General features: G+C 59.5%; 38 protein-coding genes and 3 pseudogenes (2 of these 41 cut by a window edge). 13 read left to right on the top strand and 28 right to left on the bottom strand.

What is annotated here, in order from left to right:
* From potE to EI969_RS16625, 8 genes and pseudogenes are all read right to left on the bottom strand, one after another.
* Positions 1–48, bottom strand: the start of a protein-coding gene (potE, locus tag EI969_RS16660; protein ID WP_160388746.1) for a putrescine-ornithine antiporter. 1,293 nt of this gene lie to the left of the window's left edge; only the first 48 of its 1,341 coding nucleotides appear in the window; it begins with the start codon at positions 46–48; its stop codon lies beyond the left edge, outside the window.
* Between the two features lie 213 nt (positions 49–261).
* Positions 262–1,296 (bottom strand): YeiH family protein, encoded by a 1,035-nt coding sequence (locus EI969_RS16655; RefSeq protein WP_160388745.1) that lies wholly within the window; start codon positions 1,294–1,296, stop codon positions 262–264.
* Positions 1,297–1,503: 207 nt separating this feature from the next.
* Positions 1,504–2,877: a DUF1329 domain-containing protein gene (locus EI969_RS16650; RefSeq protein ID WP_160388744.1), complete on the bottom strand. Its 1,374-nt coding sequence runs from the start codon at positions 2,875–2,877 to the stop codon at positions 1,504–1,506.
* Positions 2,878–2,903: 26 nt separating this feature from the next.
* Positions 2,904–4,715, bottom strand: a pseudogene (locus tag EI969_RS16645) (DUF1302 domain-containing protein); the annotation flags it as partial.
* A 225-nt stretch (positions 4,716–4,940) separates the two neighbouring features.
* Entirely contained in the window at positions 4,941–5,354 is a 414-nt protein-coding gene (locus EI969_RS16640; RefSeq protein ID WP_160388742.1) for a GFA family protein, read from the bottom strand.
* A 63-nt stretch (positions 5,355–5,417) separates the two neighbouring features.
* Complete coding sequence (locus EI969_RS16635) at positions 5,418–6,839, bottom strand: MFS transporter (protein WP_160388741.1); 1,422 nt, start codon at positions 6,837–6,839, stop codon at positions 5,418–5,420.
* A gap of 79 nt (positions 6,840–6,918) precedes the next feature.
* Positions 6,919–7,926, bottom strand: a complete 1,008-nt coding sequence (locus EI969_RS16630; protein ID WP_160388740.1) for a flavin reductase — start codon at positions 7,924–7,926, stop codon at positions 6,919–6,921.
* Between the two features lie 60 nt (positions 7,927–7,986).
* Entirely contained in the window at positions 7,987–9,048 is a 1,062-nt protein-coding gene (locus tag EI969_RS16625) for an LLM class flavin-dependent oxidoreductase (RefSeq protein ID WP_160388739.1), read from the bottom strand.
* Between the two features lie 86 nt (positions 9,049–9,134).
* Between EI969_RS16625 and EI969_RS16620 the strand changes: the two genes are divergently transcribed.
* Positions 9,135–10,049 carry a LysR family transcriptional regulator gene (locus tag EI969_RS16620; RefSeq protein ID WP_160388738.1) on the top strand — a complete coding sequence of 305 codons (915 nt, stop codon included), beginning with the start codon at positions 9,135–9,137 and terminating at the stop codon, positions 10,047–10,049.
* Between the two features lie 17 nt (positions 10,050–10,066).
* Here EI969_RS16620 and EI969_RS16615 read toward each other — a convergent pair.
* Positions 10,067–10,468, bottom strand: a pseudogene (locus EI969_RS16615) (DNA/RNA non-specific endonuclease); the annotation flags it as partial.
* A gap of 323 nt (positions 10,469–10,791) precedes the next feature.
* On the opposite strand from EI969_RS16615, the gene EI969_RS16610 reads away from it, so the two are divergent.
* A complete protein-coding gene (locus tag EI969_RS16610; RefSeq protein ID WP_059182761.1) occupies positions 10,792–12,165 on the top strand; it encodes an IS1182 family transposase in 1,374 nt (457 codons plus the stop codon).
* A 321-nt stretch (positions 12,166–12,486) separates the two neighbouring features.
* Here the strand turns inward: EI969_RS16610 and EI969_RS16605 are convergent, their stop codons facing one another.
* The 9 genes from EI969_RS16605 to EI969_RS16565 all read right to left on the bottom strand — a co-directional run bounded on the left by EI969_RS16605 (position 12,487) and on the right by EI969_RS16565 (position 26,605).
* Complete coding sequence (locus tag EI969_RS16605) at positions 12,487–14,607, bottom strand: 3-hydroxyacyl-CoA dehydrogenase NAD-binding domain-containing protein (protein ID WP_160388737.1); 2,121 nt, start codon at positions 14,605–14,607, stop codon at positions 12,487–12,489.
* A 72-nt stretch (positions 14,608–14,679) separates the two neighbouring features.
* Positions 14,680–16,458 carry an acyl-CoA dehydrogenase C-terminal domain-containing protein gene (locus EI969_RS16600; RefSeq protein ID WP_160388736.1) on the bottom strand — a complete coding sequence of 593 codons (1,779 nt, stop codon included), beginning with the start codon at positions 16,456–16,458 and terminating at the stop codon, positions 14,680–14,682.
* A 7-nt stretch (positions 16,459–16,465) separates the two neighbouring features.
* Positions 16,466–18,958: an RND family transporter gene (locus EI969_RS16595; protein ID WP_160388735.1), complete on the bottom strand. Its 2,493-nt coding sequence runs from the start codon at positions 18,956–18,958 to the stop codon at positions 16,466–16,468.
* 28 nt (positions 18,959–18,986) lie between these two features.
* Entirely contained in the window at positions 18,987–20,060 is a 1,074-nt protein-coding gene (locus EI969_RS16590; protein ID WP_160388734.1) for a YCF48-related protein, read from the bottom strand.
* A gap of 108 nt (positions 20,061–20,168) precedes the next feature.
* Entirely contained in the window at positions 20,169–21,527 is a 1,359-nt protein-coding gene (locus EI969_RS16585; protein WP_160388733.1) for a DUF1329 domain-containing protein, read from the bottom strand.
* Between the two features lie 36 nt (positions 21,528–21,563).
* Positions 21,564–23,570 carry a DUF1302 domain-containing protein gene (locus EI969_RS16580; RefSeq protein WP_160388732.1) on the bottom strand — a complete coding sequence of 669 codons (2,007 nt, stop codon included), beginning with the start codon at positions 23,568–23,570 and terminating at the stop codon, positions 21,564–21,566.
* Between the two features lie 250 nt (positions 23,571–23,820).
* Positions 23,821–24,297, bottom strand: coding sequence for a 2,4'-dihydroxyacetophenone dioxygenase family protein (locus EI969_RS16575; RefSeq protein ID WP_095964963.1), 477 nt, complete (start codon positions 24,295–24,297; stop codon positions 23,821–23,823).
* A 114-nt stretch (positions 24,298–24,411) separates the two neighbouring features.
* The gene (locus EI969_RS16570; RefSeq protein WP_223524318.1) at positions 24,412–25,281 is read right to left on the bottom strand and encodes a TauD/TfdA family dioxygenase; all 870 of its coding nucleotides are present in this window, start codon (positions 25,279–25,281) and stop codon (positions 24,412–24,414) included.
* Between the two features lie 271 nt (positions 25,282–25,552).
* Positions 25,553–26,605: an AraC family transcriptional regulator gene (locus EI969_RS16565; protein WP_160388730.1), complete on the bottom strand. Its 1,053-nt coding sequence runs from the start codon at positions 26,603–26,605 to the stop codon at positions 25,553–25,555.
* A 107-nt stretch (positions 26,606–26,712) separates the two neighbouring features.
* Here EI969_RS16565 and EI969_RS16560 point away from each other — a divergent pair, with 107 nt between their 5' ends.
* The 6 genes from EI969_RS16560 (at position 26,713) to EI969_RS16535 (ending at position 38,115) form a co-directional block, all read left to right on the top strand.
* Entirely contained in the window at positions 26,713–27,735 is a 1,023-nt protein-coding gene (locus EI969_RS16560; RefSeq protein WP_223194218.1) for an alpha/beta fold hydrolase, read from the top strand.
* Between the two features lie 37 nt (positions 27,736–27,772).
* Entirely contained in the window at positions 27,773–29,428 is a 1,656-nt protein-coding gene (locus tag EI969_RS16555; RefSeq protein WP_305989803.1) for a 3-(methylthio)propionyl-CoA ligase, read from the top strand.
* A gap of 141 nt (positions 29,429–29,569) precedes the next feature.
* Positions 29,570–30,886: an MFS transporter gene (locus EI969_RS16550; protein WP_160388729.1), complete on the top strand. Its 1,317-nt coding sequence runs from the start codon at positions 29,570–29,572 to the stop codon at positions 30,884–30,886.
* 58 nt (positions 30,887–30,944) lie between these two features.
* Positions 30,945–31,955, top strand: coding sequence for a YeiH family protein (locus EI969_RS16545; protein WP_160388728.1), 1,011 nt, complete (start codon positions 30,945–30,947; stop codon positions 31,953–31,955).
* 335 nt (positions 31,956–32,290) lie between these two features.
* Positions 32,291–33,727: an IS1182 family transposase gene (locus EI969_RS16540; RefSeq protein ID WP_160388727.1), complete on the top strand. Its 1,437-nt coding sequence runs from the start codon at positions 32,291–32,293 to the stop codon at positions 33,725–33,727.
* 515 nt (positions 33,728–34,242) lie between these two features.
* A complete protein-coding gene (locus EI969_RS16535; protein WP_160388726.1) occupies positions 34,243–38,115 on the top strand; it encodes a hypothetical protein in 3,873 nt (1,290 codons plus the stop codon).
* 282 nt (positions 38,116–38,397) lie between these two features.
* Here the strand turns inward: EI969_RS16535 and gmtX are convergent, their stop codons facing one another.
* From gmtX to EI969_RS16505, 6 genes and pseudogenes are all read right to left on the bottom strand, one after another.
* A complete protein-coding gene (gene gmtX / locus EI969_RS16530) occupies positions 38,398–39,081 on the bottom strand; it encodes a gamma-mobile-trio protein GmtX (RefSeq protein ID WP_160388725.1) in 684 nt (227 codons plus the stop codon).
* Positions 39,081–42,167 (bottom strand): VPA1269 family protein, encoded by a 3,087-nt coding sequence (locus EI969_RS16525; RefSeq protein WP_160388724.1) that lies wholly within the window; start codon positions 42,165–42,167, stop codon positions 39,081–39,083. The genes gmtX and EI969_RS16525 overlap by 1 nt, the downstream gene beginning before the upstream one ends.
* On the bottom strand, positions 42,164–43,546 hold the full coding sequence (gene gmtY / locus EI969_RS16520) for a gamma-mobile-trio recombinase GmtY (protein WP_160388723.1): 1,383 nt from the start codon (positions 43,544–43,546) through the stop codon (positions 42,164–42,166). Before gmtY ends, EI969_RS16525 begins: the two co-directional genes overlap by 4 nt.
* Before the next feature lie 27 nt (positions 43,547–43,573).
* Complete coding sequence (locus EI969_RS16515; RefSeq protein WP_188265000.1) at positions 43,574–44,440, bottom strand: DNA/RNA non-specific endonuclease; 867 nt, start codon at positions 44,438–44,440, stop codon at positions 43,574–43,576.
* 98 nt (positions 44,441–44,538) lie between these two features.
* Positions 44,539–45,015, bottom strand: a pseudogene (locus EI969_RS16510) (DNA/RNA non-specific endonuclease); the annotation flags it as partial.
* Positions 45,016–45,113: 98 nt separating this feature from the next.
* On the bottom strand, positions 45,114–45,935 hold the full coding sequence (locus EI969_RS16505; RefSeq protein WP_160388721.1) for an SDR family oxidoreductase: 822 nt from the start codon (positions 45,933–45,935) through the stop codon (positions 45,114–45,116).
* 195 nt (positions 45,936–46,130) lie between these two features.
* Between EI969_RS16505 and EI969_RS16500 the strand changes: the two genes are divergently transcribed.
* The 3 genes from EI969_RS16500 (at position 46,131) to EI969_RS16490 (ending at position 50,139) form a co-directional block, all read left to right on the top strand.
* Entirely contained in the window at positions 46,131–47,639 is a 1,509-nt protein-coding gene (locus EI969_RS16500) for a PLP-dependent aminotransferase family protein (RefSeq protein WP_160388720.1), read from the top strand.
* 112 nt (positions 47,640–47,751) lie between these two features.
* On the top strand, positions 47,752–48,822 hold the full coding sequence (locus EI969_RS16495) for a sugar phosphate isomerase/epimerase (RefSeq protein ID WP_160388719.1): 1,071 nt from the start codon (positions 47,752–47,754) through the stop codon (positions 48,820–48,822).
* A 51-nt stretch (positions 48,823–48,873) separates the two neighbouring features.
* Positions 48,874–50,139, top strand: a complete 1,266-nt coding sequence (locus EI969_RS16490) for a nitrate/nitrite transporter (protein WP_160388718.1) — start codon at positions 48,874–48,876, stop codon at positions 50,137–50,139.
* 354 nt (positions 50,140–50,493) lie between these two features.
* On the opposite strand, the gene EI969_RS16485 is transcribed toward EI969_RS16490, so the two are convergent.
* A complete protein-coding gene (locus tag EI969_RS16485) occupies positions 50,494–52,284 on the bottom strand; it encodes an acyl-CoA dehydrogenase C-terminal domain-containing protein (RefSeq protein ID WP_160388717.1) in 1,791 nt (596 codons plus the stop codon).
* 84 nt (positions 52,285–52,368) lie between these two features.
* Here EI969_RS16485 and EI969_RS16480 point away from each other — a divergent pair, with 84 nt between their 5' ends.
* Together EI969_RS16480 and EI969_RS16475 are read left to right on the top strand one after the other, a co-directional pair.
* Positions 52,369–53,286 carry a LysR family transcriptional regulator gene (locus EI969_RS16480; protein WP_160388756.1) on the top strand — a complete coding sequence of 306 codons (918 nt, stop codon included), beginning with the start codon at positions 52,369–52,371 and terminating at the stop codon, positions 53,284–53,286.
* Positions 53,287–53,425: 139 nt separating this feature from the next.
* Positions 53,426–54,913 carry a sensor histidine kinase gene (locus EI969_RS16475; protein WP_160388716.1) on the top strand — a complete coding sequence of 496 codons (1,488 nt, stop codon included), beginning with the start codon at positions 53,426–53,428 and terminating at the stop codon, positions 54,911–54,913.
* On the opposite strand, the gene EI969_RS16470 is transcribed toward EI969_RS16475, so the two are convergent.
* The 3 genes from EI969_RS16470 to EI969_RS16460 form a co-directional block, all read right to left on the bottom strand.
* Positions 54,910–55,611: a response regulator transcription factor gene (locus tag EI969_RS16470; protein WP_160388715.1), complete on the bottom strand. Its 702-nt coding sequence runs from the start codon at positions 55,609–55,611 to the stop codon at positions 54,910–54,912. The genes EI969_RS16475 and EI969_RS16470 overlap by 4 nt on opposite strands.
* Before the next feature lie 281 nt (positions 55,612–55,892).
* Positions 55,893–57,260, bottom strand: a complete 1,368-nt coding sequence (locus EI969_RS16465; protein ID WP_160388714.1) for a HAMP domain-containing sensor histidine kinase — start codon at positions 57,258–57,260, stop codon at positions 55,893–55,895.
* Positions 57,257–57,671 carry the 3' portion of a response regulator gene (locus tag EI969_RS16460; protein WP_160388713.1) on the bottom strand. The gene runs 248 nt beyond the window's last position, so only the last 415 of its 663 coding nucleotides appear in the window; the start codon falls outside the window, past its right edge — the gene reads right to left on this strand; its stop codon occupies positions 57,257–57,259. Before EI969_RS16460 ends, EI969_RS16465 begins: the two co-directional genes overlap by 4 nt.

Here is a 57,671-nt window from a genome sequence, read left to right as displayed (position 1 = left end):
CAGCGTCGTGAGCCCCATCAGGCCCATTTTCTTGCTTGAATCAGCCATCGCAAACTCCTTGCCTTGTTCAGAGTTTTGAACCTGGGCCTGGCGACGTGCGGCACGCGGCCGGACAGGGGCTAATGCTTACTGCTCGAGCACTTGAACCGGTTGGGTGCCGTGCCGTGCCGTTCGCTGACGCTGGAGTTCCTCGGACCTCAAAGGCATGTGTCCCGGGGGTCAGGAGCGAATGCACTATTGGGTATAGTTCATTTTTACTATTCAGCGCACCAGGAACAGCAGGCCCATGACCAGGGCGGCCAGGAAGAAGGTTTCACCCACCAGCATCACGATCGGTCGCCAGCCCACCTCTGCCAATTTCTGCAGAGAGGTTTTTACGCCCAGTGCGGCGATGGCGAAAACCAGGCAACCGCGTGACAAGTCGTTCATGCCACTGGTCAGTGCGTGTGGAATGACCCCGGTGCTGTTGATTGCCACCAAGGCCATGAAAGCGACCAGGAAGCCGGGGACCACAGGAATGCGCCCGCGCTCGTTGCCCGCATGCTGGCGGCGGAACAGCCAGGCAACCACGACGACCGCAGGGACCAACAGGGCCACACGCAGCAACTTCACCACTGTGGCGATATCACCGGTGACCGGTGAAATCATGTAGCCCGCCCCGACCACCTGGGCGACATCATGGATCGTCCCGCCGAGGAAAGTGCCGGTCTGCTCGGGGCTCAGGCCCAGCAGCTTGCAGAGGATGGGATAGGTGATCATCGCCAATGTCGACAAGCCGGTGACGCCGACGACGGTGAGCAGGGTGTCGCGTTCACTGTTCTCGTGCTTGGGCAGCACCGCGGAGATCGCCAGTGCTGCCGATGCGCCGCAAATCGCCACGGCACCGCCAGTGAGTACACCGAAGTCGGCACGCTGGCCGAGCAGCCGGGCGCTGGCCCAACCGACACAGAGGGTCGCGGCGACTGCCAGCACGGCGGCAATCACCGTTTCAAAACCCAGTGAGCCGATCTGCTCCAGTGTGATTCGCGCACCGAGCAGAACGACGCCAAAACGCAGGATGGTGCGCGAGGCAAACTCGATGCCGGGCAGGCAACGGCCGTCTTCGATCAAGAAGTGGAACGTCATGCCAAAGAGCAGCGCATACAACAACGTGGGGCCGCCGTAATGGTCGGCAATGAAAGCGGAAGCCATGGCGATTGCCAGGCTGACCATCAGGCCTGGGCCAAGTGTTTGCACACGGCCTGAGAATCTGCGCAGGAAACTGCCGGAAGATGCGTAGTAAACATCTTTGATCATGACACTGCTCCCCAACTCGCCTCGTTGAGGAACGGCCCTTCCCATTTGCCTGTTTTTTTTGTTTTTCATGACTTGGGTTCACATGCATTTGTACGATGAGGCGCACTAAATCAAACGTCGAATAATGACGGAAGTGAATATCCGTCATTCATGGTATGCACAGCGCGAATACAGGCCATCCCTGGCACATCGCGGGGACTTGGCGGATCAGCGCACCCCTTCCTGGCGCAGGGCTGCCGGGGTGTAATTGGCCATCAACGCTTTCACGCCAAACTCGACGCTGCGTTTTTCCTCGTTCTTCAGGCCCAGGACCGAGTAACGGCCGGACACCAGGTCATACAACGTCTCGGCGGTGTAACCCGGTACCTTATGGTCGTAATACTGTTGCGCATGACCTTCGGCGACCCGCCACAGTTGGCCACGGCCGTCATAGTGATCGACCTCGGCGAGTTGCCAGGTGTCCTCGTCGAAGTACATGTGGCGCTTGGCATAGATATGCCGTTCACCCGGCTTGAGCGTGGCCTCGACTTCCCAGACGCGGTGCAGTTCGTAGCGGGTCAGGTCCTGGTTGATGTGGCCGGGCTTGATGATGTCGTCGTACTTCAGTTGCGGCGAATCGAGCTTGTAGCTGTTGTACGGGATGTAGAGTTCTTTCTTGCCGATCAGCTTCCAGTCGTAGCGGTCCGGGGCGCCGTTGAACATGTCGTAGTTGTCGGAGGTGGCCAGGCCGTCGGCGGCGGTGGCCGGCCCGTCGTACGCCACTTGCGGAGCGCGGCGCACGCGGCGCTGACCGGCGTTGTAGAGCCAGGCCATGCGCGGCTCTTTGACCTGGTCGATGGTTTCGTGCACCAGCAGTACGTTGCCCGCCAGACGTGCTGGCGCGGTTACCCGCTGGATGAAGAAAAACAGGCTGTTCTCGGCCTTGCTCTTCTCGAGGTCCGGCAGATTGCTCGGGTAAGAAATCTCGTCTTCGAAATGCACCATGGTGAACGAGCCATTGGTCTGTGGCTGCACACGGGTGACGAAGCGGTGCACGTTGCCGCCGCGATAGCGGGTGGTATGGTTCCAGGCGACCTCGACGCCGTTGGCCGGAATCGGGAAGGCGTAATAGCGGCTGTCACTGAAGTTCTGCAGACCGTTGCCGCCTCCCAGGGTTTCGGTCTTGGCCGCGCTGGTCTTGATCGCGCTGTAAATCTCGTCGGGCAACGCTGCCGTACGGTGGGTGGCGTACACCGGAATCCTGTAGGTCTGCGGGTAGCGCAGGAACATCGCCAGCTGGCCCGGCGTCAGCTTGTCCTTGTATTTCTCGACGTTGGCCGCGGTGATGCTGAACAGTGGCTTTTCATTGGCGAACGGGTCGGCCAGGAAACCCTTGGCATCCACCGCGCCGGCGTTGGTGGGCAGGCCGCCGGTCCAGGCCGGAATCGAACCATCGGCATTGGCAGCCTTCTCGGCGCCCATTGGTGTCAGGCTCGCACCCAGTCTGGCGACCTGATCGGCGGGCACGGCAGCCATGACGCCGGTTGCCAGCAGCGACAGGGAAAGAGCGCCGATTTGCAGCAGATTTCTGGTGATTTTCATTGTTATGCCTTTCTCATGTTGATCCGTTAGAAGTTCACGCCGAGGCTGAGGGCGAGAAAATCGCGATCGACCTGGGTGTTGTACTTGCCGTTGAAAAAGTTCGTGTAGCTCATGCTCGCGGTGTAGGTGTTGCGGTATTCGGCATCCAGCCCGAGGCTCACGGCCTTGGTGCCTTCAGTGAACAGGCCGTTGGGGCCATAGCCGTTGACGTCGTGGGACCAGGCCACGTTTGGCTTGAGGTTCACCCCGGCGAAGACGTTGCTGTAGTCCCAGATGGCCCGTGCGCGATAGCCCCATGAGGTGGCGGTGACGAAGCCGTCGCTGTCGCAATTGCGCACCAGGTTTTGCGTGGCACCGGTGTTGCCGACGGCGCCATTGATGGTGGTCTGGTTGAGCGCCTGGCAGGTGTTCACTGCGCCAGTGGCCGGCAATGCGCCAGGGCCGAACACCGGATCACGGCCATAACGGGCCTTGTCGGTGGACTCAAGACCACCGACGTGAACCACCCCGACCTCACCCACCAGCGTCAGGCGTTCGGCGCCCATCACCTGATCGAAGAAGTGCGTGAAGGTCGTCTGCAGTTGAGTGACTTCCTTGCGGCGGTAACCTTGCAGGTCGCTGCCCGGGGTGCCGTTGAGCAACGAGGCGTTGCCGTACAGCGGGCTGACGCTGGCCTTCAGCGGATCGACCACGGCGAACAACAAGTCAGTGGTACTCAGCTGCACCGGCGCATTGGGCCGGTAGCTGATTTCGCCCTGCCATGCCGTGCCGGTAGGCAGCGTGGTAGAGAAACTCAGGCCATACAGGTGGATGTCTTCCGGGTACTCCATGAAGTAATGCGCGTTACCCGCGACCACCAGCGGCGCGGCGGCGCCGAAGGGAGCGGCTGCGTTGTAGACGCTTTGCGCCGGGGCCGTGTCGCCAAAGAACGGCGCGCGGCTGTGGTAGTTCATGAAGTAGGCGCCGAACTCGGTGTCCAGCGGGTCGAACATGTAGCGCAACGCCAGGCCCCACTGGCCGCTGTCGCGCGCATCCCGGTCCGGGCCACGGTTGACCCGGGTGCCTTCGACGTTCTGGTTGATGTCCAGGGCTGTGCCCGGCAAGCGGCTGTTGATCAGGTTGCCCGCTGCCGGGTTGTTGGTCAGCAGGCGCAGGTTGTCGGTGCAACCGTCGGCGACCAAATCCGACTGGGCGAAGAACGTGCCGCAGTTATCTACCACGGTCTGGTCCCATTCGAGCTGGTAGAACGCCTCGGTCGACAGGTTATCGGTCAGGCTTTGCTGAACGAAGAACATGTTCACCGGAATCAGGCCTTCCTTGACCTCCGCACCCGGACGGCGAAAGGCGGAGACGTCGACCGGGTTGATCGAGTTGATGCCGTTCTGGATGAAGGTGCTCTCCCCCCAGCTGACCACTTGCTTGCCCAGTCGCACGCTGCCTGGCTGGTCGGCCAGGTTGTAGTTGTAGTAGGCAAACGCATCGAGCAGTTGATAGCCGGAGGACTTCGCACCCTCCTTGCGCCCATCGTTGTCGATGTCCTTGAACGGGCGACTCTCGTCCTGCAGTTCAAAGTCGTACCAGTACTTGCCGCGCATGAACACACCGACATCGCCGTACTTCAACTCCAGGTCATGAATGCCCTTGAAGATTTTCGAGAAGGTTTCGTTCTTCCTGAAGTTCAGGCGCGAGTCGTCCGACGTTTGCGACAACCCTTTGCCGCCGTTATTGACGCCGATCAGATTGCTGTCCGGGTTGGCTGTCGACCAACTGGCGCCGATCGACAACGAGGAGTCGAACTGTCCTTCGATTTCACCGACGTTGAAATTGACCGCCTGCGCTTGCGTGACGCAGCCCAGGGCAATGGCGCTTGCAAGCGCCTTCAGTTTGAACTCGGCACGCGTTGTTGTTGTTTTCATGCGGTTCCCTGTCGGGTTGTTGTTTTTGTTTTTATGTGACGGATGCCGGAAAAGGGAATTTCCAGGCCAGACTTCCCGTTACCGAGCGGTTAGAGGAAGTCCGGCGGGTTGATGTCGTGGTTGACCAGCAGGCGCTTGGTCTGCTGATCAGGTAGTCGGCGATTGTTCAAAGCACGGCAAATCGCGATCCGGGGCGACCCATGGCAACGCCGAGGCACACCAAAGGTGCATGCCCGGTTGCGCTTGCGCGGCATTGCTCAGGGTTCCGGCCTTGATTGCCAGCACGCCTGGCATGGCCGCTATTTCGGAGTACAACGCCGAGCCGCAGGCATTGCAGAAAAAGCGCCGCACCGGATGGCCGCTGCCACCGGGTTTCTCGTAGCTGGCGAGCGTCTCGCCCGCCACGACGAAACCCTCGGCCGGCAACAGCAGGTTGATCGAGAAAGCGCTGCCCGATTGTTTTTGGCAGTCCGTGCAATGGCACACGGCCGTGGTCAGTGGCGCCACGTGGCTGGAGTACTTAACGCAGCCGCACAGGCAGCCACCATCGATGCTGGTCATGGAAGTTTTTCCTTATGAATGAAACAGGCAGGTTTTGTTGCCGGCGCCGGGCGGCGCCGTGCGCTAAAGCAAAGGCGAATGCCGGGGCGCGGTCATGCCGCTTTGGTCAGGGGTGGCAGAGCTGGGTTTCCAGATGGCCGCGTGGCGCTGGGTGCGCCCGAACGATGAAAAACCATTGCTGAACCAGAAACAGGCCAGCAGCCCCGACAGCAGGCAGACGATCAGCATCGCGTACTTGATCGCCGCCAGGTCGTGCAGCACATAGTCGGTCAGCAAGCCAACCGCTACGGGGCCCAGTCCGGCGCCCAGCAGATTGATGATGCCGGTGTACATCGCCGCGAACTGACCCCGCATCGGTGCCGGAGCACTCTCCTGGATGGCCGCAGGCCCGGCACCGAAGAAGATGAACCAGAACGGGCAAGAGATCGCGAGGAAGATCAGCGCCAGCTGCGCCGTGGGCATCAGCAACATGACCGAACTGCTCAGCGTCAGGCCGAGGCTGCCGACCAGGGCGACCCGCAAATTGCCATGGACCACGCCGCGATTGCGCCAGTAATCGCCCAGCCAGCTGCCGACCAACGCCCCCAAGGGACCGAGGAAACACAGGTACAGGCCCAGCTGCTTGCCAATTTCGGCGTAGGACCATGCGAACTCACGGACGAAGAAGGTCGGCACCCAACTGCTCATGGCGTACACACCCATGTAGAAGAACCCGCCGCCCAGCATCAAGGCCGCGTAGCTTCTGCGGTTCGCGCGAAGAAAGGCCATGACCTCGGAAAACGGCAGCTGACCGGCCTCGGGCACGCGCTGTCGGGTCCGGCGTTTTCGGGCTCGTGGTTCGGGGATGGCCGTCACCAGCAAGGCGATCAGCAGCCCCGGCAGACCGAGTGTCAGGAACGTCAGTTGCCAGGCCTCCAGCTTGCCCAGCAGCGGCAGTGTGGGCGCCGCAGCGGTGAACAGCCCCAGCACCGTGCCACCGATGAGCAAACCCGCACCGGCGCCAAACGGGCCGGCGGCACCGAAGACGCCCAGGGCCTTGCCCCGCTTCCCGGGCGCAAACAGGTCCGCCAGCAATGACACCGTGCCCGGAATCAGCACGGCTTCGCCGACCGCCACGCCGATACGCGCCAGCAACAGATGCCAGTACTCGCTGGCCAGCCCGCCCGCGGCCGTGGCCAGGCACCACAGGGCGACACCCACGGCTATCACCATGCGTCGGTTGCCGTGGTCGATCAGCCGGGCAATCGGCATCCCCACCACGGCGTAGAACGCCGCGAAGGTGAAACCATGCAACAGCCCCATCAGGGTATCGCTGACACCCAGCGAATGCTGGATCGGACCGACCAGCAGGGTCAGGATCTGCCGGTCCATGATGGAGAAAACATAAGCCAGCAACAGGGTACAGACGGCATACCACGCGCTATGCCGGCTCACCCCCAGCCAGGGTTGCTCACCGCTCACGGCAGCATCGGATTTGTGCAACATCGTTCTGCCTCATTGTTGTTGTTTTCAAGGGAGGAACTCAGACACTTGCCTGCGGCGCAGGCCATCGGACCAAGCCGGTTCAGCCAGGCGTGGCATCCTGGCAAAGCGCCTGAGTCCAGACGCTATTTTCACGCCAGAAGTTTTCCTTGCGCCAGTACGCCGGCAGTTCGCTGCCCGTCGAGCGGATCACACGCTTGAGCAGCATCTTCAGCAGCTGTGCTTCCTCGAAGTTCAGCCCCTGCTCGGCGGACGTTTCGGCAGCCTTGGCAAAGGCCAGCAGCTCAATGGCGAAACGACGGCCCTGCTCGGTGAAGTGCACCCGGCGATCCTGGTCGATGACCAGCAGGCCACGCTCGACCAGCGGTTGCAGGTCTTTCGCCGCCACTTCCTGGCCCGTGATCGCGACCAGATGCTGCAGGTCGGCCAGGGTGCGGCCATCGCCCAGGCTGAGTATGGTCAGCAACTCGTAGTCGATGTCGCGCAGGCCCTGCTCCCTGAGGCGCTCTCGAATCGGCATGAGCAATTGGTAGTAGGTGCGCCCCAGCAGAAAGCCAAGCCAGTCGTCGCCAAAGTTGGAGCTTGCGTGCGCAAGGTCGCTGTTCTTCTTCAGCAACAGACCATAACCACCGCTGTGAAAGACCAGCGGCGACTTGTCGAAGCTGTCGAAGGCCACGACTTCACCGACGAAGATGATGTGATCGCCGCCCTCATAGCGGTAGGTGGTCCGGCACTGGAAACGCGCCGAGCAGCCTTCGAGCAGCGGGATGTCACCCGGACCGCGCTGGATCGGCAGAGCGGCGAACTTGTCTTCGCCACGTTTGGCAAAGCGGTTCGACAGTGACTCCTGATCGGCCGCGAGAATATGCACCGCGAAGTGTTCGGCCGTCATGAAGGCAGGTGCGCTTGACGAGGTTTTGCTCAAGCTCCACAGCACCATCGGCGGCTCAAGGGACACCGAGTTGAAGCTGTTGGCGGTCAGGCCATAGTCCTGCCCGTCTTCGCCACGGGTGGTGACGATGGTGACACCTGTGGTGAAAGACCCAAGTGCCTGGCGGAACTCCTTGGGATCGAAATTGGTGGTGTTCATGGGCGTGCTCCATCGCTGCCGGCGAGCGGCAGCGAATTGTCGACTTGGGTTCAGAGAGGCTCAGCGGTTCAGCAGTGGCATGACCAGACGGCCAAAGCGCTCGGCTTCTTCGTGATGCGGGTAGCCGGAAAGGCAGAACCCACTGCAACCTGCGTCGACGAACGCCAACAATTGATCCGCGACCTGCTGCGGATTGCCGACCACGGCGACACCCGCACCGGGGCGCACTTCCGTGATGCCGGTCCACAGGTGCGGGGTCATCTTGCGGCCCACGGTCTGGGACAATTCCTTCTGCCGCTGGTTGGCCACCGACTCCGCCATCATGGTCTTGACCTCGGACAGCCAGGTCGGATCGGCACCCGTGACCAACGCGTCTGCCGCCGCCCAGGCTTCTTCTTCGGTTTCCCGGCAGATGATCTGCAGGCGCATGGCGAACTCGATTTCCTCGCCACGGCCGTACTTGGCGGCGCGCTCGCGCATTTCCTTGATTTGCTCGGCGATACGTTCCGGGTAGTCACCCCAGAACAGATGCACGGCCGAGTGCTTGGCGGAAATTTCCGCGGCCTGCGCCGAACCGCCGCCGAGGAAGAATGGCGGGTGTGGCTGCTGGAAATTCTCCAGGGTCTTGCGCGGTCCGTGAACCTGATAGTACTTGCCGTTGTACTCGACCCCCTCCTCCGTCCACAGGCGTTTCATCAGCTCGACCTCTTCCTCCAGCTGCTCGTAACGTGCCTCCTTGGAGACAATCGAGCCTTCGGCGTAGGCGTCTTTTTCGCTGAGACCGGCGATCAGGTTGACGTAGATACGCCCCTGGGACAGTTGGTCGAAAGTGGAGAACATCCTGGCCTGCGCCAAGGGATGGATGATGCCGGGCTTGACCGCAATCAGCGCCTTGAGTTTTGTCGTCCGCGCGATCAGGAACGAGGCCGTGACCCAGGCATCCCAGCAATAAGGGGTGACCGGCACCAGCACATAGTCGAAACCGGCATCTTCAGCGGCCAGGGCGACTCGCTCGAAATGCTCCATGGATTGCGGGATGTTTTTGCTCGGATCGCTGAACGCAGTGGTGTCGCCCAGAGTCGGGATGAACCAGCCGAATTGAATCTTTTTATTGTTATTCATGATTTGTGCACTCGCGCTAATGAACGATGGGAGGCACTAAATCAAACCCTCGACAATGGGGGAAATGAATATGTAACATTCAAGGTATGCACAATATAAATACCAAGACACTCGACCTGAATTTACTGGTGGTGTTCTCCACGCTGTGGGACACCCGCAACGTGACGCGCGCGGGCGAGCGCCTGGCGCTGAGCCAATCGGCCGTCAGTCATGCATTGCGCCGTTTGCGTGAACGCCTTGACGACGAATTGTTCGTCTTGGGCAGCAGCGGCCTGGTGCCGACGCCACGAGCGGCCGAGTTGATTGCCCCGGTGCGCGAAGCGCTGGAAAAGATCGATCAGGCGTTGCAAGGCGGTGACGCCTTCATGCCCGCCACGACGCAACGCAAGTTCCGCATCGCCGCCGGTGATTTCGTGGAGTTCTTGATCCTGCCGGGCTTGATCCAGCACATGTCCCTCGAAGCCCGGGGCGTGATGATCGAAGTGGTTCCGTTGCCGGCGACCAACGTCTTGTCGGCGATGCTGGAAAGCGGCGAAATCGATCTGGTGATCAATACCCCCATGACGCTTGGCGCCGGGCTGCGCCATGAGCAGATCACCGTCATCGAGCTGGTGACGATGATCTGGGCGCGTGAAGGCGTTCCGCCAGGGCGCTTCCCCCTGGAGCTCTATCTTCAGCGGCCACAAGTGATGATCGAATTGCATCAACGCAATGGCAACATCATCGACCGGACGCTCACTTCGCTGGGCCTGGAACGACGCATCGGCGCACTGGTGCAGAACTTCATGGCGATGCCGGTGATCGCCGCGCAAACGGGCTACATCTGCAATCTACCGAAATTGATCGCTCAGGTTTTCGCCGACAACTTCGGACTCAGTTGCCATGAGCCACCCGTTGAGTTTCCTCAACCCGAACTGGTGGCGTATTGGCACACTCGCTACGATGCCGACCCCGGCCTGCTGTGGTTACGAGAACGAGTAAAGCAGTCCATTCGGTCCTGATGCGTCGTATCCAGCCATCAGGTACGCCCTGCGGTACCTGTGACAGGTAGGTTGCCGAGCAGTTTGAGCCCGGTGCTCTTGACGAAAGCGTCGTAGTCCATCGGCTTCTGGATACGGGTTTCTGCGTTCGGCAGCACGTAGGCCCAGGCCCGTTTTGACGAGGCGTCGTACACCAGCTTGAACAGGCGCGTCGGCACCCAGACCTGGTTGTCGCCGATGGTCGAGTAGCCCGGGTCGAAGAGCGGGCCGGTAAAGACAAACACATTGCCCTCGGCGCGCTTGGCAAACTTCCTCACATCCGCCTCGACCTTGCTCCAGATCTTGCGGTTGTTGGTCGGGTCCTGCGGCACCATGTTCGACAGCGCAAAGGACTGGGCCATTGCATTGGGGTTCGGTGCGTCGGCTGCCGGCGATTGATGAAATACCCGGCAGGAGTTCATACTCAATGTTTGCTGTTGTTCTTACCTATTCATGAGCCTAGCTGCGAAATTGCACTCCACTGAACACCTGATTGCATCGGCGCTGACCACTCGTTTGCATTGCACTTGACCAGGAGTTTGCATTCGATCTGACCACCGATTGCATCAGATTTGACCAGCACACTTAGTAACTATGATCGGCAGAGAGCTCTCGCTTGCTGCCGGTGGCGACGGGCAACAACCGGCCGATTCTGTTGAAAAAGTAGCTCCCCTGTCTGGCCTGCGGCAAAATTGCTTCATTGGCCGGCGGGGGATCACACAGCATGATGGGACAGTTATCGAGTGGGCAGGAGCGACTGTTTTACTCGTTCAACCTTGAAGATCACATCCCAGCCAATCACCTTCTGCGCAGCATTGATCGGTGTCTCGATCTGAGCGATTTGCGCCATCACCTCGCCGACTTCTACAGCCCGATTGGGCGCCCGTCGATTGATCCTGAATTGATGATCCGCATGTTGATCGTGGGCTATTGCTACGGCATACGCTCAGAGCGGCGGTTGTGCGAAGAGGCCCATTTGAACTTGGCGTATCGCTGGTTCTGCCGATTGAGCCTTGAAGATGAAGTCCCCAATCACTCGACCTTTTCCAAAAACCGACACGGCCGTTTTCGGGACAGCGATCTGTTTCGCTGGCTGTTCAATGAAGTGCTGCGTCGTTGCATGGACGCCGGTCTGGTCAAGGGCGAAGGCTTTGCCGTGGACGCCAGCATCATCAAAGCGGATGCGAGTCGGCAGCGCGGTGTACCGGGTGATGAACCGGTCAACTGGAGCGATCCGGCCCTGAGCACCCGCGCCGTGCGTGAGTATCTTGAGGCACTCGATGAAGAGGCTCTGGCCGAAACGCTACCGAAGCGTCTATCGCTGACTGATCCTCAAGCCCGCTGGACCGCAGCTCCAGGTGGCCCAGCGTTCTACGCTTACTCCACGAATTATCTGATCGATACCGAGCACGGCGTGATCATGGATGTGGAACCCACACCGGCTCATCGAACCGCAGAAGTCGAGAGCACCAAGACGATGATCGATCGCGTTGAGGCGCAGTTCGACATCAAGCCGGAACGCCTCATTGGCGACACCGCTTACGGTACCGCGCCGATGCTGGCCTGGATGGTGGAGGAAAAGGACATCGAGCCACATGTGCCGGTGTGGGACAAAACCGAACGCAAGAACGACAGTTTTTCGAGCAACGATTTCCGCTGGAATGAAGAGACTGAGGAATACTGCTGCCCGGCTGGCAATGCATTACGTAGCGAATGGCGAGCCTTCAAGAACGAGCGTTCGCACGTCACCAAAGCCAACACCATCATCTTCCGATCCAGACAGACTGACTGCGCGACGTGTCCGATGAAAGCCAAGTGCTGCCCGAACACGTCGTTTCGCAAGATCGCTCGCAGCGTTCATGAAGCCGCTCGTGATGTCGCTCGACGCATCGCGGCGACGCCGGAGTACGTGCGCTCTCGCCACGAACGTAAGAAGGTCGAAATGTTGTTCGCCCACCTCAAGCGCATCCTGAAATTGGATCGCTTGCGACTACGTGGCATGAGCGGCGCGACCGATGAGTTCACACTGGCGGCTGCGGTACAGAACCTGCGTCGACTGGCCAAACTTACATCCCAAGGGCCGCCAGCCCCGGGATAGGTGCGCCTGCACTAAGCCAAAAACCTCAAATTAACCCAATAACAAAGCAACAATGGTCAACGAAGGGCCGAGAAACCACTCAATGTGGTGAGTAGGTTCTCTGGCCGTGCCTGAGTTCAGGTGATCTGAAAATTCGACTTTTTCAACAGAATCGGCCAAAAGCAGACGTTCAAATCGCCAAGCGAGTCGGCTAAGACAGGCCCGAGGCTTGCATCTGATTTAGCGCTACTAGTAGGGACTAACGGAACCTCTACGGGTAACAATACGGACGATCAGCGCGAATGGCAGCCAATTTGCGATGGCCGCCAATGGCCGCAAAGATCACATACGTTCGACGCCGGTCTTGCCAGATGCGACCAGGCGCTCCAGCAAATGTGCTGGCTCGAACCACATGGCTCCATAGGCACCCAGTACCTCTCGGTAATGACCGATACGCTCCAGCACATGTGCAAGTCCCAACCCTTCGGCGTAGTGCATTGGGCCACCGCGCCAGGCCGGGAAGCCGTAGCCATTAATCCAGACCAGATCAATGTCGCTGCTGCGCTGGGCGATGCCTTCATCAAGAAGCTGGATACCTTCGTTAACCAGCATCAACACACAACGGTCATGGATTTCCTGATCGCTGATAGTGCGACGCTGGATGCCCAGTTCGCCTGCGATGCGCTCGGCCAAAGCGATCACTTCAGGGTCATCCCTGCGCTCGCGGCCTTCGTAGATGTAATAGCCGCGGTGGGTCTTCTGACCAAAACGGCCCAGTGCGTAAAGCGCATCGGCGAGTTTGCAGTAGTCAGGGTCGTGGGCAATGACCTCGCGGCGCGACTCGCGCACCAGGAAGCTGACATCGATACCCGCCAGATCGTGCATGGCAAAGACGCCCATCGCCATGCCAAGACGGGTGAGCACATTGTCAACCTGCGCAGGCGTGGCACCCTCCAGAAGCAGACGGTGCGCCTCGCGTGAGTAAGGTTCGAGCATGCGGTTGCCGATGAAGCCGAAGCACACTCCGGAAACCACCGGGATCTTGCCAATGCGCTTGGCCACTTTCAGCGTCGTGGCCAGGACATCGGCGGCCGTGGCTGCGCCGCGCACTACTTCAAGCAGGCGCATGACATTGGCCGGACTGAAGAAATGCAGACCGACGACGTCCTGTGGACGGCGCGTAACAGCGGCAATTGCGTCGACATCCAGGGTCGAGGTATTGCTGGCGAGAATCGCGCCGACCTTGCACACCTCGTCCAGGGTACGAAACACCTGCTGCTTGGTTGCCAGGTCCTCGAACACAGCCTCGATGACCAGATCAGCGTCGGCGATATTGGCATAATCCAGAGTGCCGTGGATCAGCGCCAGTCGCTGCTCCATCTGCTCGGAGTTGAGCTTGCCGCGCTCGACACTTGTTTCGTAGTTCTTGCGGATCAGCGCCAGACCGCGCTCCAGGGCATCGGCCCTGAGTTCCAATAGTGTCACCGCCATGCCCGCGTTGGCGAAGTTCATGGCAATCCCGCCGCCCATGGTGCCAGCACCAATGACCGCGACCCGGTTGACCGGACGGATCGACGTGCCGGTGTCCAACCCCGGCAATTTGCCGACTTCACGCTCGGCGAAGAACACATGGCGCAGGGCCTCGGACTCGGTGGAAGCCTCGGCCTCTTTGAACAGCTCGCCCTCGCGGGCCAGGCCCTCGGCCAGCGGCAGATTGCAGGCTGCTTCAATCGCCGCCACCACCCGTTGCGGCGCGCTCTGGCCTTTCCAGCGCGACTGATTCGCCGCGCGATAGTCGGCGAAATAACCCGGCAGCAAGGCTGTACCCGGGGTTGGGTGCGGCCAGTTCGGGCGGCACGGGCGGCCCGGCGCCTGTCTGTGAATCAGTGCCAATGCCAGTGTCTTGGCCGTTTCGAGCAAACTATCCGCGGTCGGTGCCACCCAATCCAGCAGCCCCAGCAGCAGTGCTCGATGGGTGCCGATCGGCTCGCCGGACAAAATATATTTCAGCGCTGCCGCAGCGCCAATCAGACGCGGCAAACGTTGCGTACCACCAGCACCGGGAAGCAAGCCAAGCTTGATTTCCGGCAGGCCCATACGCGCGCCGGCTTCAGCCACCCGGTAGCCGCAGGCCATGGCGAGCTCAAGCCCCCCGCCCAATGCCAGCCCACCGATAGCGGCGATTAACGGTTTGTCTAACTCGGTCAGACGGGTCAGCAAACTTGGCAGGTCCGGCTTTGCGAAGGACGCCGGGCTACCAAACTCGGAAATGTCAGCGCCGGCGCTAAACACAGAACCTTCGCCGTGGAGAATAATCGCTTTCACGCTGGCGTCCGCGGCGGCGCGTTCACAGGCCTCCAGCAATTGTTCGCGCAACGCCTGGCCGAGAGCGTTAACGGGAGCACTGGCAAGGCCGATCAAGGCCAGCGGTCCTTCGCAGCGATAATTGATTAAGCTATTCATAGGTGATCTCTCTGGCGGATGAAGCAAACAAGCTGTCTTCACCCAGTTGGTTCTTCCTGAAACTGATCATGTTCAGAACTGTGCGGCATCCAGCAAATAGAGGCTGTCACTGCCGGCCTTGACCGAGGCGCTGAGCGAGTGGATACGGGGTAGCACGCGAGCGAAATAGAAGCGTGCCGTACCCATCTTGCTGGCGTAGAAATCATCCTCGGCCTGTTTGCCCATGGCCGCCTTGGCCATGCGCGCCCACATATAGGCGTACGCGGTGTAGCCGAACACGTGCAGATACTCGACCGAAGCGGCGCCGATTTCATTCGGGGTGTTTTGCGCCCGATCCAGCAACCAGGCAGTCAGCTCATCGAGGGTATCGACAGCTGCGTTCAGCGGCTGAGTAAACTCGCCGAGATCGGCACAGGCATTGGCGGTGAAGTGACGGATTTCCGAAGCGAACAAGCGGTAAAGCGCCCCGCCGCTGCCGACGATCTTGCGTCCGGCCAGGTCCAGCGACTGGATGCCGTTGGTGCCTTCGTAGATCTGGGTGATGCGCACGTCGCGCACCAGTTGTTCCTGGCCCCATTCGCGGATGTAGCCGTGGCCGCCAAAGATCATCTGACCGTGCAACGTGGTTTCCAGGCCCATGTCGGTGAGAAACGCCTTGGCCACCGGTGTCAACAACGCGACCAGTTCCTGTGCGCGTGCGCGGGCGGTTTCGTCTTCGCTGTACTTGGCCGTGTCGAGTTGCAGGGCCACGTAGCTGGAGAACGCACGGCCGCCTTCATTCAAGGCCTTCATGGTCAGCAACATACGGCGCACGTCCGGGTGCACGATGATCGGATCAGCGGCTTTTTCACTCTCCTGCGGACCCGTCGGGGCACGGCTCTGAATACGCTCGCGGGCATACTCGACGGCGTTCTGATAGGAGCGCTCGCCTTGTGCCAGACCCTGAATACCGACGCCCAGACGCTCGTAGTTCATCATGGTGAACATCGCCGCCAGCCCCTTGTTCGGCGCGTCGACGATCCAGCCGGTGGCGCCGTCAAAGTTCATCACGCAAGTGGCCGAGGCCTTGATGCCCATCTTGTGCTCGATGGAGCCGCAGGACAGCGCGTTACGATCGCCCAGCGAGCCGTCACCATTGACCAGCACCTTCGGCACCAAAAACAGCGAAATGCCTTTTGCCCCGGCGGGAGCACCCGGCAGTTTGGCCAGTACCAGGTGGATGATATTTTCGCTCAGATCGTGTTCGCCACCGCTGATGAAAATCTTGCTGCCGCGGATTGTGTAGCTGCCATCAGCCTGGGGCTCGGCCTTGGTGCGGATCAACCCCAGATCGGTGCCGGCGTGGGCCTCGGTCAGGCACATCGAACCGGTCCATGTGCCGGCGTACATGTTTGGCAGATAGCGTTCCTTGAGTTCTTGGCTGGCGTGGGCCTTGAGTGCCAGGCAGGCACCCGCCGTCAGCATTGGGTACAGACCGAACGACAGATTGGCCGAGTTGACCATTTCCTCAATCTGGGCGGAGATCGCCTTGGGCATGCCCATGCCGCCAAACTCAGGATCGCCACCGACACCGCCCCAGCCACCTTCGGCAAAGGCACGATAGGCTGCCGGGAAACCGTCCGGCGTGGACACTTCACCGTCGTTCCAGGTGCAGCCTTGCTCGTCGCCACTGCGCAACAGCGGAGCGATGATATCTGTGCAGATGTTGCCGGCCTCTTCAAGGATCGCGGCTGCCGTCTCTTCGTCGATCACCTCGGCCAACCCGGGCAATTGAGCCCAAAGTCTGGACACCTCGAAAACTTCATTGAGAACGAAGCGCATGTCGCGCAGGGGGGCTTTGTAAACAGACATGATTGGCTTACTCGGACATTGTGAGGGCATGTGGCACGCCCGGTTTGTTGGAATTGTCGCTATCACTGCTTTGTCTCCCCGATTCAGCCGACGCAATACGACGGTTCAGCGAGGGCCCACGCAACAGGAAGTAGGACAGGGCCGGAATCAGGATCAGCGCGCCGAGCATGTTCCACAGGAACATGAAGGTCAGCAGGATGCCCATGTCGGCCTGAAACTTGATCGGTGACCAGGCCCAGCTCACCACACCGGCAGCCAGCGTGATGCCGACCAGGCCGACCACCCGACCGGTGAAGGCCACGGCGTTGCGGTAGGCTTCGGACAGCGGCATACCGCTGCGTTGGTAATGCAACTGCACGCTGAGCAGGTACAGCGCGTAATCCACACCGATACCCACACCCAGGGCAATAACCGGCAAGGTGGCGACTTTCACGCCGATGCCCATGGCGACCATCAAGGCCTCGCAGAGGATCGAGGTCAGTACCAGCGGCAAAAGCGCCACCAGCGTGGCGCGCCAGCTGCGGAAGGTGATCAGGCAGAACAGCGTCACCGCCAGGTACACGTACAGCAGCATGGTGTGATTGGCTTCACGCACCACGATATTGGTTGCCGCCTCGATACCCGCAGTTCCGGCGGCCAGCAGGAACTGGCGATCCGGGGTGCTGTTTTCCCTGGCGAACTTGTCGGCGATGGCGACCACCGCATCCAGGGTTTCGGCCTTGTGGTCCTTGAGGTAGGCAATGACCGGCATGACCGAACAGTTGTTGTTGAACAGCTCCGGCGCATTGACCGAGGCCTGTTGCGCGCCGTAGTTCAACACGTCCTGATTGCGCTGGATGTTATTGAGCTTGGGGTTGCCCTCGAAAGATCCGGCAGTGATCTGGCGCACCGCATTGACCAGCGATGAGGTCGCTTGCACTCCCGGATATTGCTGCAGTTCCCAGGCCAGGCGGTCGGCCAGGACCAGCGTCTGATAATTCAGGCAGCCCTCTGGCGGAGTCTTGATCATCACTGCGAACAGGTCGCTGGACAGCGCGTAATGGCCAGTGATGTAGGCGTTATCGCGGTTGTAGCGCGAGTCGGCACGCAGCTCCGGAGCACCACTGTCGAGGTCGCCGATCTTCAGATGCGTACTGACGGCGAAACCGGCAATACCCAACACCAAGGCACCTAGTACAGTGCCGATAGCCCAGTTGCGAGTGGTGAAGCGGTCGAGCAAGTCCCACAATTTTCCGAAGCCACGATGCGCTGCAGCGCGGCTGTCGATCTTCAAGGCGCGCTCGGCGGCCTTCTTGCCAACGCCGACGTACGACAGCGCGACCGGCATCAGCAATAGAGAGGTGAAGATCAGGACCGCGACACCAATACTGGCGGTAATGGCCAGGTCCTGGATCACCGGGATGTCGATCAGCATCAGCACCGCAAAACCCACGGCATCGGCCAACAGCGCAGTGACCCCGGCGATGAACAGGCGGCGGAAGGTGTAGCGCGCGGCGATCAGTTTATGGGTGCCGCGGGCGATGTCCTGCATGATGCCGTTCATTTTCTGCGCGGCGTGGGACACGCCGATGGCGAAGATCAAAAACGGCACCAGCACCGAGTACGGGTCTATCGCATAACCCAGCCAGGCGACGATGCCCAGCTGCCAGACCACTGCGATCAGCGAGCAGCCAACTACCAGCAGGGTGCTGCGCACGCAGCGGGTGTAGGCGTAGATGATCACCAGCGAGGTGACCACGGCCAGGCCGAAAAACATCATTACCTGGATCAGTCCGTCAATCAGGTCGCCGACCAACTTGGCGAAGCCGATCACGTGGACCTTGTATTTGCCGGAGCCCTCCTTGTCATGCATTTGCCTTTCAAGTTTCTTGGCGAATGTGTGGTAGTCGACGCTGTGTCCGGTTGCCGAAGCAGTGTCGAGCAACGGCACGATCAACATGGTGGACTTGAAGTCGCTGGCTACCAGATTACCGACAATGCCGGAGCGGTTGATGTTCTCGCGCAGTTGTTCGATATCTGCAGGCGTACCCTGATAGGTGTCGGGCATCACCGGTCCACCCTGGAAACCTTCCTCGGTGACTTCGGTCCAGCGTACCGACGGGCTCCACAGCGACTTCATCCATGCGCGGTCGACGCCTTCGGTGAGGAACAGCTCGTCGTTAACCTGTTTGAGCACGTTCAGGTAATCGGGGTCGAAGACGTCTCCTTCGGTGTTTTCAACCACCACCCGCACCGAGCTGCCCAAGCCGCGCAAAGACTTGCGGTTCTCCAGGAAATTTTTAATGTACGGCTGGCTCTGCGGAATCATCTTCTCGAAGCTGGGACGCAGCTCGAGACGGGTCGCCATCATGTAACCCAGTACCAGGGTGATCACTGCCATGAGCAACATGAACAGGGGGCGGTGATTGAAGACCCACCTTTCCAGCCGGTTTCCGGAACTTCGATCGAAGTCTTGCAAGTTGCAAATCACCGGCATCGTGTCTTGTTGGATATTGCCCATGTCTGGGTACCTCGAATTGATACAGTTCTTATTCTTGTGAAAGCACGCGCGCACCACGGTTGCCGACCAACACCAATGTACCGTCGGCTGCCTGAACGGCGCCGGCAACCGGTGACGGGTTTTGCTGAGCCATCAATTTCAAGCCTTGCCCGCCATCCTGGCTGACCAACCGTTGCCCGGCCTGGGTAAACAGCTCGTAATGGCCGTCGGTGTCCAGGGTGGCGGCGGTGATGTTCACTTGCAGCCCCGTATTGAGTGGGGTCCAGTTGGCGCCGCCATCGGTGCTGCGAAACACATGCCCGCGCAGCCCGTAGACCAGGACTTCGCCAGGCTTGCCGACCACACCGAAAAAGCTGCCTTGATAAGGTGTTGGCAGAGCCAGGAAACGCTGCTGCGTGTCATCGAATTTGAGCAGTAAGCCCTGTTCGCCGGCGATGAACAGCGCATCGCCGGCAGCGGCGATGGCATTGAGGTGCAGACCCTGCGGGTTATCGATACGGTCCTGGAACGGGGTCCAGTGCTTGCCACCGTCTTCAGTGCGCAGGATCAGATTGAATACACCCACCACGTAACCGAGTTGGTCATTGGCGAACCAGACGTCGAGCAGCGGCTTGTCGGCGCCCTCTTTCGTCAACCGCTGGCCGTCTTCGACGAGCTGCGGCCATTGTTCATTGCCAGGTTCTGCCTGGGCCAGCGCGCTGTAGTGCTTGACCAGCAAGTCGCCGATCTGGCGGCCATCGAGTTGTTTGCTCCAGGTTGCGCCGGCATCGCTGCTGTGCAGCACGACACCATCGCTACCCACGGACCAACCTTGTTGTGGCGTAGGAAACGAGACGGCATTGAGGTCAGCACTGACCGGCACACTGGCCTGAAGCCAGTTCTTGCCGGAGTCGTCGGAGTAGAGAATGTGACCACGCTGCCCAACAGCGACCAGCCGATCACCCGCGCGGGCCGTGGCCAGCAAAGGGCTGCGCACGGCCAGGGTACTGAGCCTGGCTGGCTGGTCCAGCACGTCAATGAAGTTGGTGGCCTGGGCGATTCCCTGTGACAGAACCAGTGAGGCGCCCAGTGCCAGCAACAGGCACTTTTTGTAAGAACCCATACTGCATCCTCTTGAGAAAACTGCGCTGGGGCGCGCAAGGCGCACCCGGCGCTGGAGTCAGGCGCCCAGTTAGGGTGTGAATCATCTGGGCGCTTTATCGCGGGATGCTTAGCGGATGCCTGCACCGGCCAGGGACTCAGCTGACCACTGCGCCTTGGAGAGCGGCTCGATGTACTTGATGCCGCCGTAGGGACCTACCACACCATTGATGTTGTAGGACCCGCCGACCAGGTCGTAGATCATGAACGGCGTAGAGTCCGGCACCTGTTTGTCATAGCTCTGGCTGAGGAAAGCGAAGGAACCACGGTAGAGCTGACCATGTGCGTCGTACTGGTCGGAAGCCAAAGCTGTCCAGCTGTCTTCATCCAAGTAGAAGCGACGCTTCTGGTAGATGTGACGAGCACCTGGCTTGAGATTGCCTTCAACGACCCACACACGGTGTTTCTCCCAACGCACGAAGTCGGGTGACAGGTGGTTAGGGGTGGTCAGCGACTTGGGGTCTGCAACGTAGGTCAGCTTGTAGGTGTTGTAAGGCAGGATCATTTCCTGCTTGCCCACCAGCGTCCAGTCGTAGCGGTCCAGCGCGCCGTTGAACACAAACCCGTCATCGAAGGTCCCGGCACCGGAGGTACCTGGGTTAGGCGTGTCATAGGCCAGGCTGGGAGCCAACTTGACTCGCCGCTGGCCCGGCAGGTACTGCCAGGCGCGGCGTGGTTGTTGCAACGGGTCGGCGGCGTCCTTGATCATCAGCGCCTCGCCGGCACGACGTGCGGGACCTGTGTAGGCCACCTTGATCTGGTAGTACACGTCGGCACTGCTGATCGGCTGCGACATGTTCTCGTAGATTGGGTAGTTGATGAACGTCTGTCCGGTAGTGGCCAGGCTTGGCACCCCCGCCGAGTCAACGTTCCAGGAATCATACTTGGTGGTGATGTTGACGCCCTGGTAACGCAGCAGGAAGTTCCACATCGCTTCGGCACCATTGTGCGGGACCGGGAACGGCACACCAGGCAGAACGTTATCGATGGCCAGGCCGCCTTGCAGGGACTTGGCGCCGCTGGCGTTTTTCACGCTGTTGTCCAGCACATTCTGAGGCAACGCAACGGTGCGGTGAGTCGGGTAGACATCAACACGAAACGTGGGAAAACGCTTGGCCAGCTCAGCCGTGGTGGCAGTGAGCATGCCCTTGTATTTGTCGACGTTCTTGCCATCGATCACCAGCAGCGGCTTCTCGCTGGCAAAGGGGTCCGGACGCATGGTGTCGCCCGATTTGAAGCTGGCCGGCGCGGTGGTCAGGCCACCGGCGTAGGCCGGAATCGATCCATCGGCGTTGGCGGCTTTTTCAGCGCCGACCATCGTCAGGCTGGTGCCGAGCTTGGCAGCTTCCTCGGCGGTCACGGCCGCCTGCGCATGTGCGCCCAACGTCATGGCCAGGGAAGCGGCCAGTAAAGTTTTGACGAATTTCATGTTGTTCTCCTGCTTAGTATCTAAGCAATGGGTGTATCAGAAGGTGGTTTTCAGCGTCAGGTACACAGCGCCACGGTCTTCTGTGGTTGCGCCGCCTCCCGAGAAGGCCGAATAGCCACCGGCGTAGCAGGCATAGTTTTCGTTGCCACTGAAGGCGTTCGGGGTCGATCCATCGCCACCTCCGGCGTTGGCTGCACCGGTGCTGTTGCCGCTGACGTTGCACTTGTCAGTCTTGCCAAAGGAATCCACATACTTGAGGTCGACAAAGTATTTGTTGTAAACGATTGCGCCGATGCCAGCGGCGTAGGTGCCAGTGTCCTTGGCGCCACCGCCGACCACAGGGGAAACACCATCGAGGCCAACGTTCACGGACATCGGCGTGTTCAAGTCCACGCCCGGGAACACCTGGTACCAGGTCGGTGTGAAGTTGACGGCGATACCCCAGTTGTCGCGGGTCGGCGCATCGATACCGCGGTAAGTGCTCTTGCCTTTGTAGAGTGCCGAGTTCTTGTCATCGAGCTTGAGCAGGTTGCTGTAATACAGTTCGGCGAGCAGCACGGCCTGGTCGTACACCGGCGTCTTGGGCAGGGTCATCAAACCGTTGAGCGTCCAGTGCAGCGTTTCGCCAGTGGCGCTCATGCTGTCGCCGTTGTGCGGGACGTCGTAGATGACGCCAGTGGCCGCGGTACGTGCTGGCAACAGGCCAAGACCTTGCCCGAAGCCCAGCGGGCTGGTGGAACTGACGATGGCCGGGATACTGGCCAGCGGCATGTTTTCGCGAATGTTCAGGTCGCTGCCAACACTGATGCCGCCGAAATCCTTGGACAGGCTCAAACCGTAGATATCGATATCGTCGGAGTACGCCAGTTGATAAGTGGCGGTGCTCAACGAGTTCAGCGTGTTGACAACAGCCGGCACCTGGCCCGCTGGACGCGTGCCATTGGGGTTGGCCGAGGTGACCCCGCGAGTGTCGAGCCAGGCCTGCGGCAGGATGTCCGAGGTCTTGCGGTAGTAGACGCCGAGGGTGCCGTCCAGCCACTCCGGTGACCACTTGGCCATTACGCCCCAGTCGCCTTGATTGCCAGGGTTCAGGTCATGACCACGAACCACGTTGGTCAATGCGTTGCAGGGGGCGACGCCGCAACCGAGCGGGCTGCCCGGCGTGATGGAGTTGGTGTTGCCCAGCAGGAACGACTGCGCGCCGAAGCCCACCAGGTCGGAACCGCCATAGTAGGTGCCCGCTTCCGGCAGACGCGCAGCATCCCATTTCAGGAAATACTGGGCCCCCACGGTCAACTCGGGATTGACAGTGAACGACATCGACAGCTGGTTACGCGGAACGAACAGCTCCTTGGCTTCAGTACCCGGCGATGCGGCGAGCTTGGCGAGATCGAGGCCGGACTGGCCGTAGCTGACCGAATGCACCGGGTTGAGAATGGTCTCACCCCAGAACACGTTGTGCTGGCCGGCCTTGACACTCAGCATCGACTCCTCGCCCACTTCGGTGCTGTAGAACACGAAGGCATCGAGGATTTCCCCGGACGGACCGGTGTAGTAACGCTGGGCGTAGTTGCTCAGGTGCGGACTGCCATTGCCGACGTTGTCGTTGGTGACACCGGCCAGGCGCGGGTCGTTGGCGACCAGGCCAGAGCGTGCATCATTGCCGTTGACGAACGGGTTGGAGTTGGAACCGGTGTTCTCATAGGCTTTGTCGTACCAACTGGCGGCGCTGACACGAAAGCCCATGTTCTGTTTATAAACAACATCCATCTCGGTCAACAGGTCGACACGGTTGGTGATGTTGGTCCCGGACTTGCGGAAGTTGTAATCACCATCATTGTTGTTCGGCGAGCCGAGCATGCGCTTGTCGGCGCTTTCCGTGCGTACGCCGTAGTTGTACTTGACGGTGTTGTCCAGGCGCACAGACCAATCCGGGCTACCGGTATCGAACTCGAACGCGTGGCCGGCGACCGGCATGATTGCAACGACAACAGCAATGGCCAGCGGACTGCGACGCAAGGTGAAGGGCTGACTGTGTTTCATATGGCTAGCTCCACTTTTTATTATTGTTAGGGATGCTTGGATCAACGAAATCCCGCCCACGGCCTGACAAACAGGAGCTGACGGGTCGACACCAGAGATCGCTGTCGTTGAACCTGTCACCTGTTACCGGCAAGCAGCAGAAAGGACGTAGTAACCTGACACCCGAACAGTTAGTTGAACTGCTCGGTTATGGCGGGCGGCCCCAACACCAGCTTCGTGGATAGCTATCGGTGTCGAGGGCCCTTTAGTCTTAGTGGAAGGCGGTAAGATCCTGTGGTTCGATCCCGTTCGCCTCGCAGTAATTCATGTAGCGCTGAAGCGAGGTTTTCCAGTTCTCGATGGCCAGGACCTTGTCGTTTTCATCGACGAAGATGAGGTCGCCGCTCACGATCACCAGCGTCACCATGTAGTCACCGTCTTCAGTGCTGACCACTTCCGGCTGGTGAGTGGATGCGGCGGTCTCGTAGACAACGCTGCCCGGACCCGCAATCCAGTCGTGCTCTTTGTACTTCCAGTGGCCTTCGATGGTGTAGACGATGACGGTGCCAGAGTGATGGTGCTTGGGCAGGACCATGTCGATGGGCGCCTTCATCATCACAATGATCTCGCCGCGAATTGGGTCGAGCTTGAAGTACTTCAGCAGGACGTTGTCTGCAAAAGGGGTGAAGGGAACCCAAGGCAGCGACTCGCCGTGCATGACGGCTGTTTCAACTTGTTGAAAAAGCATAACTATCTCCGTTTCTATTGTTTTTTCCAGAAGCTGACCGCGCGGTTTGACCGACGGCGATGCACGCGCTCGACTGATCCAGCACGAGGCGAAGACCTCTGGGAATTGGGTGAATCAGTTAAGAGGGGTACCGGTCAATGTCGCGCGCAGCATCTTGCGCGGTGCATTGCCGTAATCGGCTACTGCGTAGTGCTGGCACAGCAGGTTGTCCCACATCGCGACCGTGTTGGGTCGCCACTTCAGACGCACCTGGTATTCCGGAATCGCGGCCTGGGAAATCAGGTAATTCAACAGAGTATTGGCTTCTGGCTTGAAGTCCTGGCCGCAACGGACGTCCTTGAAGGTGTAAAAGTTCGAGAAATGGGTGGTGAACGCCGAGTTGACGAACAACACCTTTTCGCCCGTCTCAGGATGGATAAGCACAACCGGGTGCTCAGCGACGGGGTTCTTCGCGGCCATCGCGTGACGATCAGCGATCGGCATCTGGGCGAAAAAGGCGTGCTCGGCATCGTGCTTGGCGTACATGCCATCGATTCGTTGTTTGATGGCCTCAGGCAGGCTTTCATAGGCCATCACCATGTTGGACCAAATGGTGTCGCCGCCGGACTCCGGACCCAGTTCACAGCGCAACACCGCGCCGCGGGGCGGCGCCTTCTTGAAAGTGACATCGGCATGCCATAGGTTTTCGCGGCTGATCTTTTCGACCATATTCTGCTTGTTGGGGTCGAGATTGCGGTACAGCATCAGCAACTTGTCCGCCTCAGGATGGCTGGGCGCAACGGGATGAGCTTCCAGTTCGGCGAATTGCGCCGCGAAATTCTGTTGCTCCATCGGAGTGATGTCCTGATCGCGAAAGAACAGCACTTTGTGTTTGAGCCACAGCGCCCGGATCTCTGCGATCATTTCAGGGTCTTGGGCAGCGTCGGCCAGGCTGATGTTGCTGATCTCGGCGCCGATGTTCGGCGTGCACAGTTCAACCTTGATCGAATGTCGAAGAGCCGAAGGACGGACAATCGCCGGGGATGGCGATGAACTGTTTTGGAAAGCTGTTTTTTTTATCATTGAAATCTCCAGTCTCTGGCGTACGCCGGCATGCAATCGCATGCCCGGCAAATCAGACAGGATCAAAGCGAGCCAGTGGCACCGTTTCGGTTCCTTGGAGAGATGCTAGGGATTGCCGTCGCCCCGGCTTTTGCAAGACGGGACAACTTGTTGGCATTTTCGGACAACGAGGGCAGCTGGGTATCCGGCTTCGTCAAGGCTTTCCGGGAGGGCTCGGTGCGATTTGGGTGGTCCCGGTTGCCGCCCGCGCACGATGCTGTGTGGCCCACTCCGACGGGGACATGCTGAACTGGTGACGGAACCAGCGAGAGAAATCCGCACCGGATGAAAAACCCACCAGCCCCGCGATTTCGTAGAGCTTGCGCTTGCTGGTCAACAGATACTCTTCGGCGAGTTCGACGCGCACCGCATTGACCACGGAAAGCCCCGTCTCGCCAACTTCCGCCAGGCGCCGATTGAGTGTGCGGCGATGCAACCCCAAGTGCTCGGCGACACGATCGATCGAACAGGTTCCGGTGGGCAGCAACACCCTTATGACCTGGCGCGCCTGATCCAGAGGCTCATCGCCCTGGTCCGTCAACTGCATGTCCAGCCAGCGCTTCACTTCTCGATTGAGCTTGGGTGTGGCAGCGGCAATGGGCAGGTCCACGTCGCGAGCCCGACAGACAATGCCGTTGAACTCCTGCCCAAAGTCGATTGCCGTTCCGAGCACCCGGCGATGAACGTCCATCTTGGCTGGACGTTCGTGGCTGAAACAGATGTTCACCGGTTTGAAAGCATCGTGCGCGAGCGCCCGATAGGATCGAAAAATAATACCTGTTGAGATTTCGACCACCTGACGCAAAAGCCCCGGGTATTTCTGCTGGATATCCACATGTAGAAGCACCAGATCTCCGGCGTCTTCAAGGCGCAACTGCACACCGGCGTTATGAAGCCGCATATAGCGCGCAGACGACTCCATCGCCGCGCGCAGAGTGGGCTCCTCACGCATCATCAGGGCCAGCATGCCAAAGTCGGCCAAGTCTCGGCGCTCCGCCATCAACAGGCCGAAGGCTTCCTGGCCGGAAAGCCGTGCCGACTCTTCCAGCAGCCAGCAAACCGAATAGCCGTTGATCAGAAGATTCGGATCGTCAAGCACGCGGGGGGGCAATTTGGCCAGCCGCAACATCCGGAACGGGTCCAGCCCAACTGCGTGGGCGATGGACGCATAGCCGGTCAAACAGGCACTGCGAATCAGGCTGGACATGCGATCACCCGTCCCGTTTTGATAAGTTGGTGTCCTGAATAGCCAAACTCAACCACCCCTATCTCGTCAAGCTCTTCTCGTACAACAACAAGATGACGAGTACTGCGATGAATTTGGAAAATTTCCAGGACCAGCCCCTGCGGGACGTTGACGCTCCAGACGCGTTCGCTCACCACTTCGTTGAGATCAACGGCATCCGGATGCACTACGTCGAGGAAGGCCAGGGCCCCCTGATCATCCTCCTACATGGATTCCCCTACCTCTGGTACATGTGGCGGCGACAGATCCCGGCCTTGGCAGCTGCTGGTTATCGGGTGGTCGCGCCTGACCTGCGAGGTTTCGGCATGTCCGATAGCCCAGCGGCGGTAGAGGCCTATGACATGAGCCAAGCGGTGGGTGACATCGTCTGCCTGATGGAGGCCCTGGGCGAAACCTCGGCGATCGTCGTCGGCCACGACCTCGGTGCCTGGGTAGCCCAAGCCTGCGCCATGCTGCGCCCCGAGCTGTTTCGTGCACTGGTCATGCTGAACACGCCAGTGCCTCCGCGCGGCCGGATCAGGCCCACGGATGGGCTGCGGGCGATGGCCAAGGGCAAGGGCTACCACCACCTGTACTTCCAGCAGCTGGAAAAGCCGGACCGTGAACTGGCCGCCGACACGCGCAAGACCTTGCGCAGCATCTTCTACTCGGTCTCGGGCGATGCGGTCGGTGCCGAGCGCTGGCGCCTGTTCATCGAGCCGGACGAGCCCATCCTCAATGCTTTCACCGACCCTGTTGCGTTCCCCGCCTGGTTGAGCCCGCAAGCGATTGACTACTACGTGGAGGAGTACACCCGTGCCGGTTTCACCGGACCCCTGAACTACTACCGCTGCCGCGACCGCAACTGGGAGATCTCCGCTTTTCTCGATGGCGCAGTGATAAAGCAGCCCAGCATGTTCATCGGCGGTGCCAACGACCCCTCCATCGAGCCGCCACAGATTCGCGGGCTATATGACCAGCTCGAAACCTACCTGGTCGGGCTGCGCAGGAAGGCACTGCTAGCCGGTGTGGGCCACGCCGCGGCGGAAGAAGCGCCAGAGCAGATCAACGCGTTGCTTCTCGAGTTCCTCGAACAACTGGACGACAACTGAGTCGGTCCCTCGTTGGCTATACGCCAAGGTATTTCACATGAACAACAATAAGACGGTGTCCAACATGAATGGACTGATGCAGCAACAGGAGCTGCTTATTTCGACGCTCCTCACCCATGCCGAGCGCCACCACGGCGACCAGGAAGTCGTCTCTCGCCGCGTAGAAGGCGATATCCATCGGCAAACCTATCGCGACCTCGGGCAGCGCGCACGCTGCCTGGCCAATGCGCTCGCCACGCTCGGCGTCAGCTTTGGTGACCGCGTCGGAACGCTCGCCTGGAACGGTTACCGCCACATGGAGCTGTACTACGCTGTATCCGGCTCGGGTGCCGTGCTGCACACGTTGAACCCACGCCTGCATGCCGACCAGGTGCAGTGGATTGCCGACCACGCCGAAGACCGCGTGCTCTTCTTCGATCTGACCTTCCTGCCGCTGGTCGAATCCATCGCCGACAAAGTCTCGACTATCACCCGCTTCGTGCTCATGACCGATCGAGCGCATATGCCGGCGGTTACCTCGATCCCCGATCTGCTGTGCTACGAAGATTTGATCGCAACCCACACCGATGACTTCGTGTGGCCAATCTTCGACGAAAACAGCGCATCGTCGCTGTGCTATACCTCAGGTACTACTGGCAATCCCAAAGGCGTGCTCTACAGCCACCGCTCGACGCTTCTGCACACCCATGCCGCCGCCCTCCCCGATGCCTTGAACTGCTCGGCGCGCGACACCGTCCTGCCGGTGGTGCCGATGTTCCATGTCAACGCCTGGGGTTTGCCATACATGGCCTGCATGGTCGGCGCCAAACTTGTTTTACCCGGACCGTTGCTCGACGGCGCATCGCTCTACGAGTTGTTCGAGGCGGAGAAAGTCACCCTGTCCGCCGGCGTGCCCACCGTCTGGCAAGGTCTGCTCGCCCATGTCGAGGCAACGGGCAAGACATTCTCGACCATGCGCCGGACGATAATCGGTGGCTCGGCCTGCCCTTCGGCCATGATGGCGGCCTTCGAGGACCGCTATGACGTACAGGTGCTGCACGTCTGGGGCATGACCGAGCTAAGTCCGCTCGGGACCGTTTGCACCCCCAAGGCCAGGCACCTCGCCATGGACAGCGCCGACCGCCGCGTCCTGCAGGCCAAACAAGGCCGGGTCGTGTACGGCGTCGACATGAAGATCGTCGGCGATGATGGCAAAGAACTCCCCCGCGACGGCAAAACCTCGGGCGAACTGATGGTACGCGGTCCCTGGATCATCTCCTCCTACTACAAGAGCGACGCCGGGGATTCGCTGGTGGATGGCTGGTTCCCGACAGGCGATGTCTCGACCATCGATGCCGAGGGCTTCATGCAGATCACCGACCGCAGCAAAGATGTCATCAAGTCCGGAGGTGAGTGGATCGGTTCCATTGATCTGGAAAACATCGCCATGGCCCACCCTGCGGTTGCGATGGCTGCGTGTATTGCGGCCTACCACCCGAAATGGGATGAACGCCCGCTCCTGGTCGTGACCCGCAAACCCGGCAGCGAACTTTCGCGCGACGAATTGCTTGGATTCTATGAAGGCAAGATCGCCAGATGGTGGACCCCGGATGATGTGGTATTCGTCGACAGCATCCCACTCGGCGCGACCGGCAAGATGTTGAAGAACAAGCTTCGCGAGACGTTCCAGGACTACCGACTGCCCACCGCCTGAGGGCCTGCCTCCCTCAACGCGCTCGGGCGGGTAGTAACACGTTCCCATGCTTGCCCGAGCCGGGCGCTACTCAAGGCCCGGTTCACGAGTCCGATCAAGACAATCCAATAACAACAAGAAGCGCAGATACAAGGAATCGCCATGAATGTTCACCACGCCCTTGCTGACACTATCGAAACTTCAACCGCCAGCACGCCCCGACTGTATGCCTGGTGCGTATTTGCACTCAGTTTCGGTCTGCTGATTTCAGACTACATGTCACGACAAGTGCTCAACGCAATCTTTCCGCTGCTCAAATCCGAGTGGGCACTGAGCGACTCCCAGCTCGGCCTGCTGAGCGGCATCGTCGGTCTGATGGTGGGCCTGTTGACCGTACCCATGTCATTAATGGCCGACCGCTGGGGCAGGGTCCGCAGCCTGGTGCTGATGGCCGCGATTTGGAGCTTGGCTACACTGGGCTCCGGCTTTGCACAAAATTACCAACACATGCTTCTCGCCAGGTCGTTGGTCGGCATCGGCGAGGCAGCCTATGCCAGCGTCGGCGTAGCTGTAGTGCTTTCCGTCTTTCCCAAGCAGATGCGTGCGACCCTCATCAGCACCTTCATGGCTGGCGCCATGTTTGGCTCCGTACTGGGCATGGCGCTTGGTGGCATCATCGCCGCGCACCTGGGCTGGCGCTCTGCTTTCATCGTCATGGCGATATTCGGTCTGACGCTCGCCATCATCTATCCAGTGGTCGTAAAAGAGCGGCGCCTGGACAACTGCACTCAGACCGCAAACCAACACGCCGAAGCAAACGGCAAGAGTCCACTACGTTCGCTGTTTGCCAGTCGTTCGGTCATCAGTGCCTATATCGGCAGCGGCCTGCAGATGTTCATCGGCGCCTCGTTGATAGCCTGGTTGCCCAGCTACCTGAACCGTTACTACCACATGGGCACCGATCGGGCTGGCATGATCTCCGCCGCCCTGATCCTGGCGGGTGGCGCCGGCATGATCCTCTGCGGCATCCTCAGCGACCGCCTGTGCCGCAAAGCTCCCGAGCGCAAGATTTCCCTGGCCGTCGCCTACTGCCTGATCACTAGCCTATTGCTGTCAGCGGCCATGCTGTTGCCCCCCGGAGTGGCCCAACTGGTAGTCATCGCTCTGGCCATGCTGGTGGTCACTGGCACGTTTGGCCCCGCCGGCGCCGCCATCGCCAACTTGACCCACCCTTCGGTGCACGGCACGGCCTTTGCCATTCTGGCCTTGTCCAATAACCTGCTTGGCCAAGGGCCCGGCCCCTATGTCACGGGCCTGCTGGCTGACGCCTTTGGCCTTGATCGTGCTTTCCAGATGATCCCACTGATCAGCATCGCAGCAGCCCTCGTGTTCTGCTACGGCAAGCGCCACTACCAACGCGATATCCAGAAACTGATGCCGACAGTCGCAGGTGCGACGCCGGCCGGAAGAATGTCATGAACGCCCCCATCAAACTGCCCGTGACACAACCACTGCCCTGGCCCCAGGAGAGTCTTGCATGAGCTCCGCAACCATTGCCTCGCTGGGGGTACGCAGCCAATTGCTGATGCCCGGCTTTATCGTCAGCGCCATGGTCGCCGCTGCGGCCACATTCCTCTCCGAGCACTACGGCGCGCCGGTGATGCTCTTCGCACTTCTACTGGGCATGGCGATGAATTTCCTTTCCGGTGACGGGGTGTGCAAGCCGGGCATCGAGTTCACAGCCCGCGAGATCCTCCGGGTCGGTGTTGCGTTGCTGGGCATTCGCATCACCCTGGAGCAGATCGTTGCCCTTGGCTGGCAGCCGGTTGTGATGGTGGTGACGCTGGTGGTGGTGACGATCCTGGTGTCCATCGTCGCGGCTCGCGCCATGGGCTTCAGCACCTTGTTCGGCCTGCTTACCGGCGGCGCCACCGCAATTTGTGGCGCGTCGGCGGCCCTTGCCCTGGCGGCAGCGCTGCCCAGTCATGAGAAGAAAGAGCGAGCGACGCTGTTCACGGTCATTGGCGTTTCGGCGCTGTCCACCATGGCAATGATCGTTTACCCAATGATCGCCCAATTCTTCAACCTGAGCCCACTCCACGCAGGCTTTTTCCTCGGCGGGACCATTCACGATGTCGCCCAGGTAGTTGGCGCCGGCTACGGCATGTCACACGAGACCGGCGACAGCGCCACGGTGGTGAAGCTAATGCGCGTGGCGATGCTGCTACCGGTAATTCTGTGTGCGGCCATGATCACCCGCGCCCGCGGCGTCGAACCTGGCAGCAAGCGACCACCGCTGCTGCCGTGGTTCGCGGTGGGATTTGTAATCTTTGCCGCAGTCAACAGCACCGGGGTCATTCCACAGATGGTTCAGGACGCCGGCAACAGCCTGTCACGCTGGTGCCTGGTGATCGCCATCAGCGCACTGGGCATGAAGACGCAGCTCAAGGAGCTGGCCTCGGTGGGGATCAAACCCATTCTATTGATGGTGGGAGAAACCGTATTCCTTGGCGCACTGGTGTTGGCAATGCTGCACTGGGCCATGTAAACCGAACCCCTGCGGGGTCATCGCCGCTCTGGTCTAACAGAGCTTTTTGCCGCGTCGGAGCTGTGTACCAGCTGCTCCGTTACGCGGCATTTTTTATATCGAAATTTGCTTGGTCCAGCTTTCCTGCCGTGAGGAAGAGTTATGGAGGCTTGAGTAGTTGCCTCGGTTACCACCTACATACAAACATGACGCCATCAGGCGGTGTCAGCAGTGTTTTTTCGTGACACAGCATAGCCGTCTCGCCCTCTTACGAATGTCCGCTATGGGTCCAGGCTGTGTGAAAACGCCAGTGTTTGTCTAACCTTCTGATCGTCTAGATCGTATTGGGGGCGATCATGAAACGATTCATTGAAGGTGAGGCTCGGACGCAAGTCACGTTGCTGCCTGAGTGCTTGGACGATTACGTAGCCGAAGAAAATCCAGTGCGAGTGGTCGACGTTTTCGTCGATGAACTCGACCTGGGTGCACTTGGATTTGAAGGTGTTGATCCTGCTGCAACGGGGCGTCCGGCCTACCATCCCGCGATCTTGCTGAAGATCTATATCTACGGCTACCTCAATCGGATTCAGTCCAGCCGCCGGCTGGAACGGGAGGCCGAGCGCAATGTCGAGTTGATGTGGCTGACCGGACGTTTGGCTCCGGACTTCAAAACCATTGCCGACTTTCGCAAAGACAACGGCAAAGCCATTCGCAGCGTCTGCCGCCAGTTCGTAGTGCTTTGTCGCAACCTCAATCTCTTCTCCCAATCAATCATCGCCATCGATGGCAGCAAATTCAAAGCCGTCAATAATCGTGACCGTAACTTCACCCAGGGCAAAGTGAAGGCCCGCATGCAACAGATCGAGCAGAGCATTGATCGTTATCTGGCGGCGATGGATTCGGCGGATCGGGCAACGCCCGAAGTGGCCGAGGCCAAGGCCGAGCGGCTGAAAGAAAAGATAGAAACGCTGAAAAAGCAGATGCAAAAACTCAAGGACATCGAGGCGCAGCTTCACGACAGTCCAGACCAGCAAATCTCTCTTACCGATCCAGATGCACGCTCAATGGCCACGAGCGGCCGAGGCACCGGAACGGTTGGTTACAACGTCCAAACAGCTGTCGACGACAAACACCATCTGATCATTGCCCATGAGGTGACCAATGTTGGTAATGATCGTGGGCAACTGAGCAATATGGCGAACCAGGCGCGTGAAGAAATCGAGGCTGAATCGCTAACGGTGGTGGCCGACCGAGGCTATTACAAAGGTCTGGAAATCCTTGCTTGCGAGCAAGCCGGCATCACTACCTTCGTACCGAAACCCCTGACATCGGGCAGCAAAGCCGAAGGCCGATTTGGCAAGCAGGACTTCATCTACGTTGCTGCATCGGACGAGTATCGATGCCCAGCGGGACAGTTACTGACCCGGCGGTATTCGTCGGTGGAAGACGGCATGTTATTGCATTGTTACTACTTCTCGGGCTGCCAGTCCTGCTCAATGCAAAAGCAATGCACCACGGGTAAAGAGCGCCGGGTAAAGCGCTGGGAACATGAAGCCGTAGTCGATGCAATGCAGGCTCGGCTGGATCATGATCCAACGATGATGAGGCGTCGCCGCCAGACCGTTGAACATCCTTTTGGAACGCTCAAATACTGGATGGGAAGTACCCACTTCCTGACCAAAACCCTGCCGAGGGTAAGCACCGAGATGAGCCTTCATGTGCTCGCCTACAACCTCAAGCGAATGATGAGCATCTTCGGCATCTCAGGACTGCTTGAAGTGATCAGGGCGTGAATCCAGCCGCTTGATCGTCCGTGAGTGGTTGTTTGGGCCGCTGACGCGGCCCAAACAGCATTTACGAACGCCTATGTCGCTGACTAGGGCAATTCGCGCTTCCGTCCGCTGGTTTCGCAAGCAACGCCCGTAGCTCTCAGCCTTCGACGTATTCAGTGCGTTTTCACACAGCCTGGGTCGTTAGCGGCCTATCAAACTCGCACCATGCTTCCTCTCACTAGAAGCTTCCCAAGCTGATAACGAGGGTTTGATTCCCTTCACCGCTCCACTAATTTCAAGGCATCCACCGGTCTATGTACGTGACTGCAATCAGTTGGAAACACTACTGTGGGCGTGACAGAGCATTACATTCGTATGCGCAAAGGCATGAAAGTGACGCCTACGAAATGACCAGCGGAGAACGAGCTACAAATCTCCGACGAGGAGAAGACCTAGGGGCCGTTTCGGAATCAAATGCCGCGGGTGCAGCGTACAAGGCCATGTGGGATACTTTATGCCTCACCTGAGGATCAGCGATGGCTCTACCGACCGACACACTAGGACCGTTTGACGTCAGGACTGATGACCTGATCCAGATCGAGGCTGGCCAAGCCGTCGAACTGTTCCGACAACTTCTTGTAATCGAGGCCAACAAGGCCGGCATTCCTATCACCGGCGTCGATGTACCGGCAGCAATCAACATTGCCGATGGCGGAATCGACGCCGAAGTCGCCGTCGCTGGCCTGTCCGGAGCTTTGCTACCAGCAGGCCTAATTTCCGAAGGTCTGACCCGCTACCAAATCAAGACTGGAAGCTTCTCTGCATCGACGCCCTCTGATATTCGATCGCTGCTCGTCCAGCCTAAGTTCGCCAAAGGCGACCACCAGCGTACAAAGGAGGAACTCCAGCCACGAGTGCTTAGCTGTTTCGAGAACGGCGGGACCTTTATCGTGGTGCTTTTCGGCTCCGATCTGGTCGGCGCCGCAGATGATCACGGGGCGACTCAAGTCAGCGAGTTCATGACGGCAATTGATCCGTCGTTCGCGCATGTCGCAGTGCGGATTATCCGGGCGAACCAGCTATGCTCGGCGATCAAAGTACTGGCACCCGGTATTGCAATGCGACTGAACAGCGTTCAGGGCTTCGACGACGCCGTCTTCCATGACCTGTCGTTCATGGCTGACTCCTGCGACCTCGAGATCAACGTTTACCAGCCGACGGAGGAACTTGACAGAGCGGCTGAGCAAATAAAGCGAGCTGCCGACAGTGTTAATGGATTCGAGCACGTGCGTGTGCTGGGAGACGCAGGAGCCGGAAAGACACACCTTATGTATCGTGCGCTCAGTGCTTCGCAACTCAGTGGCTGTGTCCTGTACTGCCGGGATCCAGAGGGGGCCCTGGATAGCGGGCCGATGATGGCATTACGGCAGATGGCACGGAATACCACCATCATCTTGGTCGCAGATGAATGCGACCTAGAAACTGCAGAAGGGTTGACGGCGTTATTCAAGAAGCTGGCGATCAAGATGCTACTCGTAACAGCAGACAATGTGGCTGAGCCTGCCAGTGCTCATGTGAACACGCAGGTCATCGATGTGCCGCGACTCGAACAACCTGTGGTCGCAGATATTTTCCTGGGCTATGGAATTCCTCTGGACAGCGCAAGCTGGTTAGCAAGCTTGTGCGAGGGTTCGCCTCGGGCGGCTCACCGGCTTGGCCAATATATTCAGAACAACCCTGACCAGCATCCAGCTCAGCAACTGGCTCACCTGGATCGACTCTGGGACCGTATTGTGTGTGCGCCCCACAACATCGATTCATCTGAGGGCCAAGACAAGCTGGCAGTGATCCGGACGCTGGCGCTGTTCCGGCAGGTTGCATGGGATACTGCAGAAGGGCCGGCGGTACAGACTGCGGTGTTGGCCTCGTTGAAGTATATAGACCCGAGTTTTTCTCAGCACAGGCTGTCACTCTCTGTCTTCGCGCTGCGAAAACGACGGGTGCTACAGGGGCCACGAACGCTGCTGATATCTCCGAAACTCCTCCACGTTGCCATGTGGAAGAGTTGGTTTGAGCAGTACGCCCACATGGTAGATGTCCTGCAACTTCGAGAGGGACTCGAGGTCCGTATGCAGCAGCATTTCGATGCAATGCTTGAGTTCGCCAGGGAGTCAAAGGCAGCGACAGCATGGGCGGATCGTCTGATGGGAGAGGACGGAGTATTTAAGTCTCTTTCGGGCTACAAAACCGCCAGTGGCGCCAGTCTTTTTTTCGCGATAGCGCAGGCTAAACCCAAGGTAGCCCTGCGCCGTTTTGCTGCTGCCTTGGGTTCTGAAACAGTTGAGAGTCGCCGTAAGTTCATCGGAGATGCGCGACGCACCGCCGTCCACCGGCTCGAGCAACTTACAATCCCCGCTGAAACGTTCTTTGAAGCCACGGAATGCTTGCTGCTGCTGGCCGAGTCCGAAAACGAGAGTTGGTCTAACAACTCGACCGGCGTGTTCATCTCACTGTTTAGCCTTGGACATGGCACTGTTGCCGCTTCTGAACTGTCGCCCGTCGACAAGATCGACTACTTGCGCAAGTTGCTGCACAGCGAGGTGCCGTTCCGAAGGGATATTGCCGTTCAGGCCTTGGGCAAAAGCCTTGACCCATTCATGAGTCGGATTTGCATCGAGGAAGTGATCGGATTGAGGCGTCTGCCCGACCGCTGGACGCCGGAGACCTACGGCGAGCTATACGACGCGTATGCTGCCCATGTGAGGCTACTGGAAGAAGCTGTCGACTACCTGCCAGCTGCAGAAGCAACTGGGGCAGCGACGGCGATCTTGAACCACGTCAGAAGCCTTATCTTGATCGTCCCGCTGACCGAAACGATCCTCGTCTTTCTGCGCCGAGCCGCAGTGATACCAGGCTTGCGCGAGCATTGCATCGAGACCATCGTGGCCACCCTTCACTACGAAGGCAAAGCTTTGTCTGAAGCGGTTAGATCTGAACTCCACGCTATCCGGGCTGACCTTACTGAGTCTTCTTTCTCGAACAAACTTCACCGCCATGCAGGTATGAAGCTGATCGAAGACAACTTCGACTCTGAGGGCGAGTACTCTGATGCAGCGGGGGCGGAGCTGATGCAGCTTGCCGCCGACGTTGTAGCAAACCCGGAGTTGTTGGTTCCCGAGCTGGCATGGCTTATCACGGACAAGGCAAAGAACGGATTCCAATTTGGGCAGCTTCTCGGTCAAACCGATGACCTTCAATTATGGCCCTCCATTGTTTCGGCATGGATCAAAGCTGGCGAACAGCGATCCGACTTCTTCATTGGTGGCTATCTCTCCGCATGTCACGTCAAGAACATTGACTGGTGGGAACACACCGTCGAAAAGCTGTTTGAGAACGCTGAGCTTCGCAGTTCCGCGCTTGGTCTCATCTGGCGCTCGGGGATGAGCGACCGCATAGCTAGGTTCCTCCTGGCAATGGGGCAACAAGGCGATATCGACCCGACGGCTTTTCGCTTATTCGTCTATGGCGGTATCGTCAACCAACTGCCACGAGATGTATTTGAAAGCATTGTCGATCTGCTACTGGAGAGCGATGACCCGAATGCGCTCGATGCAGCGCTGGATTTTCTTGATTCACGGCTGCGAGGTCACGCCAACGAATTCAGCGCCCTTTCGACCCGCATCGAGCGAGTGTTGAGTTCGGCAGTGTTCGTTGAAGGGGCGCCGAGGGAGCATTCGAACACCATGCTGCAGTTCCGCTGGAAGGAGCTCGCGAACCGACTGCTTGACTTCAATCCCGATGCTGGGGCGAGGCTAGCGGTGAGCTGCATTGCTAATTTCGCTAATGTCAACAGCATTACCGATGGCTACCGCCCAGATTCGTGGAAGTTCCTGTCTAGGGCAGCGCAGGCAAAGCCCTCCATCATCTGGAGAGCAATTGCGCTGCGGCTAGAAATGCAACGAAAAGATGTAGGGACTTGGCATCTGTTGAGCTGGCTTCGAGGTGGCCTATCGATAAGTGAGGCCGACGGGTCAGCCCTTGAGGCCATACCGGAGTCCTTAGTCTTTGAATGGGTGGATGTCGACGCCATACATCGCGCAGGGCTTCTTGCCGAGCGTTGCCCACCGATCATCGCTAGACCGGATGAGCCGGCCAACTTCGCGCGAAAAATTCTTGAGCGTTACGGTGCAATTGAGCAGGTTCGGCGTGGCTTACACGCCAACAATTTCACTGGGGCCTGGAGCGGGCCAGCTAGCGATCATTACCGCCAAAAGCTCGCAGCTCTGGACGCCCACTTCGACATCGAAACCAACGACAACGTCCGCATGTGGCTAAAGGAACATCGTGAACAGCTTGAACACTTCATTGAACAGGAGGTAGAGCGGGAACTCCGGGAAAGCGAGTATTGAGGCCGATGTGTCGCTTCAGGAGGTCAAGGCTTGGTCGGTTCTCGCGGCTAAGACACGCCTCGTGTGAGCGTTGCCTGCTGCTTCTGGCCGAACTCTTCCGTTGCTCTCCGGCTGCTATGGGTCGACATCTGCCCTCCACGACGGGCAGAGATCCGCAGTTCTCTGCCCGTCGTCAGTACGGTGTGTGCTGATCAAGTCGAATGCAAACGGTTGGTCAGCACGGATGCAATTGGCTTGTCAGTGGCAATGCAAATGAGTGGTCAAGTCAGTGCAATTACGCACCTAGTTTTGCAGAATTGTTTGAATGGCAAGCACAAAGGCAGGCGGGAACACCTTGTCTCCATGTTCATTTTGAATACCACCATCATCCGTGATGCTGAGGCCTTGTTGCGCCAAGCGGGAAGGGTCAATACCTTTGCTAAGCGCATTTCGCAGGCGGGGCGACAATTCGGGAGATGCCGCGACCGGAGCGGGTAAGGCAGCGGGGGCCTCGGGCGATGTCGGCGTAATAGAAGCTCCGACCTGAAGCCCCTTAAAGGCCGCGTGAAGGTTGTCGTTGGTCACCTTGAGCCGCTTGGCCTCGTCCAGTGCGACCCGGAGGGTTGCTCGGATGCTGGGGTCGGTTATCAGCTCCAGGGCCTGTTCGACGTTTGACTTGCTCTTGGCCACATATCGGGTGGAGCCGCTGACGGCACTGGCGAAGGCCGTGATGATTTCCCGATAGTACGCGCCTTGGGTATTGCGCAGGCTTTGCGTCTTGGGCCCGCCGATGGACTCCAGGCGCCGACCCACTTCGGCCAGCGAATAGTCGCGGTCGCCATCGTCCCGTATCGCGTTCAGCGCCTCCCAGACTTTATCAAGGTTCTCAACCTTCGAGGACTTGCTGGCGGCAGCCCGGTGGGCCTGATATAGCTGTCGCGCGTCCTTCAGAATATCCGGGGCAGTGAGGGGGAGGCCGTTGCTCATCATACTTGCTCCAACAAATTTGCCGATTGCGCAAAGCCGAAGGTCTTGGGCTTCATGAAGTCCAATTGGGTAGCGAAAGCCTTGTCCAGCCCCACGGCGCTCAAAGTCGTTCGCCCATCTACCAAGGCATGCACTGTGTTGGCCTCCAGCCGAGCATAGAGGAATTGCCCCATGGCATTGGCCACGTGCAAGGCGTCTTCGTCATCCAGCAAGGAAAACCGGGGCTCATGGCCAGAATTTCGCAGCATTCGGTCAAACAGGCGAGCGCGCTCCAGGTTGGGTTGCCGCCAATTGATGTTCAGCCCGTCGTAAAGGGTGGCATTAACGCAGATTCGATTCAGCTGCTCGAACTCATGGCCTTCCGACAAGACCGCTTCAAGCTGACCAGTGCCACCCGCCACGACCAGGGCCAAACCATCACCCTTGTCTTGGGCTGCAATGCGGATGCACTGCTCGGTAAGCGCATACGCGGCTTGTAGGCTTAAGGCGATTTCGTCCACCTCAGCCGTAGAGGACTCAAAGGCGGTCTCTGCAATCTCCAGCTCGCGTTGTTTATGGAAGGGGGCGCCTCCACTCAAGGCGTCAGCGTGAGCATCCGACAAGGAATCAAACCGTTCCTGGGCTTTTTCGAAGGTGAGCGATGCCTTCTTCAGCCGATACGACAAGTCATTGACGTGGGCCTCCAGTCCAAATAGGAAGGCCGGGCCTGTCATGAAAAACCGGCACCGTGCACAATTAGATGCACCGCCGGGCACCGCCTGAAAGCGGGTGACATTACTGGTGAGGTCTTGGACCACCAAGCCTTCGTGGCAGCGCTTGGCCGCGACAGGGCAAATGCCATGGTCCATCACCAATAGGCCTACCCCTGTGCCGCCGCTTGCCGCATCGAGGGCGGAGGGATGCCGGTAGGCCACCGCCTGCTCCAGTTCCTGACGGCTTGCACACTTGATGAATCCCGCCATTTCAGCTTGGGATTTGCGTTGCCGCTCCAGGAGCGCCTCGTCCATGCGAAGCGTCAAAGTTTCCACGTGGAGCTTGGTGTAGTAGAGGGTCATGAGCACCGTCGCATGTCCCACAATCTTCATCAGGTACTCGGGCGGCACGCCCTCCTCGTACATGGCCGTAATAAGGGAGACCCGAAGGCTATGGAGGTCAAAGGTGGCTGTGGAGGGTTGGCCCGTTTTCTTATCCCGGGTCAGCACCAAGCGAATGGGGTCCCCGTTGCTCAAAGTATCCCCGGCATCGGCCAGCCGGCGTTCCATCTCGTCCATCAGCTTGAGCCACAGATTTCGGATACGCACGTCGGTCACGGGCATGTCGGGCCGGGTTTGGTTCGCAGGGTCGCGGAACAGGAAGTAATTCGCGCCCATCTTCTCCAAGTCCTCCACGTGCTTGACCTTTTTGAGCTCGAGGATGTCGGTCCAAGGGGTGGGGCCCTTCACGGGATTGTATTTTTCCTGCCAGTCCCGAAACTCAGACAAAAGGGTCAGCGCATCATGCTTCTCCCAGGGCATCACGTAGCCCTTGACCTCCTTGTCGGCATCACCGGTCTTGTTCGTGTTGAAGTAAAAGACGGAGCCATCGGTTCCATCTTTTCGCTTGTATTTTCTGAATACCCCGCGTTCTACGGGCTCGCCACCGGCTTTGGGATGGTGAAGCCCTAGGTTCGTGTCCCAAAGGCCATCCTTGCCGTAGCGATAGGTATCGCCCTCTCCACTGTCCAGCATGCGCACCTGATAAGTCCGTGCCGGCAGCAGAAGCTTGATAAGAAGCGTGTACGCGCGCACCGGGCTCCATACGGTCTCGTATTGCCCCGTTACCGGGTTAAGCCACCGGAAGGTATCCTTGATTCGTCCAGCCTCCTTCGCCCAGGCAAAGTCGTTTTCGGTCAGGATATGCTTGGCAAGACTAATGAGCCGCGTAGGCATGGCTTCCCGATGAGTCTCCCCTTGATTCACGTTCTTATAGGTGCCTTTGGGCAAGGGGTTCGCAAAGCCCGGCCTCAGAATAGGGACCTCATTATCATCGGGCTGGGCACAGACCTTAAACAGCACCTCATTGTGAAATTCATGAAGGACCGTCATGGTTTGCCGGCCCTTCTTGCCAGGCACCACATAAAGCTCAGTGGGCCTCCGGCGGATGTCAAAATAAGCGGCGGGGTTTCGAGGCAACTCCGGATGTTCGTGGTAATGCTTCAAGAAGTTGTTGACCGACGACTTGCGCTTCTTGAAGTTGGCCGGGTTCGCTTCTAGGTGCTCAATGGCCAGCCGGACCCAATCGGCCATTTCAGGCTCTTTGGCAAGCAGCCAGTTGAAGTTGTCGTCCCGAGCCAAATGGCCCATCTTGTTCTTGAAGAAGCCAAAATCGTCGGGAGTCCAGTTGATGGCCACATCAGGATATTGCTCACGCAGCATGCCCAGGACAGGCTGTATCGCTACGGAGTGCAGCTTACCCAATCGACTGCGCTCAACCGTAAGCTGAAAGGTTTCGGGAGTAATGTCGCCAATATCTTCGATTCCACACCGGCTAAGCAGGTTGTCCAACAGGAACCGAAACTTTGCAGTGTCCCCAAAATTGGCGTCTTTGCTTTCAAGGTCGCGGCTTAAATATGAATGAATTGTTGTCAGATACGCCGGGGGTGCGTTGCCGAATCCAGCATTTGATATATGGATGATAGGCATGTTGAACGGCTCTTGATTGCGGCCAGGCCACGCAATGAGCCCCGCATGCCATAGCTGCACCAGCAATTCGACCAAGATGTGCTGGGAATATTTCGCGGGCTTAATTTCGGCATGACGTTTATGCTCGCTCACCAGCAGGTTATCGAGGGCTTCCGCAAAGGATTCACGCGTAACGCAATGTGAAAGTGCCCGAGCTGCATTCTGCAAAGATTCTGGCGGACGGCGCCCAACCCTCGCTACGATAGACAATCGGACAAACCAAGATTCGATAATGCCAGGCAGCGGAGCCGGGGCCCAGTGCGGATTCACTAGGTATCGATTCAAATCATTGTTCACATAGACGGTGCGCCCGGTTAGCGAACTGACCGTCGTGGTGTAGTCGTCGAGATGGCAAATCGAGATCATTCCGTGTCCTTAAACGAAGGGAGTGCTGTCACTGTGAGTTTTCCGATGGCAGCCACCACCTTGGCCAGGCCCACCTGCCGATAGACTTCCTGGCTCTTGGCGTTCAGATGGTGCATCGCCACTTGCCCCTCTTTGTCGCCGAGCCCCAGGTCATTGAGCCATTGGCCGTAGCGATGCCGAAGGCCGTGGCTCGTGGTGCCGGCCCATTTGGCAGGGAGCAAGCCGATTCGGCGTACTGCGGCTTTAAAAGAGTCGTCGAAGCCCTCGACGCCGAGAGGTTGGCCATCTCGGGTCAGAAATGCCCAGGGCACCTGCGGCGTCACCGGGCGCACATACTGGATATACATGCGCCAGAGGGTCAGGAACAAGCGGCCCGCGTTCTTATCAATCCAGAACACCTGGTAGGCCTTGCGCTCCCGATGGGTCAGCAAGCACCCTTTCCACCCGGAATGGCGGCGGCCTGTTTCCTGCGTGAGGGGCTTTCTGCCGCCACAAAAACGCTGAAGAAAATCGGCTCGATTGGTCTTGCGCTTACTGCCGGTTATCGGGTTGATATAATCCACTAGCCCATCCGTGGGCTCATGGACCAGCACAAGCGCAATCGAGGGGTCATCCGGGTCGGTGTATACGTCATCAACCCATAGGTGCAGAGGCTCCGAAGGCCGACAACCTCCATACGTACAGAGAAGCGTAATCAGTATGTCGCGTAGGTTGTACTTCACCCAGGGGCGCGTATCCGCTTTCCGGCCTGGGTTGATAAACCCTTGCCATATCAAGTCATCGAGACGCTCCGCCGGGAAGGCCTTGGCTTCTGCCAAAAAGCCATTGCGGTCTCGGGGCAATCGCGCTTGTCGCCCCCGGTGAGAAGATTCCTCCGCCCGAGTACGACGCTTCGTATGCGCGAGGAGCGAGGCCGCCTTCTGCTTGTTCCACTTGCGCCAGAAGATAAGCTGGTCCGCCGGAGAGGCTTGGTGATGAATCGGATTCAGCATCGTGGCCCCATGGCGCTGATTCAGCCAATCACTGAACTCCAACAAGGCTCGGGTAAGGCGCTTGGCATTTTGCTGTGAAGTCGCTGTCCAGTTAAGCCCGTAGGCATCGACGCCCGCTTGGTACGTGCCGAACCGCAGGTCATGGAGAAACGCCGTGTACAGCAGGCTGCGCTTGGGGGTGTCCGTGAACTCATGGGCGCGCACGGACAGCCATTCAATGAACCGCCCCGTCGCTTGGGCGTAGGTGCGTTCCATGGACAGGGAAACTAGCTTCTCCCGGAAGAACTCAAGCAGCTGCTCAAGCGGAGAAACGCCCACGATAAGAAGCACCGTGGGCGCGAAAGCACGAATCTTGTCCTGAACCAGGACCCTTTCCGTATAAATCATCAGGGAGACAGCATCCTCTTTGACCTGCTATGAAATTGAGCCGGTAACGCGTTGGCCCTCAAGTAGCCGCATGCCAGTCATCTTAACGAAGGTGGCGTAATCCATGGGGCGAGTCAGGGGGGATTCTGCGTTAGGCAACACGAAAGCCCAGGCGCGCCCCGTCGCTTCGTCATAAACTAGCTTGAAGAGGCGTGTGGGCTTCCAGACGTTGTTCTTCCCTACGGTCTCGTGACCTTCATCAAAAATGGGACCGGAGAACACGAACACATTGCCCGAAGCGCGGAGCGCGTACTTGCGGGTGTCCTGCTCTGCCTTATTCCACGTTTTTCTGTTGGAAGAAGGGTCCTGCGGCACCATATTGGAGAGCGCGAAAGACTGTGCCATGGCATGCTGGTCGGCGGAATCGGCTGCCGGGCTAAGGTGCCCTCTATCCACGGCGGGTTGCTGGCTACGGTAGTCACTCAACTCGGCGCGACCACTGGTGGGGATGCGGGGGTCAACAAAGAACTCGTTGGTGCGCTCCTCGCCCTTGGCGTCCCGCAGCCGTGCAGCTGAGAGTCGTTCCACCACCACCACCGGGGTCTTACTGGTCTGGGAATAGAGGACCGCAAAACCGTTCGAGCACAAGGCCATCGGCTTCATGCCCACTGGCACGCTGGCAAGGTTAAGGGGCTTATTGCCAGGAAACTGGTCAGCACATGCCTCGAAGGAGTTCTGACGCTGCTTTGCCGTATAAAGTGCAAGCGCTTCGTCGGCCCCCAGGCTACTCGAGTGGTATTCCTTTTTCTCGGCATGGTGCGGCAGCGCAAAGTCCAGCAGACCCCGCGCATCAGCAACCCCCACTGAGAGGGAAAATACGGCAACGAGAGCGGCGAGGTACTTAGTCATTTTCATTAAAATCCTCGAATTGTGATGCGTATATCGCATTGAGTACAGATACTCAAGCGTAAGCCGCATGGTTAGGTGTTGAGTATGGTTTTGGCCGGGTATTGTTGATGGCCACGGTCCACGGCCGGTTCCTGGCTGCGGTAGTCGCTCAACTCGGCACGCCCGCCCTTGGGAATGCGTGGGTCCGGATAGAACTGGTTGGTGCGCTCCTCCCCTTTGGCATCCTGCAACTGGGCCGCGTTCAGGCGTTCGACCACGACCAGCGGGGTCTTGCTGGTTTGCGAGTACAGCACCGCGAAATTGTCGGAACACAACGCCAGGGGCTTCATCGATGCAGGCACTGTGGCGGTGTTGATCGGGTTCGCTGCCGGGAACAGCTCTGCACAGCCGTCAAACGATGGCTGTTTCTGTTTGTGCGAATAGAGGTCCAGGGCCGCGCTCTGGCTGATCGAGCCCGAGCGGGAGCTTTGCTCGTGATGCGCGGCCGGCGGCTTGAGAAGGTCGAGCAGACCGCGGGCTTGTGCCCCGGTCGACAGCAAAACAAGGGCGGACAGCCCAACGGCAATTTTGCGTAGGTGCATGGGTTAGATCTTCGAAGGGAATTGAGGGAAAACGTGCGGCGAGGTCGTGCGGGGGTTATTGACCATGACCAGACAGGTTGGTGCCTGCCGGCCAGAGGTTATTTTGCGCTGTCATCGACAACCGTGGGGGTCGCCGTCGAGCCTGCCAGGAGGCCGCCGTCGATATTGAACTCACTGCCAGTGACGTACGTCGCGTCATCCCCGGCGAGAAACAGGGCCATGGCCGCCACTTCTTCGGGCATCCCGAATCGCCTCAACGGCGTGTCGCGAACCAGCGCCGCCATGCGTTTTTCACGGCCTGCATCGGTACCCAGCATGGGCTCCCAGATGGGGGTGAGAATGGCGGCTGGATGAATCGAGTTGCACCGCACGTTCAGGCCTTGTTCGGCGCAATACAGTGCGACCGTCTTGGTGTGATTGCGCACGGCAGCCTTGGATGACGCGTAGGCCGCCGCACCGGGAATGCCGACCAGCCCGGAGCGAGAGGAGATATTGATGATGGAGCCGCCCCCTGAACGGCGCATCGCGCCAATGGCGTACTTGCAGCCCAGGAACACACCGTCCAGATTGGTGTGATGCACCGCGTGCCAGTCCTCCAGGCGCGCATGTTCCGGGTCGTGCCGCACGGCACCCTGCTCGAATCCGGTGATGGCGGCGTTGTTCACAAGCACGTCCAGCCTGCCGCGTTCCTGCAGAATCTGCGTGGTCACGCGCTGCCAGTCTTCTTCGCGCCGTACATCGAGACGCAGATAGCCGGCGCGGTCACCGAGTGCGTTTGCAACCGTGCTGCCGAGTTCGTCGTTTATGTCGGTGAGGTAGACAAAACAATCCTCTTGCACGAAAAGTTGCGCAATCGCGGCTCCGATCCCTTGGGCCGCCCCTGTGATGAGTGCAACTCTGGAAGTGAGCTTACTGGCCATAAATGACTCCTTTGGTTGGATCTGGTCATAACACACCCCACGACAAAAACCCAAGCATGCCTTGCACGGTGAGCTATTTGCGCCGAATCGATGCCTGCGGTGGATGACTTATCCAGCCCCGCTCGCTACCCTTTCTTACCCCGGTTGCCTGACACCCGTCCAGGCCAGACCCCACGCCATCCAGACGAACGAATAATGAAATCCTCCGCAGGTCTGCTGTTGTCAGGTATCGAGCTGGACCGCGCCAGTTCCATCCCCTTGTACCGCCAACTCTACTTGCAGATTCGCAAACAGATTCTCAGCGGCAGGATTCAGGGCGGCGTACGTCTGCCGTCGACGCGGACCCTGAGCAAGGAACTGCAGCTTTCTCGAATCAGCATTCTCAATGCGTTCGATCAACTGATTGCCGAAGGCTTCCTGACGTCGCGCACCGGGGCCGGCACCTATGTCGGCGATGAATGGGAAGGTCGCGGTGTCGATGACGATGAGCAGCGGCGCCAGCCGCCTCGCCTGTCCGACCTGAGCCAGTCGATGCTGTCGCTGCGCAGCGATCATTTTCGCGGGGTTTCCTATACCGACTGGGCAACCGCAACCCCGACCTCGTTCCTGCCCAGCCACAGCGCCTACGACGCTTTCCCGCAATCGGTCTGGAAGCGGCTGATGAATCGCCACCTGCTCAAGCCGACCAAGGCCATGCTCGGCTATGGCGAACTACAGGGACTGCTGGCCCTGCGCGAGGCGATTGCCGAATACGTGTTCGATGCCCGTGGCATCGACTGCACGGCCGAACAGGTGGTCATCGTTTCCGGCGCCCAGCAGGCCTTCAACCTGCTGGGCATGCTGTTGCTCAATCCGCAGGACAGCTTCTGGATGGAAGACCCGGGGCATATCGCGGCGCGCATTGCGCTCCAGGCCCAGGGCGGCCTGGTCGTGCCGTTGCGAATCGACGAACAGGGCATCGATGTCGCGCAAGGCCTGGCCCGGTGCCCTGACGCCCGCCTGGTATTCACCACGCCTTCGCGCCAGCATCCCTTGGGCATCACCATGAGTTATGCGCGGCGCCAGGAACTGATCGATTGGGCCACGCGCAATCAAAGCTGGATCATCGAAGACGACTGCGACAGTGAGTTCCGCTACAACGGCCGCCCCCTGCCGGCACTCTATGCGATGGATCAATGGGCCCGGGTCATCTACGCCGGTACATTCAGCAAAGTGCTGTTCCCCTCGCTGCGCCTGGGCTACGTGATCCTGCCGAACGCCCTGGTCGAGCCCTTCTGCACCCTGCGGGCGGTCATGGACCGCAGCCCGCCCACACTGCTTCAGGCCGTCACGGCAGACTTCATGCGCGAAGGCCACTTCATCGGTCATATTCGGCGCATGCGTGCGCTGTATCAGGCTCGCCAGCACGCACTGGTCGAACAACTGCAGCAACGGCTCGGCACGTTCTTCAGGATCACGCCCGTGGAAGCCGGCATGCACCTGATCGCCTGGTTACCCGCGCATCTCGATGGCGACACCCTTGCCAGGGAGCTCGGCCAGCATGGCATCCATACCTATGCCCTGAGTGACTACTGCATCGCGCATGCCTTGCCGCCGGCACTGCTGATCGGCTTTGCCAGCACCCCCGAGGACCAGGCCCGTGCACGCGTCGAAGCGCTGGCCCAGGCCTTGGACACGTTGGGTTACCTGCAGCAGGCCACTTGACCCGAGGCAAGTGGTCTTATGATTTAACCGATAATGGATCTATCGAGAGTTCCTGACTGGCGCGATAAAGGCTGCGCCGGTAGACCCGGTGTCTGAACCAGGAACGACTCGAATGAACAATAAGATCCAGGAACGTTTCAACGCCCTGCTCAGCCATAAGGCTGTCGAGGCCGGAACTCCCCCCGCATTGACCGAGGCACTGGCCCGCCGGTTGCTCGACCGAATCGGCCAACTGCGCCTGTTTGCCCATGCCTACCCCTTGCTGACCAACCTCACCCACGGCCGCGTCACCCCTGCCGACCTGCTGGACTTCGCCTACCGCCACGAGCTGCAAGGCCTGAGCCTGCACCTGCTCGACGGTGAGCAAAACAGCTTGAGCCAAATGACGCCCGCACAGCTTCAGGTGTTTGCCGACAAGGCCAGGACACTCGGGCTGGATGTGCATCTGGAAATCAGCAGCACCTTGAAAAAGGATGTCGATCAAGTGATCGCCATCGCCAAGGCGCTGGGCACGCGCAACATCCGTGTCTACTCACGCTACGAAGGCGCGCTGTCGCGGGTCATGGACGTGATCGAGTCGGACCTGCACTACCTCGCGCAGCAGGCCGACGCGCACGACCTGTACTTCGACTTCGAGCAGCATGAGGAACTCAAGAGCGGGGAAATCGCGCAACTGCTGACCCGGCTGAACCACCCGCGCCTGCATGCCCTGTTCGATTTCGGCAACATGATCAACGCCTGCGAACAACCCCTTGCGGCGCTGCGCAACCTCGCGCCGCACATCCGCCAGACCCACCTCAAGGGTGTGCGCATCGTCCCCGAGCAAAACGCCTTCGGCCATTACGGCGTGCTGCAGGGCTGTGACGAAGACGACCTGCCCAACGCCCGCATGTTGTTCGAACTGCTGATGCTCGGCGAATCAACCCCGCAAGTGATCGCCTTCATTCTCGAGCAGGAGAACCACTACGTCGCCCCGGCGTTCCGTCAGCTCGACGAAGCCGCCGACCCGTTCATCGCCTACCGGGAAATGAGTGAAACGGCGCTGCCGCAAGGCTTCTCGCTGGAGCAGATGCTCGCCGGCGAACACCGTTGGGCCAACAACCAGGTGGCCTTTGTACGCGGCCTGCTGGCCGAGTTCCGAACCCTGGCCGAGTTGACCCTGGCCCATTGCGCCGACGCCTGAACCTGACGTGCCGAGCGGCACGGCTTACCCCAATACGCCTGGAGAACAATAATGACATCCCAAGACAAGGCCAAATGGCTCAGATTCCTGATTCTCATCCTCGGTGGCGGCACCATCTACAAGCTGGCCAATCTCAAGGACGCCTTTTACATTCCCATGCAGGAATTCATGGGGCTGTCCCACACTGAAATCGGCGTGCTGCTGAGCGCCAACGCCATCATCGCCACCGCGCTGTTTGTCGTCGGCGGCATGCTCGCCGACCGGTTCGACACGCGCAAGCTGATCCCCCTCGGCCTGATCGGCACCGGCAGCCTCGGGCTCTACCTGGCGACCTTTCCGCCCTTCAGCAACCTGCTGATCGTGTTCTGCCTGCTGGCGGTGTGTGCCGACTGCCTCTTCTGGCCGTCGCTGCTCAAAGCCATCCGCAACCTGGGTGACGATAAGGAACAGGGGCGCCTGTTCGGCCTGCTCGAAGGTGGACGCGGCGTCATCGATACCCTGGTCGCGTTTTCCGCGCTGGGCGTCTTCGTGGCCATGGGTTCCGGTGAAAACGGTCTGAAGTCGGCGATCCTCTTCTACTCGGTCATCGACATTCTTGCCGGCACCCTGACCTGGCTGCTGCTCAAGAGCGGCAACACCCAGTCGACCGTCAAGCCGAAGAACGGTTTGTCGAACCTGCTCGAGGCCATCAAGGTGCCGGGCATCTGGCTGGTCAGCCTCAACGTGTTCATGGTCTATATCGTCTACTGCGGCCTGACCTACTTCATTCCCTACCTCAAGGAAATGTACGGACTGCCCGTGGCCCTGGTGGGCGCCTACGGCATCATCAACCAGTATTTCCTCAAGATCCTCGGCGGCCCAGCCGGCGGCTTCATTGCCGACAAGCAGTTCAAGAGTTCCAGCCGCTATCTGAAGTGGGCATTCCTGGCCTTGTTGCCGCTGATGGGCGCGATCATGCTCATCCCGAAAAGCCCGGGCTTCATCTACGCCGGCATGGCGGCCACCCTGTCCTTCGCGCTGATCGTGTTTTCCATGCGCGGCGTGTTCTGGGCGCCGATGGGTGAAGTCGGCATTCCCCAGCACATCACCGGCTCGGCCTTTGGCATCGGTTGCCTGATCGGTTATGCGCCCGGCATGTTCGCCTACGTCATCTATGGCGCAATCCTTGACCACTTCCCGGGTCAGCAAGGCTACAACTACGTGTTCTCGTTGATGAGTGTGTTGGCCATTGTCGGGTTCATGGTGTCCAGCCTGCTGTATCAAGCGGTGCGCAAGAACGCCACGGCCACGGGCCAGGTCAGCGCTGCGCAGGCCTGATAAGCAACCTGTGGCGAGGGAACTTGTCGGATCGCCGCGATGGTCGTTAACGATGACGCGCATGAACCGGATAAACGCGGCCCTTTGTAGGAGCCGGCTTGCTGGCGATGGTCGTTAACGATAACGCGCATGAACCGGATAAACGCGGCGCATTCGAGTCCATCGCCAGCAAGCCGGCTCCTACAGGTGAAGGTCAACGCAGTCCATTTTGTAGGAGCTGGCTTGCCAGCGATGGTCGTTAACGATGACGCGCATGAACCGGATAAACGCGGCGCATTCGAGTCCATCGCCAGCAAGCCGGCTCCTACAGGTGAAGGTCAACGCAGTCCAGTTCTCCGGGATTGCGTGAAGAAATCAAAATGCGAAATCGGCCTCGTCCATGGCCATCAGGCAATGGGCGCCGCCGCGCAGGCTTTCGCGGTGGCCACTGGCACGGGGCAGCACCCGGCGCCAGTAGAAGTCCGCCGCTTGCAGCTTGGCCCGATAGAACGCTGGTTCGTCGGTACCTGAATCCAGTGCGGCCTGGGCACGCACGGCCGCCTGCATCCACAGCCCACCCAACAACACATAAGCGCTGTACGCCAGGAAGTCGACCGACATGGCGCCGATTTCCTGCACATCACGCTGGCACGCCTCGACGACCTCGGCACCCAGCTCGCGCCACTCGACGAGACGCTGCTGCATGGCCTCGGCCATTTCCCTCAGCGACGCTTGCGCACCGGCTGCGTCGACCTGCACGGCGAGTTCATCGATCAACAGGCCCAGCTCCGTGGCGCCATCGCCCAGCACCTTGCGCCGCAGCAGATCCAGCGCCTGGATACCGTTGGTACCCTCGTATAGCTGGGTGATGCGGCTGTCGCGCATCAACTGCTCCATGCCCCACTCGCGGATGTAACCGTGGCCGCCATACAGTTGCACGCCAAGGCTGGCGACTTCCTGGCCGACATCGGTGAAGAACGCCTTGACGATCGGGATCAGTAGCGCCGCCCGACGCCCGGCCTTTTGCCGACCTTCAGGTTGCGGGTCGCCGTGTTCGAGGTCCAGTTGCATGGCGGTGTAGGCCGCGAGCAAACGGCAGCCTTCGCTCAAGGTTTTTTGCGTGAGCAGCATGCGCCGCACATCGGGGTGGACGATGATCGGGTCGGCACTCTTTTCTGGCGCCACCGGACCACTGATGGCCCGCGACTGCAGGCGCTCGCGGGCATAAGCGAGGCCACCCTGGAAGGCGGCCTCGGCGATACCCAGCCCCTGCAAGCCCACCTGGAAACGCGCGTCGTTCATCATGGTGAACATGCACGCCAGCCCCTGGTTGGGCTCACCGACCAGCCAGCCCTGGGCGCCGTCGAAGTTCATCACACAGGTCGAAGCGCCCTTGATGCCCATCTTGTGTTCCAGTGCGCCACAGCTCAGCGAATTGCGCGGCCCAGGCGTTCCATCGGCAGCGGCAATGAACTTGGGCACCAGGAACAGGCTGATGCCCTTCACCCCGGCCGGCGCATCCGGCAAACGGGCAAGGACCAGGTGAACGATGTTGGCGGTCAGGTCCTGCTCGCCGCCGCTGATGAAGATCTTGCTGCCGCTAACCTGGTAGCTGCCGTCGACCAGAGGCTGGGCACGGGTGCGCAGCAGGGCAAGGTCGGTACCGGCCTGGGGCTCGGTGAGGCACATGGTGCCGGACCATTCACCACTGACCATTTTGCCCAGATAGGCCTGTTTGAGCGCCGCGCTGCCATGGCGATGCAGGGCCAGCACCGCGCCTTCGGTGAGGCCGGAATAAATGCGAAAGGACAATGAGGCGGCCATCAGCATCTCGTGGAAGCACGCCGAAATCAGCTGCGGGAAACCCTGCCCGGCGAATTCCAGCGGCCCGGTCATGCTCGCCCAGCCGTTGTCGACGTACTGCCGGTAAGCCTCGGGAAAGCCCTGGGGGGTGGTGACCTGGCCATCGTGAAGCCGGCAACCCTGTTCATCACTGTTGCGGTTCAGCGGTGCGACCACTTCGCCGGCGAATCGCGCCGCTTCCTCGAGGACCCCGTCGATGGTTTCGCGGTCCAGTCCGTTGTCCAACCGCTGGTTATGGCCGACGGCATCGAACACTTCGTGCAGCACGAACCGCATGTCGCGCAGGGGAGCTTGATAAGTCATGAGCGGGCCTCATTGATTGGCAGAGTGGAAAAGATTGCCGCCACCCTAAGCAGGCGCCTACTATTTTTGAAATTTCATTTTCATATGCCTGGTATTTGCAATTTGAATTTAAAAACCTTCGACCTGAATTTGCTGCGAGTGCTCGACATGTTGCTGCGCGAACAGAACGTGTCGCGGGCGGCCGAGCGCCTGGCGCTCAGCCAGCCCACCGTCAGCAACGCCCTCGCCCGCCTGCGCGCACTGTTCGACGACCCGCTGCTGGTGCGCGTTGGCCGCCACATGCAACCCACCACCCGGGCGCTGGCGCTTGAAGGACCGATTCGCGCGGCCTTGCAACAGATCGAACAGACCCTCAACGCCGGTGAAGCCTTCGACCCACGCATGAGCCAGCAGCAGGTGCGCATCGCCCTCACCGACTTTGTCGAACAGCTGTGCATGCCGCCCTTGCTGGCGCGCCTGGGCGAACTGGCGCCGAACCTGCGGATCGACATCGCCCACCTCGCCCCCAGCCTGCCTGCCGAGCTGCTGGACAAGGGTGAACTGGACATGGTGCTGGGGCGTTTCGAAGAGGTGCCGGCGCGGTTCACCCGCCGCGCGTGGCACAGCGAAACCCTGCGCCTGGCCGTGCGCAAAGACCATCCACTGGCACTCGACACCCTCACGCTGGATGACTTTCTGGGCCTGCGTCATCTGTGGGTCAGCGGCGGTCAGTCGCGCGGCATGGTCGACCAATGGCTGGGCAAGCAAGGCCTGTCGCGAAAAATCGTCTACACCACGCCCAATTACCTGCAGGCGGCGCACCTGGTCGCCCATTCCGACCTGGCCGTCGTGCTGCCGACCCAGTTGGCCAGTCAGTTCGCGCAGTTGCTGCCGCTGCGGTTGTTCGAACTGCCGTTCGACGTCGGCTCGTTCCAGCTCGAACTGGTGTACCTGGCGCAACGCCAACATGACCCGGCGCTGGCTTGGTTGATCGAGCAAATCCTGGCGGTACGCCCGGCGTGAAGTTCAGCGCGCAAGCTGTCGGATCGCCATGCCGTGAACTACTGTCAGTCATGGATGTGGCGCATACAACCAGGCTGCGGGTATGCGTCGGGTTACAGGTTTCCAACCGACCCGTCACGATGATCAGGGAACCCGTGCGATGGCAAAAGACGCAAAGGTCGAATCAAAAAACCAGGCTTTCACCGCGCCGCAGACCGATGCTGCGCACGAACCGGCGCCGGGTGCCGATGCGCTTGCCAATGGCATCTGGCGTACACGGCTGAAGGTCAAGGCACGCAAGCTGAGTCTCTCGACCCAGTTTGTCATTGCCGCTACGGTGATCCTGGGGCTGACCATGTTCTTCGTCGGCAATCTGGTGACCCAACGAATAGAAAGTGCCGCGGTAAACAGCGCAGCCGCCGCAGCCGCCCAGTACATGGATACGTTCCTCGAGCCCTATGTGCAGGAGCTGAGCCGGGACAACAAGCTCTCGGCGGCAAGTGTCGAGTCCCTCGACCGCCTCACGCAAACCCGTTCGCTACGGCAGCACATCGTCTCGATCAAGATCTGGCGGGCGGATGGCACGGTGATCTTCAGCACCAATAAAGCCATTACCAACCAGCAATTTCCGCTGGATGAGATCACCGAGGCACTCAAGGGCAAGATCGTCACCGACCTTCAAGACCCGGAGCAGGATGAGAACGAGTTCGAGCGCAAGCTCAACCTGCCGCTTTATGAGATCTACGCGCCCCTGCGTGATGCAAGCACCGGGGAAATCATCGCGATAGGCGAGTTTTATGAAAAGGCCGACGGCCTGAACCGCGAGATCAATCGCGTCCGCCAGCAGGTCTGGGTGGTCGTTGGCGCCGCGACCCTGTCGATGCTGACGCTGCTGTTCTTCATCGTGCGACGCAGTGACAAGATCATCCAGCGACAACAAGTGGCGCTGCGCTTGCGGCTACTGGAGCAAACCCGTTTGCACGTCAGCAATGCCGAACTGCAGCGCAAGATCGCGACGGCGACCCAGGAGTTTTCCCGCGTCAACGAACTCACCTTGAGGCGCATCGGTGCAGACCTGCACGATGGGCCGGCGCAGTTGCTGACCTTGATTCTGATCCGCCTCGACGACCTCGCCGAAGATTGCTCCACGGTCGATAAGGAAGCGCTGGAAACCATTCGTGGCGCCGCCACCGACGCATTGCGCGAAGTCCGCGACTTGTCACGTGGCCTGGCGCTTCCGGAAATCAACGACGTGAGCCTGGTGGAGGAGTTGCAACTGGTGGCGCAACGGCACGAGCAACGCACCGGCACCAAGGTCACATTGGCCCTCGGGCAGTTACCGAAATGCGCGCCACTGCCGCTCAAGCTCTGTCTTTACCGGTTTGTGCAGGAAGCCCTGAACAACGCTTACCGGCACGCCAACGGCGAAGGTCAGGTGATCCGCGCGCAATACATCGACAAGGTGTTGAGCATCAGCATCAGGGACAGTGGTCCGGGCATGGCGGCGGACGCCATGCAGCTCGAGAAGTCCGGCAGAACCCGTTTGGGCCTTGCCGGTCTGCGATATCGCGTGGAATCCCTGGGCGGGTTGTTCAGCATCGAATCCTGCGGCAAGGGTACGTCGGTCAATGCACAGTTCAAACTCTAGTCAGCAGTCGTTTCGGCGCCCATGGGCGTTTTCACTGCGCCGATATCCAGTCGCCCGATAGCTTCGCGCTCCCGGTAGTGGCGCAGGGCCGTGACCGCTTCGACACGATTTCGCGCGTTCAGCTTCTGCATCACGCAGCCCATGTGGTGCTTGACGGTTTTTTCGCTGATCAACAGCCTTGCCGCAACTTCCCGGTTGGTCAGCCCCTTGGAAACCTCGCGAATGACCTCTTCCTCGCGATGGGTCAGGTCGAACTTGCGGGTTTCCGCTTCATGCTTCTTGATGTTGTTCAGCAGTTTTTCAGCGAACGCGGGGGTGATGTACGACTCCCCCCTGGCAACCGACCTGATCGCCTGGACCAGGTCCGGCCCGCTGACACCTTTGAGCACATACCCGCGCGCGCCGGACTCGAGGGCCAGGAAGGCGTCATCTTCGGATTCGGAAACGGTCAGCATCAGCACCTTCACATCCGCCAGCTCCGTGGAGATGAACCGCACCGCGGCGAAAACATCGCCCGGCATGTTGACGTCCATCAACATCACGTCCGGACGCACCCTCAGCGCGATATCCCGGGCATCCTGCGCATTGGCGCCCTGCTCCACGACCTCAAGGTCCGTGCGTTTCTTCAACGTATTGGCAACACCCTCACGCAACAGCGGATGATCGTCGACAATGCCGATGCGGATGGATGGATTCATGACGCGCTCCCCAAAAGATAAGCACTCGAACATCCATTGATTAATAGCAGGGAATCGCGGACGCCGCCGCTCAGCACAGCCGTAGGTCGCGGGTTCCAGGCGTTCGGATATCAGACTTAGGTCGGATGCAAACACTACGTGAACAAGCAAATATAATCACAAATCACTTTATCTTGATGCTCTATATTATTGTTTTTAATAGTTATTTTTTAATAAAAACAAACAGAAACCCTGATAGAACCCGGATTCGTTTTCATCCGACCAACAGTCCAGGATCAGCGTCACACGCGACCAATCTCCAGCGTAGCGCGCAACCCACCGGCGATTCGATTCTCGAGTGTGATCTGTCCACCAAAGCGAACCGCAATGGCCTTGACGATGGTCAGCCCCAACCCTGCCCCCTGATCATTTGCGCAACTGTAGAAACGCTCGAACAGCCGATCACGATCCTGCTCATTGATACCTGGCCCCTCATCTTCGACAGACAGTTCGTAGCTGTTTTTCTTTTCGACCAGCTTGACGGTGATCACTGCGTGCCTGGGGGAGAAATTCGCTGCATTGGTGACCAGGTTGTTCAAGGCAATGTCGATGGCCACAGGGTCGACCCTCACCAGGCCGATGCCGTCACTGACATCGAAAACCAATTCAAGGTCCTTGCTCAACAACCAGGGAGTCAACTGAACCAGGCTGTCGCGAACCGTGGCCGCCAGGTCAATAGGTACGGGCGGTAGCGCTCCGGCTTGAGGCTCGATACGAGCCATCGTGAGCAATTGATTGACCAGTCGGCTGGTACGGTCCACGCCGGCAATCAGGTGCTCAAGCGATGCACGACGCTCCCCTTCACTCCCCGCTTCCATCAGATTCTGCGCATGCACCCTGAGCACGGCCAGCGGCGTGCGCATTTCGTGGGCAGCATCGGCAATGAAACGTCGCTCACGCCCCATGACTTGCTGAATCTGCGCAAGCATACGGTTAAGCGCTGCCTGCATCGGCTCGAGCTCAGTCGGTAGCGGCGTCAATTGCAGGGGTTCGAGTGAGCCGGGATGCCTCGCCCGCAGTGTTGCAGCCATGTTGACCAGCGGTTTCAAGCCCCAGCCGATGGCCAGCCAGAGCATGGCGGCCAGTATCAGACTCCCGAGGATATTGGGCCACAACGTGTGGCGTACGATGCGGTCCACCAGATCCGCGCGGACGTCGTCTCGCTCGCCCACCCAGATGCGCAAGCCGTTCTGTTTGTCTTCGAGCAGGAAAGCACGCCAATGACGCTTGTTCAGATCGACGACATCGCTGAACCCCGGCGTTCGTGGCGGTGCGCTGAAGGATGGAGAGCTCGCGGTATGTACCAGCAATTCGTCCCTGGAGTTCCAGACCTGAAAGGCAATTTTCGTTTCATAGGGATGGCCGTCGATCCTCGGTTCAGCTTCGCTCAGGGCCTGATTGAAGGCCCGATACAGATCAACATGGTCCTTGCTGGCCATCGGCATGCGCATGACGCCTTGTAACAGGCGAGCATTCTCGGCCAGTTGGGCGTCATAGACTTCGGCAATTTCATGGTTGCTGTCGTGCAGGTTCAGCACGCTGATCACGGCCAGGCCAGCGAGCATCAGGCCGATGATCAGGGTCAGGGTGCGACGCCGGATCGAGGTCATCGACGATCCTCCACCAGGTAACCGATACCACGGACGGTGCGGATCAGACCGGTGGAGAGCTTCTTGCGCAGGTGATGGATGTGCACTTCCAGGGTGTTGCTTTCGGCCTCCTCGCTCCAGCCGTACAGCAATTGCATCAGATGATCGCGAGTCATTACCCGGCCGGGTGGCGAGAGCAGCTCGTGGAGCAACCGGTATTCCTTGGGCGTCAGGGCCACCGGTTCGCCTTTGTAGCTGACTTGCTGGGTGCCGGGGTTCAGGCAGACGCCGGCGTGCTCGATCAACGATTGTCCACGCCCGGCGCTGCGCCGAAGCAACGCACGGATGCGTGCTTTCAATTCCGCCAGGTCGAAAGGCTTGATCAGATAGTCATCGGCGCCGGCATCCAGGCCGGCGATGCGGTCTTCGGTG

The sequence above is a fragment of the Pseudomonas sp. PB101 genome, assembly GCF_009764265.1.
Classification (GTDB): Bacteria; Pseudomonadota; Gammaproteobacteria; order Pseudomonadales; family Pseudomonadaceae; genus Aquipseudomonas.
The sequence above is the reverse complement of the archived record's forward strand: the minus strand, read 5'-3'. Positions and strand labels throughout refer to the sequence as shown.

Excerpts from the sequence above, each read along its gene's own strand:
- EI969_RS16655 (WP_160388745.1), bottom strand. The coding sequence starts at position 1,296 with ATGATCAAAGATGTTTACTACGCATCTTCCGGCAGTTTCCTGCGCAGA.
- EI969_RS16650 (WP_160388744.1), bottom strand. The coding sequence starts at position 2,877 with ATGAAAATCACCAGAAATCTGCTGCAAATCGGCGCTCTTTCCCTGTCG.
- EI969_RS16640 (WP_160388742.1), bottom strand. The coding sequence starts at position 5,354 with ATGACCAGCATCGATGGTGGCTGCCTGTGCGGCTGCGTTAAGTACTCC.
- EI969_RS16635 (WP_160388741.1), bottom strand. The coding sequence starts at position 6,839 with ATGTTGCACAAATCCGATGCTGCCGTGAGCGGTGAGCAACCCTGGCTG.
- EI969_RS16630 (WP_160388740.1), bottom strand. The coding sequence starts at position 7,926 with ATGAACACCACCAATTTCGATCCCAAGGAGTTCCGCCAGGCACTTGGG.
- EI969_RS16625 (WP_160388739.1), bottom strand. The coding sequence starts at position 9,048 with ATGAATAACAATAAAAAGATTCAATTCGGCTGGTTCATCCCGACTCTG.
- EI969_RS16620 (WP_160388738.1), top strand. The coding sequence starts at position 9,135 with ATGCACAATATAAATACCAAGACACTCGACCTGAATTTACTGGTGGTG.
- EI969_RS16610 (WP_059182761.1), top strand. The coding sequence starts at position 10,792 with ATGATGGGACAGTTATCGAGTGGGCAGGAGCGACTGTTTTACTCGTTC.
- EI969_RS16605 (WP_160388737.1), bottom strand. The coding sequence starts at position 14,607 with ATGAATAGCTTAATCAATTATCGCTGCGAAGGACCGCTGGCCTTGATC.
- EI969_RS16600 (WP_160388736.1), bottom strand. The coding sequence starts at position 16,458 with ATGTCTGTTTACAAAGCCCCCCTGCGCGACATGCGCTTCGTTCTCAAT.
- EI969_RS16595 (WP_160388735.1), bottom strand. The coding sequence starts at position 18,958 with ATGGGCAATATCCAACAAGACACGATGCCGGTGATTTGCAACTTGCAA.
- EI969_RS16590 (WP_160388734.1), bottom strand. The coding sequence starts at position 20,060 with ATGGGTTCTTACAAAAAGTGCCTGTTGCTGGCACTGGGCGCCTCACTG.
- EI969_RS16585 (WP_160388733.1), bottom strand. The coding sequence starts at position 21,527 with ATGAAATTCGTCAAAACTTTACTGGCCGCTTCCCTGGCCATGACGTTG.
- EI969_RS16580 (WP_160388732.1), bottom strand. The coding sequence starts at position 23,570 with ATGAAACACAGTCAGCCCTTCACCTTGCGTCGCAGTCCGCTGGCCATT.
- EI969_RS16575 (WP_095964963.1), bottom strand. The coding sequence starts at position 24,297 with ATGCTTTTTCAACAAGTTGAAACAGCCGTCATGCACGGCGAGTCGCTG.
- EI969_RS16565 (WP_160388730.1), bottom strand. The coding sequence starts at position 26,605 with ATGTCCAGCCTGATTCGCAGTGCCTGTTTGACCGGCTATGCGTCCATC.
- EI969_RS16560 (WP_223194218.1), top strand. The coding sequence starts at position 26,713 with ATGAATTTGGAAAATTTCCAGGACCAGCCCCTGCGGGACGTTGACGCT.
- EI969_RS16555 (WP_305989803.1), top strand. The coding sequence starts at position 27,773 with ATGAACAACAATAAGACGGTGTCCAACATGAATGGACTGATGCAGCAA.
- EI969_RS16550 (WP_160388729.1), top strand. The coding sequence starts at position 29,570 with ATGAATGTTCACCACGCCCTTGCTGACACTATCGAAACTTCAACCGCC.
- EI969_RS16545 (WP_160388728.1), top strand. The coding sequence starts at position 30,945 with ATGAGCTCCGCAACCATTGCCTCGCTGGGGGTACGCAGCCAATTGCTG.
- EI969_RS16540 (WP_160388727.1), top strand. The coding sequence starts at position 32,291 with ATGAAACGATTCATTGAAGGTGAGGCTCGGACGCAAGTCACGTTGCTG.
- EI969_RS16535 (WP_160388726.1), top strand. The coding sequence starts at position 34,243 with ATGGCTCTACCGACCGACACACTAGGACCGTTTGACGTCAGGACTGAT.
- gmtX (WP_160388725.1), bottom strand. The coding sequence starts at position 39,081 with ATGAGCAACGGCCTCCCCCTCACTGCCCCGGATATTCTGAAGGACGCG.
- EI969_RS16525 (WP_160388724.1), bottom strand. The coding sequence starts at position 42,167 with ATGATCTCGATTTGCCATCTCGACGACTACACCACGACGGTCAGTTCG.
- gmtY (WP_160388723.1), bottom strand. The coding sequence starts at position 43,546 with ATGATTTATACGGAAAGGGTCCTGGTTCAGGACAAGATTCGTGCTTTC.
- EI969_RS16515 (WP_188265000.1), bottom strand. The coding sequence starts at position 44,440 with ATGAAAATGACTAAGTACCTCGCCGCTCTCGTTGCCGTATTTTCCCTC.
- EI969_RS16505 (WP_160388721.1), bottom strand. The coding sequence starts at position 45,935 with ATGGCCAGTAAGCTCACTTCCAGAGTTGCACTCATCACAGGGGCGGCC.
- EI969_RS16500 (WP_160388720.1), top strand. The coding sequence starts at position 46,131 with ATGAAATCCTCCGCAGGTCTGCTGTTGTCAGGTATCGAGCTGGACCGC.
- EI969_RS16495 (WP_160388719.1), top strand. The coding sequence starts at position 47,752 with ATGAACAATAAGATCCAGGAACGTTTCAACGCCCTGCTCAGCCATAAG.
- EI969_RS16490 (WP_160388718.1), top strand. The coding sequence starts at position 48,874 with ATGACATCCCAAGACAAGGCCAAATGGCTCAGATTCCTGATTCTCATC.
- EI969_RS16485 (WP_160388717.1), bottom strand. The coding sequence starts at position 52,284 with ATGACTTATCAAGCTCCCCTGCGCGACATGCGGTTCGTGCTGCACGAA.
- EI969_RS16480 (WP_160388756.1), top strand. The coding sequence starts at position 52,369 with ATGCCTGGTATTTGCAATTTGAATTTAAAAACCTTCGACCTGAATTTG.
- EI969_RS16475 (WP_160388716.1), top strand. The coding sequence starts at position 53,426 with ATGGCAAAAGACGCAAAGGTCGAATCAAAAAACCAGGCTTTCACCGCG.
- EI969_RS16470 (WP_160388715.1), bottom strand. The coding sequence starts at position 55,611 with ATGAATCCATCCATCCGCATCGGCATTGTCGACGATCATCCGCTGTTG.
- EI969_RS16465 (WP_160388714.1), bottom strand. The coding sequence starts at position 57,260 with ATGACCTCGATCCGGCGTCGCACCCTGACCCTGATCATCGGCCTGATG.